This window comes from Sphingopyxis sp. HIX (assembly GCF_001468285.1).
Taxonomy (GTDB): Bacteria; Pseudomonadota; Alphaproteobacteria; order Sphingomonadales; family Sphingomonadaceae; genus Sphingopyxis.
In genome coordinates, this window is sequence record NZ_LNSB01000012.1 from 56,821 (window position 1) to 103,884 (window position 47,064).

The following is a 47,064-nucleotide window of genomic DNA, read 5'->3' on the forward strand; positions in this document are numbered from 1 at the left end:
TTGCCAGCACTTCCGATACGCCGCTATCTTCGGGCGTCATGAACACGCTGAAATTCGAACGTGCGTGCCAGGTCTGATCATCGATGCGCCCGGTCGCCACCCGCTGTACAAAGTGCCGCGTACGATAATCCTGGAAGGTTCCAGCCCAGATTTGCGTGATATAGGTAACCCGGTCGAGGAGTCGTGCGCGGCAATCGTCGTACATGAAACCGAGCGCAAGCCCCTGTTCCTCATTCTCGGCCGACAGGCAGATGTAGGAGGCCGCATCTTCCTCGGCATAGTTGGACAACCAGCGCGCCATGTCCTTGCTGTCGAGGGCGTCGGCGTCGGACACGAGCAGAGCGTCGAGGGCGCGGTTCAGAGAATCTGGCGCGAGGCTCATGCCGCACGCCTCGCGAATCCCATGACCTCGCGATAATATTCCCAGCGCGGCAAGTTACCGCTCTCGTCATTCTGCAGGAATTCCTCCTCGATCGTCTCGGGATCTCGGACGCCTTTCTGGAAGACCGCTGCTCCCGGCGTATGATTTCCGATGTGAATGCGATGGAAGATCGACGCGTCTTCCATGCTGATGAGGCCGCTCGGCCCGAGGAGGTTGGAGCTTTGACGCAGCCGGTGACGCACCATTTCCTCGTCGTCATCGGCGTGCGCAAAATAGGCGTAGTGAACTTCGACGCGCTCGTGATCGATGGGAGTCGCAAATCGCAGGTTGATAACATCGAGATGTTTCGTCGCGACGAACGTCGGAAAAAGGCTCACGATCCGCGACCCGACCGAGGGGTCCTGACCCTTGAACTCGATGATCGAGGGATCTTGCAGGATGGTGTCGCCGCGGGCGACCGACAGCTCGGATTCGAATCCGATATGGCCTCGCTTCGTGCTGGTGAACTGCCGTCCCTTTCCGCCTTGCCAGTTCAGCAGGTTGAAGGCCTGATGGAGCAAGGGGGCGTGATACCCGTCATTGTCGGTATAGGACTTCCAGTTCGTGTTGTAGCGAACCTTCTGATAGCCAAGCAGCTTCAGGCGTCCGTCGCCGCCAACCAGCTCCCGCAGCGTCTCCATCATCCCCCCGAGGCTTTCCACAAGAGGTTCGGTCCGCGCCGACATCGTGACGAATACGAGACCGTAGACGCTCTCCATTCTCGGCTGCGCGAGCGGATAGTCGGAGCGGTTGAATCCGGGCAGGAATTCGCGCTGGTTCGGACAACCGACCAGCTCCCCCTTCGTGCTGAACAGCCAGCGGTGATAGGGACACTCAAATTCTGTCTTGTTCCCCATCGGCGCGGTCTCGAGCTGATTGCCCCGGTGGGAACACGCGTTGAAAAAGGCCCTTACGACCCCATCGTCGCCACGCGCGATCAGCAGCGGGACACCCGCGAGCCTGAAGGTCTTGAAATCGCCTGGCTCGGGAATCTCGCTCTCGTGACACACGGGGTGCCACTCCTCGCCATGAAAGATACGACGCAACTCGACGTCGTAAATGTCCTTGCGCGTGAAAGCTTCCTTGGGAATCTCGTTTATATTGTGCGGCCAGTCCAGCTCTACCTTTGTCATAACGCCGACTCCATTGCTGCGGGGGTAGCGCGCTCCGCTTCAAGCGCCCTGCCAAGGTCAGCCCACATCGTCCCCGACTGCCGCGCGCCGGCCAGAAAGGCCTCGGGAACGAGATGGTATGGTGGCCGGACGGGGCCGGCCTTCATCCAGCCTGCCGCGTCCATCCGCGCCTTCTCCAGCCCGATATTGTACGTCGAGAATTCCTTGAAACTTCCATTCGGAAATAGCGGGGCCGCGGTCGGCCCGAGGCGAGACTGGAGCGCCCGGGCAGCCGTCCAGTCACCGCTTGCCCTCGCTCCCGCGACGATGTCGCGCAAGGTGGTCGTCACGAGGGGATGGCACACCGCACCGCTCGACCAGAAGGCGTCGACATCGTCTGCCATCCTCGCCGCGGCATAATAGTCGAAATCGATCGGAAGCAGCTTGATCTTGTCCTTCACCGCGGCAAGATCGGCCAACAGGGTTCCGATACCGATATATTTGGCCGTAACGACTTGCGGAATCTCGGCGACTTGCGCCCAGAAGGATCGCGGAAAGTCGAATTTGAACGCTTCAGGGTTCGCATAGACCGCGATGTTCATGCCGGGCACTGCCTCTGCGACGTCGCGGTAGAACTGGACTGCCACGTCGAGCGCGGGCGCACACCACATCGGGATGCCGAGCATCGTTCCATCCGCGCCGATCTCGAGTGCCTCGCGGGTCAGCGCGATCGTGTCGCGCGTGTTGAGACAGGTCGTTCCGACGAACACCGGTACGCGGCCTCGGGCGGCATCCACGATGGCACGCATATAGTCGAGCTTTTCGGCGTGGGTGAGCGTGGCTGCCTCGCCCAGCGTACCCATGCTCAAAATCCCGTCGATCCCGGCTTCTATCAGGCCATTCACAACGCGTGCGGCTTCGTCGAGATCGACGGTTTGCGTGGCCCGCCAGTCCGACGCATCATCGGTTGCTGGCGTCGGTATGATCGCCCAAGCGCCCCTGATATCCCGCGGGTGGATTAGCCTGTCGCGCATTGTCCCTCTCCTTTGAAGCTCCGCAGAATCGCGGGCCTCATTCATTGTTCATAGTGTAATGCTTTACCCCTTGTGTTTGCAAGCACCGAGATGGTAAGATTGGACCGATCGTTCGATGCCAAGATAAACACTTGAAACTATGCAACTAATTGCGATGCGGGAGAAATGATCCATGTATGGCGGCTCTAATCGTTTTGCTGGTCAAATCGCGGTGGTCACGGGAGGCGCGCAAGGGATCGGCCTCGCTGTCGCAACGCGGATGGCCCGCGAGGGGGCCTCTGTGACAATTGCCGACCGCGCCGAGGAGGCGACAAAAGGAGCGGTAGCGGAACTGCGGTCGCAGGGGCTGGACGCACGGGCCGAGTGCCATGATCTGGAAGGCCTTGAGGGAGCGCGAGCCCTTTATGACAATGTCATGAGCCGTCATGGCCGGGTCGATGTCGCCGTGCATAATGTCGGTGGCACGATTTGGGCGAAGCCATTCTGGGAATATTCCCCCAACGAGATCGAAGCGGAGATCAGACGGTCGCTCTGGCCGACCATATGGTGCTGTCACGCTGTCTTGCCGCACCTCATTTCCGCCGGGCAAGGCGCGATCGTGAATGTCGGATCGGTTGCGACGAGAGGCATCAACCGCCTGCCCTATGCCGCCGCGAAAGGGGGTGTCTCCGCGTTGACGGCGGCATTGGCACAGGATCTGGAAGATCGCCCGATCCGCGTGAATTGCGTGGCACCTGGCGGCGTGAATGTCGCGCGCGTAACGCCCCGCAACCCGGCACCGCCCACCGACGCGGACCGCGCGGGTTTCGACACCGTTGTCCGTCAGACGCTTCGCGACACGCCGATGGCGAGGTTCGGCGAGCCGGACGAGATCGCGTCCGCGATCTGCTTTCTTGCCGCGCCGGAGGCATCCTATATTACGGGGCAGACCTTGTATGTCGCAGGGGGCGGGATAGGCTGAGGTCGACGAGGCTCAGGCCGTCGCACGCTTCAATATCTCCCGCAGCGGTGTATCGACATCGGCAAGATGCGCCGCGTCGATCTGCGTTCTGCGCTCCACGAGGCGCTTTGCGATGCCCATGTCGGAGGGGCGGTTCGCGGTGAGTGCACCGGTCACGATGCCGTCCGACAGGAAGAATGCGGAGAAGGCGCCATCTTCCATCCTCCCGCGGAGTATCACCTGCTTTTCGGCATCGATCCGCCCTGTGCACTGAATATTGAGGTCATACTGATCGCTCCAGAACCAGCAGGGACGACAATATTCCACCGGCAGCCCGAGCATGCCCGACGCAGCCGCCGCCCCTTGCTCCGCTGCATTCTGGTAGGTTTCCAGACGAACGCGCCCGCCAAAGAAGTCAGGCTGCTCGGCGACATCTCCCGCAGCGAACACGTTTGGATTGCTGGTCCTGCACTGGGCATCGACGACGATCCCGTTGCCCACGGCAAGTCCGGCGCTCGCTGCCAGCTCGATCGCGGGCACGATTCCTATCCCTACGACGATGGCATCGCACGGCACCAGTTCGCCGTCGTCAAGCTCGACCGCATTGACCCTTGACCCTTCGCGGCGGAGCGCGGCAACCGACCTGCCGAACAGGGACCGAACACCCTGCGTACGATGATATTCTCCCAGCCACCCGCCGAAATGCTCGCCGATCGTGCGAACCATCGGGGCAGCAAACGGCTCGATGGCCGTGACCTCGCACCCGATGCGGCGCGCACTCGCCGCAACCTCGGCGCCGATCACCCCCATTCCGATCACGACTATCCGGGCGCCAGGCCGCAAATCTCCGGCCAGACGAAGCGCATCGTCATAGGTTCGCAAATGATGGACGTTGACAGCGTCCGCGCCGTCCAGCGGTAACCGTCTCGCGGCCCCGCCCGTCGCGAGCAATATCCGGTCCGCGTCGATGCGCTCGCCCGAAGCCAGCCCGATGGCCCCCGCGCTCAGGTCGATGGTGTCCGCTCGCACACCGAGGCGAAGCTCTATTCTGTTCGCTTCGTACCAGGCTTCATCATGGAGATAGAAGGTTTCCGGCGGCGCTCCGTCGTGCCACAGCAACTCTTTCGAGAGCGGCGGTCTTTCGTAAGGCCGCCACGGCTCGTCGCCGACGAGGTGTATCCGTCCGTCATATCCAGCGCCGCGGAGCGCTTCCGCTGCGCGCGCGCCGGCCATATTGGCGCCGACGATCGCAATATTTCTGATCATCTGCGCTCGTCCTACTGATCGAACATTCCAAGCTTGCCGTCCTGGAGATTGACGATAACTGACTTGGTCTGCGTGTAATGGTTCAGAACCTCGTGGCTGAACTCGCGGCCGAAGCCGCTTTGCTTATAGCCTCCGAGCGGCATGTTCGGCTTGAGATTATAATAGCGATTGATCCAGACGGTCCCGGTCTCCAGCTTTCGCGCGATGCGGTGCGCCCGCGCGATATCACGGGTCCAAACGCCACCGGCCAGGCCAAAACTGGTGTCGTTCGCGCGCGCCATCATTTCATCCTCGTCGCCCCAGCTCTGCACGGTGGTCACGGGACCGAATATCTCCTCTTGCGCGATGCGCATGTCGTTCGCGACCTTGGTGAAGATCGTCGGCTGCACATAGTGACCTTTTGCAAGACCAGGATCGGCTGACCGCGCTCCGCCGGCAAACACGGTTGCGCCTTCTTCCACGGCCAGCGCGAGATAGGATTCGACCTTCTCCATCTGCATTGCCGACGCCTGCGCTCCGAGCTGGGTCGCCGGATCCAAAGGGTCTCCCTGGCGGATGTTGCCGAGCGCAGCGCGAAACTTCTCTAGAAATTCCTCCTCGATGGCCTCGTGGAGGAAGAGCCGCGATCCGGCGAGGCACACTTCGCCCTTGTTCAGGACCGTGGACATGGTGGCACTCTCGACAGCGGCGTCGATATCGGCGTCCGCACATATGATATGGGCCGACTTTCCGCCCAGCTCGAGCGTCTGCGGCACGATGTTGGCAGATGCATATTGGATGACGCGCCTTGCCGTCGCTACCGACCCCGTAAAGGCCACTTTTCGCACATCCGGGTGGGTAACAAGGGCTTCCCCGACGTCGGCGCCATAGCCTGTCACGACATTGACCACGCCTGGGGGCAACAGATCTGCCATTTCCACGAAGAATTCGAGCACCGACAAACATACGGTCTCGGCCGGCTTCAAGACAATGGTGTTGCCGGCCGCGAGCGCGGGCGCCACCTTGCACGCCATCATCAGGAGCGGGACGTTCCAGGGAATGATCTGGGCGCAAACACCAAGCGGCTCCCGGTGTACGATCCCGATCGCATCGGGAAAGTCCAGCGTCTGGCCATGCAGGCCGTAGGCCGCGCCGGCAAAAAGCTCGAACTGGCCGATCGCATTGGGCATGTCGAAATACATCGACTCCCGGATCGGCTTGCCGTTGTTCAAGGTCTCGAGGATGGCATATTCCTCGTGCCGGGCCTTGAGCCGGCGAGCGATCTCGTAAAGCAAGTCCTGGCGCTCTGCCGCGGAACTTTGAGACCAGGCCGGAAATGCGGCTTTCGCCGCAGCGACCGCGAGCCCTATATCCTCTGCATTGCCGGCCTGGATCCGCGTCAAGGTTTCCCCTGTCGCAGGATTCAAGAGCGCGATCGTCTTTCCGCTCGAGCCTGCGATCCACTCGCCGCCGATCAGGTGGCCATATTCGCTCCGGATGCCATAGTTGCTCTCCACGGGTTTCAGCGATGCAGACATGTCAACTCTCCAGGATTAATCCACGACTTCGATCGTCAGCCGTCCCAGCGGATAGAGGCGGCACGCGAGGGCAATTCCGGCGGCCAGGTCCGAGTCCGACACATGGGCCTTGCTCATCTTGCCGAGGCGATGCGGTCCGCGAAGCACGCGGACCTTGCAGATACCGCATCCGCCTCCGCGGCATCCCACCCCGATGTCGCTTGCTCCGCTCCGTTCCATCGCGACCAGAACGCGCTCGCCGTCCGGGCAGGAGAAAGCGCTCCCGCCGTGAATCTCCACCATATGCGCGAGACTCATGGTCCCGGTCCCAGCTCGCGCGCGCGGCGTGCGGCGATCGACTGACCTGCGACTGCAAAATGCGCGGGCGGTATCTCGCGCAGGATGACCCGCACCGACTCGACAGGGGCCCCGATGGCCGTCACGGCCGCAGCGGTCAGCTCGGCGATGAGCGCCTCCTTCGCCTCGGGCGTCCGCCCCTCGAGCAAGGTGACCTCGATGATCGGCATCAGGCCTGCACCCTGAGCGCTACGGACCCGAGATTTTCGATCGTCGTACGTATTGCTTGACCCCCATGGAGGGCGGGAGCGGCGGTGATGCCGCCCGCGAGAACGATGTCGCCTTCCTCGATGCGTCCGCCGCCTTGCGAAACCATTGCCGCGGCCGCCACAAGGGATCGAAGCGGGTGACCGAGGATCGCGGCGCTCGAACCCACTTCCGTTACCGCGCCGTCGATTTCCAGGATCACCCCGAGATTGGAGAGATCCTGCGAGGGATCGTTCCATCCGCCGATCACGAAGCCCGAGGATGAACTGTTGTCGGCGATCACATCGGGCAAGGCGAACTTGAAGTCTTCATACCGGCTGTCGATCACTTCCATGGCCGGCGCCACCGCCGCCACGGCGGCGAGCGCCTCGACCATCGTGACCCGCCCGGCCAGCGGAGCGCCCATCAGAAACGCGATTTCCGGTTCGATCCGGGGATGGATGAAGTTCGCGAGGGAGAGGCTTCCGCCTTCGTCCAGCATCATCGCGTCGGTGAGCCGACCCCACGCCATCTGGTCTACTCCGACCTGCCGCATTTTCGCACGGCTGGTCAGTCCCATCTTGATGCCGACCAGTCGCTCGCCGCGATCGAGGCGACGATCGATCGATAGCTTCTGGATCGCGTAGGCATCCTCTACCGTGAGGTCGGGACGCGCATGGGTAAGCTGCGGGACGGCCCTGGCGCCGACCGCGGCCTGATCGAGCGTCTCTGCAAAATCTGCCAGCCAGCTCATCGCGTCGCTGCCTGTCCGCTGCGCCCCACAAGATCGAGGGCCACATCGACGATCATGTCCTCCTGGCCGCCGACCATTCGCCGCCGCCCCAGCTCGACAAGTATGGCCCTGGTATCGAGGCCATATTGATCGGCCGCCTTTTCCGCATGGCGGAGGAAGCTCGAGTAAACGCCGGCATAGCCAAGGCTCAGTGTTTCGCGATCCACGCGAACTGGCCGGTCCTGCAGTGGTCGGACCAGGTCTTCTGCGGCATCCATGAGCGCCATCACGTCGCAGCCGTGCTGCCAACCTTTCCGATCGGCGGCCGCGATGAAGACTTCGAGCGGCGCGTTACCAGCACCCGCTCCCATTCCGGCGAGGCTGGCGTCGATCCGTATCGCGCCCGCCTGGGCGGCGGCGATGGAATTCGCGACGCCCAACGAAAGATTGTGGTGAGCGTGCATGCCGCGCTGGGTCTCGGGCTTCAGCACGCGATCATAGGCCTCGAGCCGCGCGCGCACTCCGTCCATGTCGAGCGCGCCCCCGCTGTCGGTAACATATACGCAGTGCGCACCGTAGCTTTCCATGAGAAGGGCCTGCGCAGCGAGCGCGTCAGGCTCGATCATATGGCTCATCATGAGGAAGCCCGAGACATCCATGCCGAGGTCCCTGGCAATCCCGATGTGCTGCTTCGCGACATCGGCTTCGGTGCAGTGGGTTGCGACGCGAACCGACCGAACTCCGATGCTGTGCGCCCGCCTCAGTTCCTCGACCGTTCCTATGCCGGGAACCAGCAACGTCGTGAGAACGGCATTTTTGATCACGTCCGCAGCCGCCTCGATCCATTCCCAGTCGGTATGCGCGCCGAACCCATAGTTGAAGGACGTCCCGTTCAGGCCGTCGCCATGCGATACCTCGATCGCATCGACGCCGGCGTCATCGAGCGCCTTCGCGATCATCCGGACGCTGTCGGTCCCGTACATATGCAGGATCGCATGCATTCCGTCTCTGAGCGTGACATCCTGTATGTAGAGCGGTTGGGTAACGGGATCGAAAGTCATGCCGCCGCGCTCCCCGCATGCTGCACCATCACCTCGGCAGCCGCCTTTGCGGCGGAGGTCATGATGTCGAGATTGCCTGCATATTTGGGCAGATAGTCGCCGGCGCCCTCGACCTCCAGGAAGACGCTTGTCTTCAGCCCTTCGAATTCGCCGTAGCCCGGAATTCTCAGGGGGCGGTTCGACCCGAACCGCTCGAACTGAACATCTTGCTTCAGCCTGTAGCCCGGGACGTAGCGCTGGACCTGCGCCACCATCTCCTCGACCGCACTGCGAACCAGCCCTTCGTCAACGATATCGGTCAGCGTGAACACCGTGTCGCGCATGATCATCGGCGGTTCGGCAGGGTTCAGAATGATGATCGCCCGCCCCTTCGCGGCACCCCCGACAACCTCCAGGCCCTTCGCCGTCGTCCGTGTAAACTCGTCGATGTTGGCCCGCGTGCCCGGCCCGGCGGACCGCGACGAAACCGAGGCGACGATCTCCGCATAATGAACCGGGGCCACGCGCGATACCGCCGCGACGATCGGGATTGTCGCCTGCCCGCCGCAAGTCACCATATTGATATTGCGCGCGCCCGAGGAAACGGAGGCATTGACGGGCGGCACCGTGAACGGCCCCAGCGCGGCCGGGGTGAGATCGACGACGAGCTTGCCGTCCTCCGCCAGCGCTTTCGCGTGCTCGATATGCGCATAGGCGGAGGTTGCGTCGAACACGAGGCCAATTTCGCCATATTCGTCGAGCGCCTGAAGGCCGGCCATACCTTCATGCGTCGTCGTTACGCCGCGCTCCCTTGCCATCGCCAAGCCTTCTGACGCCGGGTCGATACCGATCATCGCGGAGAGTTCCAGCTCACTGGAGCCCTTGAGAATCTTGATCATGAGATCGGTACCGATGTTCCCGGACCCGATTATCGCGCATTTGGTCTTTTGCATGTCATTCTTCCCTTCGGAACTTCCGCAACGGCTCGCGACGTCTCAGCCGGCGAAAGCCGCCTTGACGCTACCGAGCCCGTTGATTCTCGCTTCGATCACATCGCCGGCCGCCGCTGCCGCCATGGGACCGAGCGCGCCGGACAGGAGGACATCGCCCGCGACGAGCGGTCGGCCCTCTCTCGCCATTACCTGCGCAAGCCAGAGCGAGGCGCTGATCGGACTGCCGAGGCAGGCTATCCCGGCTCCGACCGAAATCGGCTCCCCGCGGCACTCCATCACCATGCCGCAGGTCCTGAGGTCCAGGCCCTCGAGCTTGCGAGGCACCGCACCGAGGACGAAGAGGCCGCTCGACGCATTGTCCGCAACGGTGTCCCAGATTCTGATGTCCCAGTTGGCGATGCGGCTATCGACGATCTCGATGGCCGGCACGACATATTCGATGGCGCGTATCAGTTCCGCAGTCGTGAGGTCCGGATAGGGGAGATCGCGCCCGATGATGATCGCGACTTCCGCCTCGACTTTTGGCTGGATGACCCGATCGAGGGCTACCGGCTCTCCTTCGGGCACATCCATGTCAGCGAAAAGCATCCCGTAGTCGGGCTGATCGACGCCAAGCTGTGCTTGAACGGCACGGGAGGTAAGGCCGATCTTTCGGCCCACGAGCCGCCGACCCGATTCAAGCGCATTCTTGGTATTGGCCTCCTGGATCGCGTAGGCGGCCGCCACCCCGCCATCGGAAATCCGATCGCGGAGAGGGCGCACCGGAGTCCGCGTTTCTGCCGCGACTCTGAGTTCGGCCGCGATCTGTTCGATGATCTGCTGGTCGAGTTGTTCCTGATCGGGCATGGTCAAACTTTCACGCAGATATTTTCGAGTTCGGTATAGAATTCGAGGCTGTGCTGCCCGCCTTCCCGGCCGATCCCGGATTGGCCCGCTCCACCGAACGCCGTCCGCAGATCACGTAAGAACCAGCAGTTCACCCAGCAAATGCCGACCGACATGGCGGCCGCGACGCGGTGCGCGCGAGACAGGTTCTGGGTCCAGATCGTCGCACACAGGCCATAGCTGGTGTCATTTGCGAGAGCGACGGCTTCGTCTTCGCTGTCGAACGGGATCACACCGCAGCATGGTCCGAATATTTCCTCGCGCATAACGGCCGCGTCGTGGGGCAGCCCCGTCCAAATTGTCGGCTCGATCCAGAAGCCCCCGGACGCGGCCGGATCGACTTGCGGTATACCGCCCCCCGTGATCAACGTGGCCCCTTCCGCCAGCGCCCGCTCGTAATAGCCGAGCACCTTTTGGCGATGCTCTTCGCTGATCAAGGGACCGACATATTGGGGATCATTGACGTCGCCCGGCCTGAGCGCCTGGGCAGCGGCGGCGAGCCTCGCTACAAACGGCTCGAATATGGAGCGCTCGACGTAGATGCGCTCCGTCCCGAGGCAGACCTGCCCGGTGTTGAGAAACGCCGCTCGCGACACCCCTTCGACCGCCTTGTCCAGATCGGCATCGGCAAAAATCACCGCAGGATTCTTACCGCCCAGTTCGAAGCTGATATCGCGAACCCCCACGGCCGCCTGCTTCATGATCGCCTCGCCCGTACCGGTCTCCCCCGTGAAGGTGATGGCATCGACACCTGGATGGGAGGTCAGGAACTCCCCGGCCGCATCCGGGCCGAACCCGTGTACAACATTGTACACGCCCGCAGGCATACCCACCGCGTCCATCACCTCGCCCAGCAGCGCGGCGGTCCGGGGCGTCTCCTCCGAAGGTTTGACGACCACCGTGTTACCGCAAGCAAGCGCCGGTCCTACCTTCCAGGTCATGAGCAAAAGCGGAAAGTTCCATGGGCAAACGACGGCCACGACGCCTTTCGGCTTGCGGACGGAATAATTGAGCGCGCCCGCCCCGTCGGGGGTCGGGGTGGAGAATGCCTCGGTGGGAAGGGTCGAGACGACGTCCGCGAACATCCGGAAATTCGACGCGCCCCGCGGAATGTCGATATGCGAAGCGACGTGACGCGGCTTGCCGGTATCGGCGACCTCGGCGGCCAGAAAGTCCTCCGCCCTGCGCTCGATCTCGTCGGCGACCGCGGCAATGAGCCGGACGCGTTCAGCCGTCGTCATCTTGCCCCAGGGACCGGTCAGTGCGCGCCGGGCTGCCCCGACAGCGCGATCGACATCCGCTCGCGTCGCCTCGTGGACGCGCCCCGTTTCGAGGCCGCTTGCAGGATCGATGTTGGCAAAGGTGGCGCCTGCGCTGCCCTCTTCGAAACGGCCATCGATATAATTTAGAATATGGCGTGCAATCTCCAATCCGCCTGCCGCGTCCGTAGCCTCGAGCCGCCTTGCCTGTTCCATTTAAAACTCCCTCGCGCCGATCGCAGCAGCAGCCGCATTGGCGCAGGCGACGTCGACTTCCTCGCTGCCGCCCGAAACGCCAATTCCCCCAACACATTCTCCGTCGAAGACGACCGGGACGCCTCCCCCGAACATCACGACACGGGGCTGGTGCGCGATACCTTCGCAAAGCGCAGCCGATCCCGACACCAGATCGTAAACTTCGGCAGTAGGAACCTTGAAACTTGAAGCGGTGAACGCCTTGTCCTGCGCAATCTTCTCGGAGTGGAACGGTGCCGCGCCTCCCCGCAGGAACGCGACCAACTCACCGGAAGCCCCGACGACCGCGGCGACTACCGGCGTACCGTTCGCGGCGCCGTGTCCGACAGCTGCCGCAACGGCCTGCACGGCAGCTTGATGCGTTATGGTTCGATAGTTCTCAACCATGGCGGCGGTGTCATGTATTGACCGTCATGAACCGGTCGTTCAGCGCCTTCTCATAGTAGAAGATCGCCTTGCCGGCCTGATCGACTCCCCATGTCCTTCGCGGATTGTCCGGATAATAATCGTAGCCGCCGGAGAAGGTTTCGTTCCGGTTGCCGGACGGATCGAAGAAGTAGATGGTCTGGCCGCGCGTGATCCCGTGTCGAGTCGGACCGATGTCGAGAGAGATGTCATACCGGCTGATGATATCCGCCGCATTGCCGACATCGTTCCACGATTCCAGACGGAACGAGGTGTGGTGAATTTTCGCGTCCTCGGGACCGGCAAGAAAGGCGATATCATGCGCCTTGTTGCTACAGCTCAGGAATATGCCAAGGCGCGCGCCGCTCTCCTCGTCAACCAGTTCCTCGGTGACGGAGAAATCCAGAGCATCCACGAAGATGCGCGCCGAACCGGCAACATCGATGCCATTGAGCGCGGAGTGATCATAACGCATCGCCCGCATGCCCCGCGGTTCGCTGCGCCAGACGTCCGGATTTTTCACCGGCGGACCATCCGCCGAAAGCTCCATTTCGGCATAGAGGTCGAAAATGTGACCCGTCGGAACTGCAAACCGCAGCTTGCGACCGACGCCCGGGTCCTCACCCGCCCCGATCCAGTCGGTAGCGACGCCGCCAGCTGCGAGGCGCTCCGCGAAATGATCCAGATCCTTCTCGCTGCACACCTTGAAGCCTATCCTGTCGAGGCCGGGCATGTCGGCTTCGCGCAAGATGATGCTGTGGCGATCAAATTCGTCGAAGCCGCGAAAGAACGCGCGGTCGCCTGACCGCCCGACCAACTCCAACCCGATGCGATCGCGATAATGGAGGGTCGCCTCGTCGAGATCGAGGACGCGCATCTGGACATAGCCCGGACGCATGACGCCTGTAACTGCCATTATGACTCTCCCAGAGTTTTTACCATTTCAGCCCATGTTTGAAGAACTCGGACACTGCCCGATTGAAGCTGGCCATGCGCTCGATCTGAACCCAATGGCCGCATTCGCCGAAGAAGCGGACGTCCGAATGTTCGATGAGGTTGCCGAGGCGCAGGGAAACTTCCTGCGGGATCACCTGGTCTGCCTTGCCGTGAAGAATGAGGACCTCGTGCGGCAACGCCGCGATATCTTCCTCGCGGCTCGCCAGCATATTGATCCCCGCCTGCCGATCCGGCCCCCCGAACGTGGCGCGATATGGCTCGTGTGCGCCGGGCCGAATGCTGGCCTGATATCTGGAATCGATCAGGTCGTCGGTCAGGCGGCTTTGATCCCAAGCGAGCATCTTGAGCGATGCGTGCATCGCCTCGCGCGAAGGCTCGTAACCCCAGACGAAGTCGAGAGCCGGCGTCAGCGGGAACTCGAGCCCGGCGGCGCCCATAAGAACCGCCCGATGCACCCGGTCGGGATGTGCGATCATGAAGGCGAGCGTGACGCCGCCGCCGAAAGAATTGCCGACCATCGAGACCCGTTCGAGACCGAGCTCATCCAGCAGGCGCACCAACTGGTCCGTCCACACCCGCTTGTCGGTGATCGCGCCAATGGAATCGCTGTAACCGAAGCCCAGCATGTCGGGCGCGATGACCCGGAACTCTTCGGCGAACACCGGCATATTGAGCCGCCAGTTTGCCCACGACGTCACGCCGGGCCCCGACCCGTGAACGAGCAAGATGGGATCGCCCGACCCGATATCGTGATAATTTGTGGTCACTCCGTCGAACGTCGTCGACTTGCCGATTTCCGGGCGATCCTGGATCGTTTCGGAGGTCATGCCTCAACCTCCATCGCATGGAAACACGTGCAAATGGCATTGGTCGCTTCGAGCATCCTCACCCTCCGTTCCGTCCGTTGAATATCGGCCGTCTGTAATGAAATTGTTGCACCATGAGAAACGCGTTTGCAACAGGTAAATGGGAACATGCCGCCGAATTCACAGAAGTCCCTCGGCCCGAAGAGCTTCGCTCACGCCATTTTCGGCGGCAATGCGCTCCCGGAAGCGACTGAGCGAAGGGAAAGCGGCCAGTTCGATGCCGCAGAGCGGGGCCCATCCCAAGATGCAAAAGAGATAGGCGTCGGCCACTGTGAAGGCCTGTCCGAAGCAATAGCTTCTCTCGTGGAGACAGGCCTCCAGCGCTTCGAGATGGCGCAGCACTTCGGCTCGTGCCGCGGCCTTGGCAGCTTGCGGAGCCCCCTTTGAAAAAAGGGGCACGAAGCTCTTGTGAATCTCCGAAGAGATGAAACCGAGTAGGTCCGTGAACAAATATCTTTCGAAGGATCCTGCGGGCGGCGCAAGTCCTGACCCGGGCGCGAGATCGGCGACATAAAGCAGGATAGCCAGAGTCTCGGTGAGAACCTCTCCCGAGGCGAGGCGGAGCGCGGGTATTTTTCCGGACCGCTTGATATCGCGGAAATCCAGCCCGTCTTCCGTGAGGCGCGTGGCCATATCGACTCTCGTCAGGGAGAAGGCCTCGCCGGTGCGCGCGAGCGCGATGTGAGGGGCCAAGGAACAGAGCCCGGGCGCGTAGAATAGCTGCATTCGTAACTCCGCGACTTCGAGGGCGGATCAAGTCCGGTGGCGGCCAGCCAGCCGGGTCAGTTGTCGATTCCGGAGAAGCCTTTCCCCGCTGCCAGGACACCGCAGGTCCGCATTGCGCTCAGCATCATCGCGGGATCTGCCTTCCCGGTTCCCACGATGTCGTAGGCCGTACCGTGCGCGACCGACATGTGGAGATAGGGTGGCCCCATCATGATGACGCAATTCCCGGAAAAGCCCCACGTCTTCACGGCAATATGGCCCTGGTCGTGAAACATCGCGAGCACCAGATCGTAACGACCCTCTATGCACTGGCGAAACACTGTATCCGGAGCCGACGGCCCTTCGACGTTGATCCCGCGCTGCCGCGCGCGCGCAACGCCCGGGGCGATGGCACGCACCTCCTCCTCGCCGGTCGCGTGCGGATTGAGCCCTGCCACGACGATGCGAGGATCGCTGACACCCCAGCTTCGCATTGCCGCGTCGATTTGCTGCAGGGCTCCATCGATAAGGTCGGGTGTGATGAGATCGCAGACTGTGCGGATCGACATATGGTCCGTCAGGTGGGCAACGCGCAACGGCCCGGTGAGCAAAAGCAGGTAGCTTTCGCCCGGGGTCGGGCTGATGACCATATCGAGCTTGCCGGCCAGCTTGAGCGAGCCGGTGCTGATCGGCCCCATTACCGTCCCGGCAAAATGTCCGTCGCGGGCCAGCGCGTCGAGCTCGGCGAGCCACTGAGCGGTTGCCAGGCCAGACGCGAGGGTATCTTCGGCAAAAGGGAGATCGGCCGCATCAAGTGCACCGGTGTCGAGGACGTCGATGATCGCGGGATCGTCGCTCGGCGCGTCGAACGAGCGCAAGACCCGGACGCGCGCCGCGACGCCCGTCGCTTCCAGCGCGCGTTCGATGGACGCCGCCGAGCCGACCAGCATGGGTATCGAAACCTCGTGCACCCGCCCCGTCGCCCACGCACGCACGACCACCTCGGGACCGATACCGGCGGGTTCGCCGACCATCGTCCCGATACAGGGCCTGCCACCTGTCCCGGACGTCACCGCCGCTGCCTCAGATGCTGTAGACATCGAGCATCGTCTGCGCCATGTCGTTGACTACAATGGTATATTTGCGCCGAATGACAAATGTGTCGCCTTGGGGTTCAAGGTCGTAAACGGCCGAGCCGCAATATACCGTCGGCCGATCCTCCAGCACCGACGTTGCCGACCAGTTGGTCCTCGCCTGAATGGCATCGTCGATTTGCTCGACAGAAAGCAGGCTGAACAGGTGAGATGTTCGCGGTGCCGGCGAGCTCGCTGACGATCGTCCCGTCCTGATCCTGTAGACGCGGTCCTCGAGGCCCGCGCGAGTTGGGTAGTAAATCAGCGAGATCTCGCGTTCGGGGTCTTCGGTCAGTCGGCCGCTGTCGTCCCAGGCCGGAACCCAATATTCGGCCTCGGGGTGATAGAGGTCCAGCCAGCTGTCCCAATCCTTGGCGTCCAAAGCTGCAGCTTCGCGGCCAAGGAAGCGCTGGATCGCCACCCATTGTGCAACCTCGCTGCTCATTTTGCCATCTCCGGAACCGTGGTCGCGCGCTCCGTCTCCTCGCGCTCGATCGCGGTATGCATCCGCGAGACCCACTCGTCGTGGATAGCCACATAGAGACCCTCATCCGCCACGGCGGTGCCGCTCATGATGGCATCGACACCGAGCGCGTCGCCGTGACTGCTGACTCCGCGCACCCACCTCGTCGCGCCGCGCGACATATCGTTCGCCCGCCCTGCGCCGCCGCCGAATCCGACTTGGCAATTGTTGAACTCGGTGAGATCGTCGGGCGTTGCCATTCCGCTGGCGTTGAAAAAATCCTCATATTGGCGAATGCGCAAGGCACGGGCGCGGTCGCTTTCACCGACCGGAGCGATGCAATAGGTCGTCACCTCGGTCTCATCGACCGAGATCGGCCGAATGATGCGAATCTGCGTGCTGGTCTGATCCATCAGGAACACATTGGGGAACAGCTCAAGATTTCGGATTCTGCCGTTCATCCATGTGGCGCGCTCCTCGCCCCGCTCGCGCTGCAGCCACTCCAGTATTTCGAAATTGGGACGATCCTGGAAATTCGCATAGTCATTCCAGAGCACGCAGTGCCCGTTGTCGAACGAAAATGACCCCCCCTCGAGCTGGTTCCAGCGACCGAAATCAAAGGCCCTTGTCTCGTTCTTCGAGGTTCCGTCGACGCGGCGGGCTACTGTCATGAAGTAGTTCGCGTGCACCGTCCCGATATGGTAGCCGTCAAGACCGTTTTCGACCTGCAGCTTCCAGTTGCCGCGGTAGCGGTAGCGCGTTGCGCCGGGCAGAACCTCGAGATTCCCCTCAATGGACTGGTCGACCATCAGATCGATGAAGGTCTTCGCCCCGGCAAGATAGTCTTCGAGCGATACCACGTCCGGGTCGAGACTCGCAAAGACGAAACCCCGGTAGGTTTCAAGCCGCGCGACATGTTCGAGACCATAATCTTCGCGCTTGAATCCGGGCGCGTAGCCTCCTCCGGCCTCGTCGGTGACGTCGAGCAGCCGACCGGCCGGGTCGTAGGTCCAACCGTGGAAGGGGCAGGTAAAGTTACGGCGACTGCCGCTCTTCTCCCGGCAGACACGTGCGCCGCGATGCGCGCAGGCGTTGATCATGCAGTGCAGGTTGCCCGACCTGTCGCGGGAAAGGATCACGGGCTGCCGGCCGATGAAGGTTGTCAGGAAGTCGTTCGGCTTGGCCACCTGGCTCTCGTGCGCGAGGAAAACCCAGTTTCGCTCGAAAATATACTTCATCTCGAGCGCGAAGACCTCGGCATCCGTAAAGGCGGCCCGATCGATTTGAAACCGGCCGCTCGCCTCGTCCTTGACGAGCCATGCATCAATACGCGCGCGCAGTGACTCAAGGTCGGTTGTTCCGGCCGAAGCCTCTCTCCCAGGTTGCGACATCCCTCTCTCCATGTTCGCCGGCCGTTCGTCGGCGGGCCCGTTACGCTTCGGGAAGATCGGAAAGGCGCGAACGCTGCGCTCAAGCCGATTTCGCCCTAACGATCACCATAGCAGCTATGCCATAATGTGCAATGGGTTGCACTCAGAACAAAGTTGCACTATCGGAACCACGTTGCACCATAAGAGATGCATCGGGGCGAATCGCCCCTCAAATGAGAAAAAATGCTGTGGGAGTGCGGAAAATGACGGGCGTGACCGAGCTTGGCTATCTGGGACTGTCGGTATCCGACCTTGACGCCTGGAAGCGATTCGCCAGCGGCATCGCGGGCATGGAATATGTCGACGAGGGCGAGGACGGTCGCGCCTATTTGAGAATGGACAAATGGCATCATCGAATCGCCCTGCACCGGGACGGCGGCGACGACCTCGCCTATCTGGGGTGGCGGGTGGCCGGACCGCGCGAGTTCGACGACCTTGTCGAAAAGCTGGTCTCGCAGAATATCGAGGTTGATGTATCGACCGAAGCCGAGGCCCTCGATCGCCATGTTCTCGGGCTTGCCAAGCTGAAGGACCCAGGCGGCAATCCGACCGAGATTTTCTACGGTCCGCAAGTCGACAATCATCGTCCTTTCCACCCGGGCCGCCCGATGTTCGGAAAGTTCGTCACCGGGCCGGAAGGCGTAGGTCACTGCATTCTACGACAGGATGACGTTCCCGCTGCGGTCCGCTTCTACGAATTGCTCGGCTTGAGGGGGTCGGTCGAGTATCGACTCACCCTTCCGAACGGCATGGTTGCCACACCTTATTTCATGCATTGCAACGACCGGCAACATTCGGTCGCCTTCGGGCTCGGACCGATGGAGAAGCGCATCAACCACCTGATGCTCGAATATACCGAGCTCGACGACCTCGGCCTTGCTCACGACATGGTGCGCGAGCAGAAAATCGACGTGGCTCTCCAACTCGGCAAGCATGCCAACGACGAAGCGCTTACCTTTTATTGTGCCAACCCGTCGGGATGGCTGTGGGAATTCGGCTGGGGAGCAAAGAAGGCCGGACCCCAACAGGAACATTATCTGCGCGACCTCTTCGGCCACGGCAACGAGGCCGAGGGTTACGGCATGGATATCCCGCTCGGCTGATTTGGCGCCGATCAATCAAGGGCATCTAACAAATGGAAATGGTTGCGATGGAGAGAATTCGCCTGTGCCGAATAGAAGAACCGAAGGACGGCGAACCCGTCGCGATAGCTCCCGGCGCCTATCCGCCTCTTGCCGTCTATAATGTAGACGGCGACTATTTTGTCACCGACAATACTTGCACTCACGGAAGCGCTCTCCTGACCGACGGATATCAGGACGGCGCGACGATCGAATGCCCTTATCATGGCGGCGCATTCGATATTCCGAGCGGGGCCGCGACGACCTATCCTTGCCAGATTGCCCTGAAGACCTACCCGGTGACTCTGGAAGATGGGTGGATCACCATTGATCCGCCCCGCAGTGAAGCCTGAGCCGGTGGACCTCACGACCCTCCCTCGGGCAGAATTGATGCGCGAAGTCACCGACCTCGTTGCCCTCCATGCCGAATTGATCGACGACGACCGTTTGGAGGAGTGGCCGGACCTCTTCACCGAGGAATGCCTATATTCGGTCATACCCCGCGAAAATGCAGACCGCGGCCTGCCCGTCGCAACCATCTTCTGCGACAGCAGGGGCATGCTCGTCGATCGCGTCGTCTCGTTGCGCAGGGCGAACATTTTTCCCGTCCATAACTATCGTCACATCATCAGCACCAGCCGTATCCATGGCGTTACGCCGGAGGCTGTCACGGCACACACCAACTATGTTGTACTGCAGACCCGAAATATAGGTCAGTCATTCGTTTACAACACCGGGAAGTATGTCGACGAAATAGTTTACAGTTCAGGAAGATTTCTTTTTCGTTCGAAGAAAGCGATCTTCGATACGGACCTTGTGGACACTCTGATGGTTCGACCCATCTAGGACTGAGGTAAGACATGCTCAACAATCACGGCGCGGCCGACGCATCGGCAACAGCGAGCGAGCACGATCGCATCGGGTGCCGGGTTCCCTACTCGGTCTTCACTGACGAGGCGTATTACAAGGCGGAGCAAGAGCGTCTCTTTCGCGGCCCCACCTGGAATTTCGTCGCCTTGGAAGCCGAGGTGCCGGAACCGGGCGACTACAAGGCGACGTTCATCGGCGACACGCCCGTCGTCGTCACGCGCGACAAGGATGGCGGCCTGCATGTCGTGCTCAACAGGTGCGCGCATCGCGGCGCCATGGTTTGCCGTGAGCGCCGCGGCAACGCGCCGCACCTCGAATGTGTCTACCACCAGTGGGCCTACGATCTGAACGGGGATCTCATCGGTGTTCCCTTTCGCCGCGGTATCAAGGGCCAGGGCGGAATGCCCGCTGACTTCGCACTCAAGGATCACGGCCTGGTCAAGCTGCGGGTGGAGTCCCTAAACGGGCTGGTCTTCGCCACATTCTCCGAAGAGGTCGAGCCACTGCGCGACTATCTCGGCCCGCTCATCACGGAGCATGTCGAACGGATTATGTGTCGCCCCGTCAAGATTTTGGGGAATCAGCGCCAGTTCATTCACGGCAACTGGAAACTGTACGCCGAGAATACGCGCGACCCCTATCATGCGAGCCTGCTTCACCTGTTTCACAATACATTCGGTCTTTATCGCTCGACCCAGACAGGCAAGTGCGTGATGGACGAGAACAAGCGGCATTCGCTCCTGTTTTCGATGGCAGGAAGCAACGACGCCGAGCGCGACAGCCAAGTCTACCAGGAATCGCGCAGCTTCGACACGAGCTTCACGCTCAAGGACCCCTCGCTGCTGGCGGGGCGCAGCGAGTTCCCGGATGGGATTACGCTCGTCATCCTGGCACTCTATCCGAACCTCATCCTCCAGCAGATATCGAATACGCTCGCGGTGCGCCAGATTGTCACGCGCGGGCCGGACTCGTTCGAACTCGTGTGGACCCAGTTCGGCTACGCCGACGACGACCCGGAAATGGATGCCATCCGGCTGAAGCAGTCCAATCTGATCGGTCCCGCCGGGGTTATCTCGATGGAGGACGGCGAGGCGGTAGAAATCGTCCAGCAGGCGGTCACACCCGATCGCGGTGCGAAGTCGTACATCGCAATGGGCGGCGGCGGCGCGGACGATGCCGATCATCTGGTGACCGAAGGGGCCATTATCGGCTTCTGGCAAAACTATCGGAAGATGGTCGGCTTCGAAGAGGCCCTCCCATGACATCCGTCATCGATTTCTACTTCGATTTCATCAGCCCGTTCAGCTACCTTGCTCACGTGCGGCTACCCGCAATGGCGCGCGCGCATGGCCGGACCCTCGCCTATCATCCGATCGACATACCCGAAGCCAAGATTGCGGCAGGCAACTACGGCCCGTCCAACCGTGAAGTTCCGGCCAAGATCAAGGTTCTGATGGCCGATCTTGGACGCTGGGCGGACCGATATGAGGTTCCCCTCGCCTTTCCCGCAAGCTTCGAGTGCTCCGAATGGAACATCGCTGCCATATACGCGGCGCAGTGCGGCGCTGCCGAGGCGTTCGTCGCCGACGGGTATCGCAGGATCTGGGGGATCGGCATCGACCCCCGCGACGACCAGGAACTGCGCGCAGCATCATCGACGGCGGGGCTCGATCCGGACGAAGTGACGGCCTTCGTCACGTCCGGGGAGGGCGCGCTCCGCTACCGCGAGGCGCGATCGAAAGCTTATGCGCGCGGCGTGTTCGGCGCGCCGATGATGTTCGTCGATGACCAGATTTTCTGGGGCAACGACCGCCTGGATTTTCTCGAAGGATATTTGCGTCTGAACTGAGCAGAATAATCAGGGAGAGGGAGAAATATAATGTCGAAGAATAGCCGCAGAGGCTCGCGCATCCTGGCGAGCGGCGTCGCGATGATCGCGTTTGCATGGAGCGTGGCCGGCCACGCGCAGGAGACCGCAACGGCCACCGAGCCGGAGCCCGAAGCACAGTCGAGCACAGGCATTTCCGATATCATCGTGACGGCGACCCGGCGCGAGGAGCGGCTGCAAGACGTGGCGGTCGCCGTGACGGCAATCACGGGAGATTCGCTTTCGGCCGCCGATGTGTCGACGGTTCGTTCGCTGACCCAGGTTGTGCCCGGCTTCATCGGCAGCCGCAACATGGGCGTCTTTCAGCCCGTCATTCGCGGCGTCGGGTCGACCGGGATTTCCATCGGCGACGAGCCCAATATCGCCACCTATATCGATGGCGTGTACCAGCCGGAATCGGCCGCGAACTGGATCGACCTCGTCGAGGTCGAGCGCGTCGAGGTGCTTCGCGGCCCCCAGGGCACGACATTCGGGCGCAATGCCACCGGCGGCCTCATCAACGTGATCACGCCGGACCCGAGCTTCGATCTCCGCGGCAAGGCGTCGCTGCGTTACGGCCGGATGCGCAACGATGCGGGCGACTACGACGCGCGCTTCTACATCACCGGCGGGCTGAGCGACAAGTTCGCGGCGGATTTCGCCGCGCTGTATCGCAAGAACGATGGCTATATCGACGACCTTGTTCGCGGCGGCACGCTCGGCGACCAGCAGGTGATCAACCTGCGCAGCAAGCTTCTCTGGCAGCCCGCGGACAACGCCAAAATCATCCTTACGGGCGAGTTCTTCGACCAGAACAGCACGACCAACTCGCCGCAGCCGGTTAACGGAAACACCGCAGGCCGCCGTTTTCCCGGCGTCATACTGCCTACCGATGCATGGCAGGCATCCTTGACCGACATCCCGGCACTGGATCTTCGCCGTTGGAACGCAGCGCTTCACATCAAGCTTGAATTCGATGGCTTCAACGTCGAGGCGACGAGCGGCTTCATGAACCTGCGCTGGTATCAGGAAACCGATTCCGACGCCTCGAACATCTTCCTGGGTAATTTCCCGGCAGCCTTTGCGACCGAGTCGGGGAGCCAGGAAATCAAATTCAGTTCCGCCGATCCCGGCCGCTTCCAGTGGCTTGCCGGCGGCTATTTCTACCAGTTCGGGGGGCATTCCAGCCTGCAAATCGTGACCTCTGCCGGCCCCGGCATTCCAGCGACCACGCTCCGCCTTGACCCCGCGCTGTCCGGTCGCTCCTTCGCAGGGTTCGCCGAAGGAACCTACGAGATCGTCGACGATCTGTTCGTGACCGTGGGCGCCCGTTATACGACCGAAAGGCGCACGTTCGAACAGGTCGTGAATGGCAATCTCGTTGTTCCGAAGACGGCCAAATCCTTCAACAAGTTCAACTATCGCGGTGCCATACGCTACCAATTTTCGCCGGACGGCAACATTTATGCGAGCTACGGCACCGCGTTCAAGAGCGGCGTCTATAATATGGCCGGCACCTCGCCAAACCCGGTCAATCCGGAAAATATCAAGGCGTGGGAAGCCGGAATCAAGGTCGATCCCGTCGATTGGCTGCGCACGAACCTCGCCGTCTACCATTACACCTACGACGATCTCCAGGTGCAGGCGAAGGACGCATCGGGCCCGAGTTACATCCTGCAGAATGCGGCCAATGCGAAGATCTACGGCGGTGAGTTCGAGGCGATCGTGCAGCCGGTACAGGACCTGAGCATCCGCGGCTCGGTTGCTTACAGCCACGCTCGCTATCGCAACTTTCCGCTCGCCCAGAGCTTCTTTCCCCGCCCCGATGGCGGTAACACCGTTTCGCCGGCGGACGCTTCGGGCAACGTAATGACCCGCGCGCCCGAATGGACGTTCAACCTCGGCGTCGACTGGGGCCACGAGTTTGATGCGGGTCGCCTCGGCGTTTCCGTGAACACCTTCTATTCGAGCCGGCTCTATTATGATTTCCAGAATCTCTTTTCGCAGCCGAGCTATACCCTGACAAACGCGTCGATTTCCTTCGCTCCGACCGGAGATCGCTGGAAGTTCAGCCTGTGGGCGACCAACCTCACCAACGAGAAGGTCTTTCAGACGATCCGCGTCGGCGCCCAGGCGACCGATGGCTTTTACGAACAACCAAGGAAAGTGGGCGTCAGCGCCGAACTGCGGTTCTGACGCGCCCGAACGCGATCCGAGGGCGACGAATTCGCGGATCGCGTGCGGCCAGGCTGCCGCCTTGTCCGCCAGCGCTTGCCGATAAGGGCACGTGCTGGCGGACTTTGATTCACAAACGCTGGAGATTAGGTGGTCCATACCGACCCGGAGTGACTTCATGACGATCAACGGACAGATGCAACCGGCGCAGCTCACCATCGGGTCGATACTCGATTATGCCGTTCGCGCGCACGGTAACCGTCCCGTCGTATCGGTCGAACCCGGGAGCGCCGATCTGTGGCGCTACAACTATGCCGGACTGGCCCGACGGACGGCCCAGAGCGCCAATATGCTCGCCGCTGCGGGCGTCACCAGCGGAGACAGGGTATCGTCTCTCGGATGGAATACACACCGTCACCTTGAGCTCTTCTACGCCGTGCCGGGCCTCGGAGCGGTACTCCACACCGCCAATCCGCGCCTGTCCGACGAGCAACTGATATACACGCTGAATCACGCCGAGAGCCGCGTGCTTTTGTTCGAGGCGAATCTCGCCGCCCTGGTCGAGCGCATCGCGCCCGCGCTTCACCATGTCGAAACTTTCATCGTCCTCTCGGACGAGGCGCTTGCCGCTGGCGGTGAATTGGAAGCGCGCGCGTACGACACTTTGCTCGCCCAGTTCCCGGAGACGATCAGCTGGCCCATGTTCGACGAGAATTCGGCGGCATTTCTCTGCTATACCTCGGGCACGACGGGCGACCCAAAAGGGGTTCTGTACAGCCACCGGGCCGTTGTGCTTCACGCAATGGGGGCAAGCCTCGCGAGCGCATTTGGCCTCACGCCCTTCGATTCCGTGATGCCCTGTTCGTCGCTTTACCACGCAACGGCCTGGGGGCTTCCCTTCGTGGCCCCGCTTTGCGGCGCCAAGCTCGTACTGCCGGCAGACCGGCTGGACGGGGCGAGCCTCCACGAGCTCATTCGCGACGAGGAGGTGACCTTTACCGGGGGCGTTCCCACGATCTGGACCATGTATCTTGCCCATCTCGAGGCGACCCGGAGCGCACCCGGACCTTTGAAACGCATCATGATCGGCGGATCAGCCGTTCCGCGCGCAATGGCTGAGACGTTCAAATCCTCCTATGATGTCGATGTTCTCCAGCTTTGGGGAATGACAGAAACATGCCCACTCGGCGTCATTGCGACACCGACCCCGGCAATCGCTGCCCTCGGCGAGGCGGAGATGCAGGACATGTTGTGGACGCGCCAGGGGCGCCTCCAGTTCGGGGTCGACATGCGGATTGTGGGAGACGACGGCACCATATGCGCCCACGACGGCCGCAGTTCCGGGGCGTTGCAGGTGCGAGGCCCTTGGGTCGTACAACGCTATTTTCGCCAGCCATCGGACTGTACGGACGATCTCGGCTGGTTCGATACCGGCGACGTCGCGACGATCGACAGCTTCGGCTTCATGCGCATTACCGATCGCACGAAGGACGTTATCAAGTCGGGGGGCGAATGGATCAGTTCGATCGACCTCGAAAATGCAGCTGCCGGATGCAGCGGAGTAAAGGTTGCTGCCGTAGTCGGCATAGCGCATCCAAAATGGGAGGAGCGCCCGCTACTGATCATCGAGCCCCATGACGGGGCGGAGCCGTCCGAAAGCGATGTCATGGCGACCCTTTCAAGGGAGTTTGCCAAGTGGCAGCTGCCCGATCGGATTCTGTTCGGTCCCGTCCCGCTCACCGCGACGGGGAAGATCGACAAGAAGCAGCTGCGTGACCGTTATGCCGGGCTCTACGGGGCTGACAACTGACCGGGACCGGCGGCGGGCAGCGCCAAGGTCAACCGGCCTCGCCGGGCCCCTCGCCGTGGGCCGGCTGCTTGCGGAGCTTCCCGGTATATTCCGAAAGCAGATCGATGGTCATCCTTGTCACGCGCTTAGAGCGTTCAGGGTCGCGGCCAATCTGGTTTCTGATGGCCAGTCCTCGAATGACGCTCCACATCAGCCACAATATGTCCTCGGCGTCGGAAGGCGAAATACCGGTCCGGGCGAAGCGCCGAACCCAGGCCTGCTCGGCTCCGACACGCCGTCGCTTCGACATTCCCCGCACATCGTCCGCAAGCGCGCGAAGTTTGTTGCCCGAAATGACAAGGTCGAGTGCGATCAGGAAATCCTCCCCGTAAAAAAATGCTTCCGCATCCTCACAGGCGGCCTCGAGTATCCGATCGTCGTCTGCGGCTCTACCGGCGGCTTCGCTGGCTCGTTCCAACGCGACGGCAAAGACTTGCTCGAGGCACGCCGCAACGAGGAGGTCCTTCGTTGGGAAATGATGCAATTGCGCGCCGCGCGATACGCCGGCGGCGTCGGCTACATCCGCAACACGAAAAGCCGAATACCCCTTCTCTCGAAGTAATTCGATCGCCGCGGCGAGTATTCGGGCCCGCATCTTCCGGCTGCGCTCGCCCTGCGGGACACGGGATGCACCCGCTGCTTGGAGGTTATCCGTCACTCGCCTGCCACACCTCTCGCCTGAGCCTTCGCAGCACCGCTCGAAAAGGCTGCATAGCTTCCCGTCGGTCCGAGTTAAAGGCCTATTGGGTCCGCGGATCGCTCGCTGGCTTGCGGCGCGAAGTTCATATCATGTGCCGGCAGCGACCTCAGCGAAACGTCGTTCCTCCATCAACGGCAATCGACTGACCTGTTACGAACTCGCCTCCCTTGGAGGCGAGATACAATGCGGCAGCGAGCAGGTCGTCGGCTGTCTCGTGCCGCTTGATGCATTGCATGTTGAGTATCTGGGTCTTCTGCTCGGGGGTCACCGTTTCGCGTTCAATCTCCGTGAAGGTTGCGCCTGGGAGCAATGCATTGACCGTGATCCCGTCAGTGCCGAGTTCGCGCGCCATGGCGCGCGTCATACCGACGACCGCCGCCTTCGAGGCGACATAATGAAGATAATAGGGTCGCCCCAGCGTCACCACGCCCGACGAGATATTGATAATCCTGCCATGGCGGTTCCGCCGCATTACGGGGGCACAGGCTTTGGTGACGAGCATGACGCCGTCGACGTTGACGCGCATCACGTCGCGCCACTCCTCGTAAGGAATTTCCTCGAACGACCGCATCTTCAGCGTCGAGAATATGGCAGCGTTGTTGATGCAAATATCGATACGGCCGAACGCCGACAAAGTCTGGTCCACGGCGGCTTCGACGGCATCGGGATCGGCAACATCCGCAACGATGGCGATGGCGGCGCCGTCGCCGAACTCCGATACGATCTCCGCGGCAACCGCTTTCGCCTTGGCCTCGTTGAGTTCAACGATCGCGACTTTCGCGCCAGCCCGAGCGAAACCGTTCGCGAAGGTCCGGCCGATCCCCTGCCCTGCTCCGGTGATCAATGCTACCTGCCCTGCAAGATCCTGCCCAAATTCGGTCATATCCACTCCCTTTCTATCTCTTCGCGGTGCGACACCGCGACCTGCGCGGCCGCATTACCGACTTGCCGCGCGTGAATTCTCGGGCTGCTGCCATTCGGTCAGCCATTGCCAAAGTCTTTCGACAACCCCTCCCGACAGGGTCTGCCGCGCCCTGATTTCGCATGCGTCCAGGAGTCCGGTTGCGGGATCGAAGCCCATCGAGCGAATGTCCCGCTCGACGCGTGCCGCATCTTCGAGAAAGAAGGCGAAGGTTGCCGCCTCTTCTATGTCCCGGCCAACGGTGATCGCACCATTGGCACGCATGACGACTGCTGATGCGCTTCCCAGGGTCGTGGCGAGCCGAGAGGCGGATTCAGAATCGCGCAGCAACCTCGGGTCGTTCCAGAGCGGCGGGGCGGGCGCGAAATAAGCCCCCAGTCCATGGCGGGCCGCGGGGGTGATCCCCATCGTTGACAAGGCCATGGTCGCCGGCGGCATGATCCGGCAGATCCCTCCGACATCCGGTCGCGCGCGATAGATGGCCTGATGGGCTCGAACCTCTCCGAGGACGCCGGAAGGCAGATCCCCTTCGACCGAAACTATCGTCCCGGGCTCGTCGCGGATAAGACCCATAGGCATGGGCGCACATACCAGGAATTTTTCTGCATCGACCCTGGCGCTGCAATGCCCAAAGGCATGAACCAGCCCTGCGCGCCCCAATCCGCGAGCTGCCAGGCGGACCCGCTCGTCGAGAACGGGATCAAGGCGGTCCATCGCCGAACCCCTTTCCGCAACACAGCGACTCCGCCATTCGCATCGCAGCCGCCATGCTGGCGTGCTGAGCCACTCCTTTTCCGGCAATTTCCATAGCGGACCCGTGCGGAACGGTCAGGCGAACATAGTCCAGGCCGATATAGATTGTGCAGGCGCCCTCGAAGGCCGCTGTTTTGAGAGCGATCTGGCCCTGGTCGTGATACATAGACACGACGACATCGTAACGGCCCTCGATAGCAAGGCGAAAAATCGAGTCGGGAGATACCGGCCCCTCCACGCGCCGCCCTGCCGCCCGCGCCCGCTCTATGGCCGGCGCGATCTCTGCCGCCTCCTCCATGCCCATCGCGTGGGGGTTGAGCCCGGCCACGCCGATCCTGGCACCGGGCACCCCCCACCGCTGGAAGCTGTCGTCGACGACCTCAATCAGCCGGGAGATGGATGATGCGTTCACTGACGCCGGGACGGCGGAGATTGCAATATGTTCGGTTATGGGAACTACGCGAAGCGAGGGACTTACCCTGAGAAGATAGGTCCCCTCTGGCTGCAGGTCGTCGATCGATTCGACTTTCCCGGAAAGCTTCAGCGAAGAGGAATCGACCGGCGCCATGATCCAGGCCTGGATCTGCCCGTCCCTCGCCAATCCTTCCGCAATCTCGATCCATTCGATGACCGCCCTGCCCGACGCAGCGCCGGCCTGCCCGACCGACCATGCCTCCCTGGGCAGATTCCCGGGGTCGAGGACGGCAATCCCGCCGGCCGCATCGTCGATATCGTCAGGGGATCGGACCGGGTAGGCTTGACACGCGATTCCGCTCGCCGCGACCGCCAGCCGGACAGCGTCAATGCTTCCGATAAGGAGGTGGCGAGCCGACCGCGGATCGCGGTCCAGCGCGAGGGCTTTCGCGCAGACTTCCGGCCCGATACCTGCCGGGTCGCCGATCACCGTCGCGACGACCGGCAGCGCGCCCAGGGCTGCTGACGCGCCGCCGTTCACAGGAGAAACGTCACGTTGCGCATCGGGGAATCATTGGCGATCAGGTAAACTTTCTTCCCGAGTATCCGCAAGCCGTCCGCCTCGCGCCTCAATCGATGGGCGGCACGCCCGAACAACGACTGCTGCTCAGCCCCCCTGACTTCCCCGAGAATAAACGTCGAGAATGCCAGGATATCTGCAGGTCCCGAGGCGCTCGCGGTGATGTTGGAGACGATCCGGATCAACCGCGACTTCGGACTTTGCGAATGCATGCGCTTGTCCTTCAGGCGAAATATCCTGTCCTCGATCTGCGGATACCGTTCGTAGATGATCGAGACCGACTCTCGCGGATCGATGTCTTCGCCATTCGACGGAACCCAGTAGAGGCCGTCGGGGTGCCAGAGCCCGAGCCATGCGTCGAACGAATGGCTGTCCATGAGTTCGGCCTCGCGATACAGGAGCGCCTCGATCTCGCTATACAGGCTGCTGCCCGGCAATATGGACGTGTCGTCCCCGGCCCGCACAAACATGGAGACTTCGTCCCGTTCGGTCATCGCAACGCCCATTCTAGCCCTCCTCGAATTCCGGACGCCCCACCATCATCGTCAGCCATTGCTTGAGCTGGCCCCGTTGCGGCACCTCGTCCGAAATATGGCCAACGATGGTGCCGTCGGCCTCGACTCGTTCGCGGTTCATGCCGCGCGAAATGTTGATCCAGGGGTCGATGCTGGCGCCGAGACCTTTTTGGACGCGCTCGAAGATTTCGGCGTCGTCGGTGGAGCCAGACCCGGCCGGCCCATAAAAGGATTCATGCTGTCGAAGACGCAGCGCGTTGATTTCGGGACTGACGTTCGCAAACAGGACGGGGAACATGACGACCTCGGTCTCGTCGACAGAGATCGGGTTCACGATCCGTATCTGGTTGTTGATGAGCTGGAGATTGGGGAAAATCCCGACATGGGGGTCGCCGGCCATCGCGAGAAGCACATCGGCCCACGATTCGTCATGTTCTGCGTAGAGCGCCTCGATGTAATCGGTCCCGCCAGGCGTGTTTTCGAGGATTGATCGGAACTTGCCCGAGTGGTTTAGCCGGTGCTTCAGAAAATCGAGCATCGTGTGGCCATTCCCGAAGTCGCGCGTTTCGGAGACGCCGTCGAAGTTGAACGGGTTCGCGCTGTGGGTCGCGCCGAGACTATGGCCGGAATCGGAATGCCGCTCCCAAGTTGCCAGCACGGAGGCATGGACGAAGAGCGGATGATACCCGTCCATGCCGACCTGCTTCCAATTCCCCTTGTATATCGTTCGGTTCGACCCCGATCGCACCAGCAGTTCGCCACGCGGGGCTGAATCGACGAGAATGTCTATGACCTTTGCGGCGCCGCCGAGATATTGTTCGAGAGGGGGTACGGCATCGTCCAGTGCCGCGAACACGAACCCCCGGTAGCTTGCGACGCGGGGCACTGGGGTGAGGCCGTTCTCCCGGGCATCGAAACTCGGGCCGTAGCCATCGGGTCCGGATACGCTGACCAGTTCGCCCGAGTTCGAGTAGGTCCAGCCGTGATACCAGCAGCGAAAATAACTGTCGCGCCCCTCGTCGACTTCGCAGACGATCGCGCCGCGATGACGACATCGGTTCAGGAATACCCGAACTTCGCCATCCTGGCCACGAACGAAGATGACGGGCTGCCGGCCCATCTGGCGGCGTCGGAACTCTCCGGATTTCGCGATCTCGCTTTCGTGACCGATGTACACCCAGCCCTTATGGAAAATACGTTCCAGCTCGAGCTCGAATATGCGGGGATCGGTATAGACAGCCGAATGCACCCAGCCGGGCGCAACGAGCGAGCGCAGCCCCGCGGCATCGTATCGACTGCGCGCCACGTCGAGGCGGTCCGGCACACGATGCGGCCCTGGCGGCGCGGCGCGCTCTATCGCTGCCACATCAGCGGAGGCAGGCCGGGCAGGCGAGATTTGGTGCTCAGTTGGCATTTCATTCTCCGGATTGCGTCAAGAAACGGATATCCATTTGGTCTGAAGGGCTATTCACGAGACCATGTCGTCGGCAATCGACCTCCTCGCTTGCCAGAATATGTAGGCGGCGACCGGGGCCAGGAGGCTCGCGCCGACGAGAGCGAAGCGCAGGCTCGCTCCCTTGTCCTCGCCTGCCTGCCAGGCGATGACGTCGCTCGCAGATCCTACGAGCAGCGGGCCAAGGCCGACGCCGATCAGGTTCAGGATTAGGAGGAACAAGGCGGTCGCTGCGCCGCGCATCTCCGGCGGTGACACGCTTTGATGGGTGCTGTGGACCGGCCCCATCCACATGGCTCCCAGAATATTGGGAAGGGCGAGACCGGCGAGCGCGAATATTCCGCTGTCGACCGTAAAAATCAGCGCGTAACAAGGCAGGGAAGCTGCCGCCGCCAGCGCGGGGACGGTGACATAGGCCCGCGCGTCATTCCGGCCATGTCGGTCGGCAAGAAAACCGCCGAGCCACACCCCGATCGCACCGCCAAGGCCAGTGGATAAACCTAGAGTCAAACCCAGGAAGCCCGCCACGCCTAGGCCGGCAGAGGAGGCAAGGTCGCCAATCTCGGCGCCGTGGTTTCGGACGAAAAACGAGGCAAGAAACGGACCGAAGCCGTAGCCCACCGCCGCCTGGAGCGCGGTGGCCATGACCACCAGGCGGTAGGTGCGGATCCGCCACAATGTCACGACGGTCGCCACCGTCCCGATCGGCGCAAGGTCGGGACCCCGCTCCTTGCCGGTTCGCGGCTCGGACAAGACGAAGAGAAGACAGGGGGCGAGAAGAAGGCCTGGAACGCCGGCAAGGAAGAAGGCAGCGCGCCAACCATAGGCATCTGCGACCAGGCCTCCTAGTGCCATGCCGGCCAAGGTTCCTATCGGGACGCCGAGATAATAGAGCGCCAGCGACGAGGCACGGCGCTCGGGCCGGACATAGTCGACGATCAGCGAGTTTGCCGCTGGTGTCAGACCGGCCTCACCGATGCCGACGCCGACGCGGCCCAGCAGAAGCTGAGGAAAGTTCCGCGCCAAGCCGCAGGCGATCGTGAAGCCACTCCACAGGAGCACGGCCAGCGCCATGATCCGAGGGCGGTGGCCGCGATCTGCCCAGCGCGCGAACGGAATGCCGGCGAGACCGTAGAGCAACGCAAATGCGAGCCCCGACATCAAACCGATCTGCCAGTCCGCGAGCTTCAATTCTCGACTGATCGGTTCGGCGAGAATATTCACGATCTGCCGGTCGACGAAATTGAGCGCCAGTGCTCCGGTCAGGAACATCATGGCCGCGCGCGGCCCGAAGGGCAGCCCGGTGTCCGCGGCGCCCGGAGCGTCGTTCGATCCGCGCTTCCCCGTCAGAGTGTCGGGTGCGGTGGTCGACATCGGGGGTGCGCCCGGCGCTTTCACGTCCCGCCGGACCTGAGGGAGATGAAGATATTTTTCTCCTGCGAGAAGGCGAGCAGTTCGCCGAGACACTCCTCACGGCCGATCCCGGATTGTTTCATGCCGCCAAATGGGGCGCCGAGAATGTGGCGGGATGTCTCGTTAATCCACACATAGCCGACGTCGACTTCCATCGCGGTTCGGTGCGCCGTTTCGAGGTCACGCGTCCAGATGGAACATGTCAGTCCGTAATCGAGTTCGTTCACCGTCTCGATCATTGCTCTTTCATCGGACCACTTCATGATCCCCAGCACCGGCCCGAATATTTCCTCCTGAGCGATGCGCATGCCGGGCGTCACGTCCGCGAAGATCGTCGGTTCGACGAAGAGTCCCTTCGAGAGATCGGGGTCTGATGGCGCCCCTCCTCCGCAGATGAGACGGGCTCCATCGTTCTTTGCCGAAGCGATCGCTCCCATGATGCGCTCATACTGCTGCGGGCTGATCACGGCTCCCATCGACGTATCCGAATCGAGCGGGTCTCCTGGTCGAAAGCGCCCGACCGCCGCCTGGATGTGCGCGAGCACATCATCGTAGATGTCCTCGTGAACGAACGCCCGGCTTGTGGACCCGCACGACTGCCCGCACCAGGCGAAGTTCATGCCCTGTACCAGCGCCTGCCCCACTTCCCCCGGATCGGCGTCGCCATAAGCGATCAGGGCATTCTTTCCCCCGAGCTCCAGCAGGACCGGTTTCAGCGTAGCGCTTGCCGCGCGCATCACCTCGCGGCCCGCCGCCGCACTCCCGACAAGACTGATCATCGCCACTTTCGGGTGCGAGGCGAGCGCGGCCCCGGTCTCACCGTCCCCGGTCAGCACTCCGAACGTCCCGGCGGGCAACAAGCCATCGATCAGTTCTGCAAATCTGAGGGCCGAGAGGGGGGCCTGATCGGATGGTTTGACGATGACCGCGTTGCCCGCGGCCAGCGGAGCCGCGATTTTGCCAGCGCAGAAGAGAAAGGGGTGGTTGAACGCCAGAATGCGAGCCACCACGCCGAAGGGTTGCCGAACGGAGAAATTCACCGCGTCCGGGCCGACGGGGATGGACGCCCCCTTCATTTCCGTCACCAGGCCCGCGAAATATTCGATGAGCGCTGCCGCGACCTGCGCATCGCCGATCAATTCCCGGATCGGGTTTCCGCAGTCCAGCGCGTCAAGCCGGGCAAGCTCAGCGTGGTTCTTGCGGATGATTGCAGCCATCTCGCGAAGCAAGCGCGCCCGCTCGAGGGGCAAGACATCGCGCCATACGCGAGATGCGGTAACGGCGGCCAGCACCGCCCGATCGACGTCCTCCTTGCCGGCCTTCGACACGAGTGCGATGTAGGATCCGTCGGCAGGATTGATCGACGGTCGAAAGGTGTCGGATATCGGGGCATGCCACGCACCGCCGTAGTAGAGGCCATGTTCGATCATTGCTGCCATACCGGGACTCGCTGCTGGTCGATAAATCGGGTGACGGTGTTCAGAAGCTCAGCTCGATCCCGGCACCGATGCGCCGCGGCAGTTCGTAGCGAAGGTCGGTGCCGAGCGCTCCCGGGCGCACTTCCTGGATGATCTTCTCGTTCGCGATATTGGTAGCCCAGATCGAGAAACGGAACTTCTCGTCGGCGGTCCTCCAGGAAATCTCGCCGTTGATCGAGGTATAGGGATCCTGCTTTGTCGTGTTCAGGAAGTCGAAATAGACAGTAGAACTGCGAAAGAGGGAGCCATTGATATTCAGCGTTCCGGACTCCAGGGGCACATCGAGGCTGGGAGCGATATTGAAGGTCCATCGCGGTGCCCGCGGCAGGCGGTTGCCCGAGACATCGGCCTGCGAGACGACGTTCCCGCCCGTCGGCCTGGGGATGAAGACCTGGGCTTGCGGGAAATTGTCATATTGAGCGTGGGAATATGCGATGGCGCTGCTGACCCTGAAATTCTCGCTCGGCGCGATCGTGGTTTCCAGCTCCCCGCCATAGAGCGTCGCGTCCGCGGCGTTCTGCAAGACGTATCCGGGACCGATCGGATCCCTGGCAGTCACCTGCAAATCCTTGTAATCATAATGGTAGAGCGCAAGGTTCGCGCGTAGCCAGGGCGTGATATCCGACTTTATACCGCCCTCTAGGGCTCTCAGCGTTTCGGGATTGACGGCCGTCGCTGCCGTGCCGGTCATGTTGAACACGCCGCTCTTGAACCCGGTGCTGTAGGTTGCGTAGACATTCGTGTCCGGGGAGATCTCGAAGCGGACCGTTCCCTTGTAGGTGACCCGGCTGAAGGATTTTTTCGCGGTTTGCGGAAAGAGGGCGACGCCGTTGACAACCTGGTCGAAACTCCTCTTCTCGTCGGTGTACCTGATGCCCCCCGTTACGAAGAGACTGGGAACGACCTCGAGCGTCGCCTCGGCAAAGGCGGCATAGGAGGTGGTCTTGATCAGCGGGTCAAATGTGCGGACGAGCAGCGGCTGTGAAGGATCGGTGCGGCTGCTGAGAATGAAGTTCGCGTCGCCTTCGAGGTGGAAGGCGTAAAGGCCGGCGATCCACTGAAGCGGACCCGATCCATCCGATAGCAACCGAACCTCCTGGCTGTAATATTCGGACGTGATATTCGGTGCCACGAACGTCGCGAGGAGAATGTTGGAGGAATCGGAGTCGGTCGCTTGGGACGTTCGATTATGCGCATAGGCGCCCGTCGTTTCCAGGTTCACGCCCCCAAGATCGAAGCGCGTCTGAAGCGCGACACTGTACCGCCGGGTCTTGAGACTCGGACGCAGGTCGGTTGATAATTGCCAAGGCTTGGTCGGCAGGATTGCGCCGGCAAAAGCGCGCCCTGCCGTATTGTTTTCATAGGGCTGATACACATTCTCGGAACCGGCGCGATCGAAATACTCGCCAGTCAGGACGATCTTGCTGCCGTCGCCGTCGTTGAACATGAGCGTGCTTCGAACGTCTATGACACGATAGCCGCCAGCTTTGCCGCCGCGGACGAGATCGTCGACGAAATTGTCGGACTTGCGGTAAATACCTGCGATATCGGCCGCAACGGAGTCGGACAGCCCCCCGGTAAGGTAGCCGCGAATGTTATAATCCCCGTCGCCCGTTTCCATGGCAGCGGCACGGGCCGAGACGAGGCCGCTGAAGTCGAAGCTCGGATCGGGCGTGATGACATTGATCAGGCCGCCGGTCGCGTTGCGTCCGAAAATCGTTCCTTGCGGGCCTCGAAGCACTTCGACGCGGTCGACTTTCACGAGGTCGGTCCAGGTCGAGAACGGATCTCCTTGATATATGCCGTCAACATAGGTCGCGACATTGGACTCGTCGCCCACCGAAATGCTGCTCGATCCGACGCCGCGAATGACAGGAAGGAAGACGCCCGCCGCACGCCCGCCGAAAAAGCCGGGAACGACTTGCGTGAGATTGCGAATGTCGGCCGCGCCCGACCGTCCCAGGGCTTCGGACGTCACGGCGGTCACGGCCACCGGCACATCCTGCAGCTTCTGTTCTCGCCGCGTCGCTGTAACGACGATTTCCCCGAGCCCTCCGCCTTGCTGGGTCGATTGCTCGCTTTCCTCCTGCGGCGCCGTTTCTGCGGTCGGGGGCTGCGACCCGTCACCGACAACCGCAGATGATTGCGCGTTGCTCGGCGCAGCAATTGTCGCGCCAGCTGCGAGCAGCAAAGCTCTTGTGAGGTGATAGCCTTTCATTCCCCGTCCTCCTCCTCGTCATATATTTTTTGTAAATGCCGTTCGCCCCTCAGAGCGGGAACACGAGGTACCGCGGCAGGACCGAATTGTCGGTCACGGCGGTCCGCGACAGGAAGCGGCATCGACCGCCATCCATCCGGATGATGTCTTCGTATGTCCCTGTCGCGAGTTGCTGCGGCAGCCCGGTGTCGTCCGGCGTGAAAATCACCGAAAAATTCGACGACATCGCCACGCTGCCGTCTTCGCGCCGTTCGGCTGTTACGCGCTGCGCAAAGTGGCGCGTCCGGTAATCCTGAAACGTCCCGGCCCAGATATCCTCGATGAAGGTACAGCGGTCTATGAGCCTGTCTCGACAATCGTCGAGCATCATTGCCACCTTCAGGCCGCATTCGACGTCGTTTCGGGCCGTGCAAATGTAACTCGCATCCGGGTCATCGTCGAAAGTATCAAGCCAGGCCTTCATCGCCTTGCCGTCGAGCGCGGAGATATAGGCGGCTTGCAGCACGTCGAGGCTGGCCAGCTCTTCCAGGCTCAACTTGCTCATGCCGCCGTCCTCCGGAAGCCCATCGCCGCCCGGTAATATTCCCAGTGCGGAAGATTGCCGCTTTCGTCATTCTGCCGAAATTCGAAGCTGAGGCGCGACGGATCGGTCACACCCTTCTGGAAGACGGCCTTGCCCGGCGTGCGATTCCCGATGTGCACCCGGTGAAAAACCGACGCATCCTCCATGCTGATCAGGCCGGACGGCCCGATCGCATTCGAGCTTTGGCGGATACGGTGGCGCACCATTTCCTCGTCATCGTCCTGATGGGCGAAATAGGCGTAATTTACCTCGACCTCATCGATCGCGACCGGCGTGGCAAATCGAATGCTGATGACGTTGAGATAATTCGACGCGACGAGCATCGGAAAGAGCGCAAGAACGCTCGACCGCTTCGGGCGCCCTTCGTCACGGAACTCGATTACGGAGGTGTCGCGAATGACGCTGGTCGGCTTCGGGACGGTGAGTTCCGTATCGATACAATAATGCCCACGACCGGTCGTCGCATATTGTCTGCCGGCACCGCCCTGCCAATTAAGCATGGTGAACGCCTGGTGCAGAAGCGGCGGATGATAGCCGTCGTTGTCGCTGTAGGCCTTCCAGTTGGTGAGATATCGGACCCGGTGGTAGCCGATCAACCTGAGGCGGCCGTCACCGCCCATGATATCCATAAGCGAGGTCTTCGCTTCCTGCAGGAAATCGTCGAGGCTGTCGGTATCGGGCGACAAGGTGACGAACAGGAGTCCGCCCAACGATTCCTGACGCGGCTGAGCCAGCGGATAGTCCTTCTTGTCGAACCCGGGCGTGAACTCGCGCTGGTTCGGACAACCGACCAGCTCGCCTGCGCTATTGAACAGCCAGCGATGATAGGGACATTCGAATTCGGTCCGATTGCCGGACGGTTTGACCTCGATCTGGTTGCTGCGATGCGAGCAGGCGTTGTAGAAGGCCCTGACCTTCCCGTCCTCGCCCCTGATGATCAGGAGGGGGACGTCCGCGAGATTGCAGGTCTTGAAGTCGCCGGGGAGCGGCACCTCGCTTTCATGCGCGACGGGATGCCATTCCGGCCCCCGAAAAATCCGGTTGATCTCGGCTTGATAGAGATCCTGCCGAACGAATATCTCCTTGGGGATCTCATTGTAATTTGCCGGCCAGACAATGTCTCGCTGATACGCCTCCTGACCCGTCATCTCCCGTCCTTCCTCTAGCGCTCCACCGGCGCGTTATCGTTTGCTTCAAGATTTGAAATCGATGTGCCCCGGCTACGCTCGCAGGCACCGCGAGCCCAAGGCCGCGGACATTTAGCTCGACAGCTCCTTCATCTTCGGCGAGGCACCCCACATGCAGAAGCTCCTCGGCTCGAACCCGAACTGACGCTCCCTGTATGTCTCCTCATCGACCTCCCGGACCCCAACGGAATATTCGAAGACCATTCCGTCAGGGCCCTCGAAGTAAACGAACCGCGCCCCTGAGGTCGGGTGCCGACCGGGACCGAACACGATTGGAACCTTGTGCTGCCGAAGCAGCGAATAGCTGCGTTGGACGTCGTCGATCGACTCCACTTGGTGATTGATATGCTGGATTCCGAAACGATCCGACGGCACCAGCGCGATGCTGTGATGAATCTGGCTCAGTCGCAGCAGCGGGAGCTCGCCGACGCGATCGCTCACGCGCGCGTTGCAGACCTGGGTCCAGAAATGTTCGTCGCGCGCCGGGTCGCTACTGAACAATCCGACGTGGCTGAAGCCCGTGATTCCGGCATCGCGACTTAATGTCGCGCCGCGCCCCGAGACCTGGGGAGCGACCGCGAATTCGATTTGCGCGCCCCCCGCATCGCGGAATGATATGAAGTCGATGACGCAACGTTGTTCGCGCTCCTCGTGCGATCCGCGCCGCACCGCGTGCCCGAGCGCCTCGAGCGTCGTGGCCGCACTCTCGAGGTCCGTGCCACTGGCGAGTTCGAAGCCAACGACCGTCTCGGCCGGATCGCCGGTTTCGTAACTCATCGTGCACATGCGATGGTCGGACCGAAAGGATCCGCGATCGCGTGCGCGATCGACAACCTCGAGTCCGAGAATGCGGGTCGCGAAGTCCGCAGCATGCTCGAGATCAGGGGTCTTGAGCCGTGTGTACGCGATATCGAGAATGCCGATTGTCATAACGCCGAACCTCCCAGTTCAACGAGTTGGGAGGTGGACCCCCAACTGCACCGTGACGACGGCAGGTCGGCGAACTGGCGAGGTCGCGAGCCTTGCGGAAGAGGAACGGACCCCGTCGAATAGGAGAAATAGAAGCCCGGTACCGGACTGCTGAAAGTCAGGAATATTTCACCGCTGGCCGGATCCTTGCCCGGACCTCGAACGATGGCGACCTGGCGCTCCAGGAGAAAATAGCTCGATTGCATCACGGCATCGATGCTCTCGACCTCGTATCCGCCAACGAGAAAGCTGTCGCGCTTTGACGGGACGAGCATCACGCGATGATGCTGCCCGTCCCAGCTGAGGTAGACCGCGTCCCCGACCCGGTCAGTGATGCGCGCGCCAAAGGCTTCGACCCAGACTTCAGCATCGGAAGCGGGGTCGAGGCAACCCAATATGACCTGGTTCAGGCCAAGAATTCCCGCGTCTCGGGACGGAAAATAGCGTCGACCGCTATCTTCGGGACGTACGACGAGCTCGATGCAATTGCCGCTGAGGTCGCGGCAGCTGAGTCCGGCATGGTAGCGGCGCGCCCGGCATAGCTCATATGGTATCGCCTCGGCTCGCCATCCCAGCTTCGGAAGCTGCTCCGAAAGCGCGTCCAATTGTTCAACGGTCCGGAGCGAGATGCCCACCACAGGGCGCGTCGTCTGTCCCGAGGCATCGAACTCAAGGCTATAGTATCGGGCATCCGAACGAAAACGTTCCCCATTGGGCACCTGGTCGACACGCTCCAGGCCCACAATCTCCACGGCGTGGCGCGCCGCTTCATCGAGCATGGGGCATGGGACCCGAATGAACCGCAACTGCTCTAGCATGAGCGCCTTCCATAGTTTCAGTCCGTCCATACTGTTTGTTTTGATTCGAAACAAGCCTGTTGGAAAGGGCAGCCCAAATCTAACAGTCAAGTGGTTGATTCAGAACGACAACAAGTCTCTATTTCCGCGCGTGGTCGTGAGCAGGCGTGCACCGCGCAAGACACTCTTCCGGAGCTCGCGGAGCCACATCGGCAAGCATCGCTATTCCGAGGGCCGTGCAAGAAGCTTCAGGAGAGGGTGGGCTCGAGGATAGGCCTCGGCAAACGACAGCGGCTTGCCATCGGCCCTTACCTTGATCTCGAATATCGGCCCTTCGGCGCATGATACACCCGCCGTTGAATGCATACGGCGATATGGTGGCGGCGACGATCGCGGCAAATCCACCTCCCAGAATCAGGCCATTGTCCTCAAGGAAAATCGTTGCACATTATGCCAAACCTGTCAATCAGCGGCGCCTCGCCCCGCTAAGACATCGCATCGGACAAAGACTGATCCCGAGCTCATGGCGCTACGTTCAGGACGCTGCCATTCTCCGACGTCCGCTTGCTCGATCGAGCATTTGAATGCGGGGGCGCGCACCGGACAGCCAAATGCTGGATGGGAAAGCGCGTTCAAACCTCTTGGTGGGAATTTTGTGCGGCACATTCCGACCCGGCGATTCGCGGCAGTCGATGGTCGACGAGCGGCTGGAAGCGCGGTTGCGATAAGCGCCGAATGTCACTGCAACAGCGCTACCCCTTGGAGAAAACCGTTGCAAATTCGCGCAAATCCGTGCCTAATTTCGGACCTCGGCCGCGCTCCGAGGCGAGCCGATAGTTATCGATAGGTTCCGAATTCGCGACACGGCCGAATCGAGGAATTTCTCTCTATTTTTCAAAAGCGTAGGTTTTTGACGGGCCGCAGTTCGGTCATTTCGGACCAAATATTTTTTTTGGAAGTATTTTCAGTGCGTTACGCCTTAGAAAATTATTGAGTGGGAGTGAGGCGGTGGCCGCGGTCCATGTAGACCCCGCCAAGGTCCACGAATTCGTGGACATGGACGGTTTCTACGACTGGCTCGCCACGCATCACGCCACCGAACGCGAGGTGTGGATCAAGATCCACAAGGTCAAGTCGGGCCTGCCCTCGATCACCCCCGAACAGGCGATCCACGCCGTGCTCTGCTGGGGCTGGATCGACGGCATCCGCAAATCCTTCGACGAAAAGAGCTTCCTCCAGCGCTACAGCCCACGCGGGCCGAAGAGCGTGTGGAGCCAGATCAACATCGACAATGTCGCGCGGCTCACCGCCGAGGGGCGGATGACCGAACATGGCCAAAAGCAGGTCGAAGCCGCCAAGGCCGACGGCCGCTGGGACCGCGCCTATCGCGTCAAGGGCTCCGAGATCCCCGACGACCTGCAAGCCGCGATCGACGCCGAGCCCGCGGCAAAGGCGATGCTGGCCAGGCTGACCGCACAGAACCGCTTCGCGCTCATCTTCCGCCTCGGCAACATAAAGACCGAACCAGGGCGGAAGAAAAAAATCGCCGACCTCGTCGCGATGCTGGCGCGCGGCGAGACCTTCCACCCGCAAAAGGCGAAATGACGGCGTTCGATAAGGGCCGCAACCTTGACCAACCAGCTTGGCCAAGCTACTTTGGCCAAGCTATGACCATCCATGTCAACATCGGCGAAGCCAAGACGCGGCTATCCGAATTGGTCGCTGCGGCGCTGCGCGGCGAGGAGGTCATCGTGCAGCGCGACGGCCAGCCCAAGGTGCGCCTCGTCCCGCTTCCCGAGGCCGAGGCGTTGGAGCGTGAGGCGATAGCCGCCAAACGACGGGCAGCCTTCGGTTTCGCACGCGAGAAATATGCGCATCTGCCGCCGGAGGCTTTCGACGTGCCGCCGTCGATGACCGATGAGGAAATCGAAGAACGTTACCAACGGAAATTCGGTGCAGCTCCTGATTGATACCCAGATACTGGTCTGGTTGGTCGTCGGCGACAAACGCCTGCAGCCGGTTCAACAGGAGGCGCTCTTCGACCCCGGCAACCAGTTGCTCGTCAGCGCGGCGATTGCCTTCGAGTATAGCGATCTTCGCGCGCGGGGGCGACTGCCGGTCGACGAGCCTCTGACCGAGCTGGAAAACCGGTTCGGCATTTCGGTCATCGATTTTCCTGCACAGGCATGGCGCATTGCGGCCGAGCTGCCTAAAATTCATCGCGATCCGGTCGACCGCATGCTCGTCGCCCATGCGCTGATCGACGAAATGACGTTGATCACTGCCGATGCCGATATCCGGCGCTATCCGGTGCCCTGCATCTGATCCTCATCAAGCGAGACAGGCCATGCTGAAAGTCGCCGCCGCCGCCATTTTGCTCCTCCTCGGCGCCTGCTCCTCACCCTCGTCCGCGCCCGGCACCGAGCCCGCGCAAAAGACTAGCCAACCCGCGCCCGTCGTGCCCGACGCGACGCCTTCGAAACCGTCGCCGCCCAAACCGGCACCCGCCGTCCTGCTCTCGCCCGGCGGACTCGTCGCCGCGGGTCAGCTGCTGCGCTTCGGCATCCCGCGCGCCGAAATCGAGGATGCGATCGGTGCGGCGCAGGGCGCGGCGACCGAGCGCGGCAGCAGCTCCGAATGCGGCGCCGGCACGGTCGACTACACCCGCTACAAGGACGGCCTGCAACTCACCTTCCAGGACGGCAAATTCGCCGGCTGGACGATCAACGCCGCCGCATCGCCGCTCAGGACCGCCAAGGGTATCGGCATCGGTTCGACGCGGCAGGAACTCGACGCCGCCTTCGCGGATTTGACCGTCGAGGATTCGTCGCTCGGGCTGTTGTTCAGTTCGGGCGACCTCACCGGCCTGCTCGATATCGACGGGATCGAGGGGCTGGTCACCGACATCTGGGCGGGCACCGTCTGCCTGATCGACTGAGCGAGGAAGATAGATGGCCGACCGGATCGAAACCGACGCCTCGGGCGGCTGCCAGTGCGGCGCGGTGCGCTATCATGTGCGTGCGGTGCTCGACAGCTCGCACATCTGCCATTGCCGCATGTGCCAGAAGGCGGCGGGCAATTTCTTCATCGCGCTGATCGGCGTCCCGCGCGACGCGATCGCCTGGACGCGGGGCGAGCCCGCGACCTTCGCCAGCTCGGACAAGGCGGCGCGCGGTTTCTGCCGCGATTGCGGCACGCCGCTCACCTACGACTATCACGAGAGCCAGCATATCAACCTGACCACCGGCTCGTTCGACGACCCTTCGGCCTTCCCGCCGCGGGTCCAATATGGCGCCGAGGGCCAGCTGCCCCTGTTCGAAGCGCTGCCGATCCCCGCCGACGGCACGACCGAGGAGACGATGGCGGCCTATGTCGGCGCGATCAAGGCGAGCAACCACCAGCATCCCGATCACGATACGAGCAAATGGCCCGAATGAGGGGCTAAACGCCGCCCCTCCCCTGTGATACGCCTCGCCCCAAAGGGACGGGGAGAGGTCCATCATGGCGACGAAGGAAGCCGGCCGCGCGAGCGGCGCGCGCATCACCTGGGTGGTGGTGCTGATCGCGCTGTCGGTGCTGCTCAACTATGTCGATCGCGGCGCGATCGGCGTCGCCGCGCCGCTGATGAAGGACGACCTCCAGCTCTCGGCCACCGGCTTCGGCGTCGCGGTCTCGGCCTTCTTCTGGGTCTATGCCCCCGCCTGCCTGTTCGTCGGCTGGCTCTGCGACCGTTTCTGCGTCTACCGCGTCTTCGCGCTCGGGGTGACGATCTGGGCGGTCAGCACCGCGCTCACCGGCTTCGTCGGCGGGCTCGCCTCGCTCGTGCTGCTCCGCCTCTTCCTCGGGCTCGGCGAGAGCATCGCCTTTCCGGGCAGCAGCAAGATCTTCGCCGCCGAAGTGCCCGCCGAACGCCGCGGCATCGCCAACGCCTCGGTCTCGGCCGCGCTCGCCTTCGGCCCCGCGCTCGGCGTGCTCTTCGGCGGCGCGATCCTCGGCGAATGGGGCTGGCGCGCGGTCTTCTGGGTCTTCGGCCTCGTCACCCTGCTCTGGCTGATCCCCTGGCAGGTCGCCGCTGCGCCGCTCCGCGCGCAGAGCATCGCCGCGCCGCCTGCCGAGCGCGTGTCGATGGCGCGGCTGCTCCGCATCCCGACGCTCTGGCGCATGGGGCTCGTCCACTTCCTGTCGAACTATGGCTTCTATTTCCTGCTCGCCTGGCTGCCGCTCTATCTCGTCGGCACGCGCGGCTATTCGATCGGCGAGATGACGGTGCTCACGACCTTGAGCTTCACGACGCAGGGTGTCGTCGCGCTCGGCGCGGGCTGGCTCTCCGACCATATGGTCGCGCGCGGCAGCCATGAGGGCGAGCTCCGCCGCTGGCTGATGATCGCCGGCCAACTCGCCACTGCGTCGGCGATCGCCGGCATCGCGGTCGCGGACGGCGCCGCGATGCTCGCGCTCTGGCTCGTCGTCGCGGGGATCGGCACCGGGCTTATCGCCACCAACCTGTTCGCGATCGGCCAGATCTTCGCCGGACCGCGCGCCGCGGGCAGCTGGGTCGGGGTGCAGAATGCGCTCGGCAATATCTCGGGCATCGTCGGTCCGGTGATCACCGGGCTGATCGTCGATTATCTCGGCGGCTATGGCTGGGCCTTCGCCAGCGCCGCCGCGCTTTCGGCGCTCGGCGCCCTGCTGTGGTGGACGATCATTCCCGATATCCGCGAGATCGAGACTTAGAGCAGCGCCGCTTTGCCGCGCCCCATCGCCAGCCCCGCGATCGCAGCGCTGGGGGTCAGGCCAAAGGCGCGGCGGAACATGCGCGACAAATGCGCGGTGTCGGCGAAGCCCGCGTCCATCGCCGCGGTGCGCACCAGCGCGCCCTCGGCCATCGCCTGCGTCGCATGCTGCACCGCGAACCACAATTTGAACATCCGGAAGCTCTGCCCCGTCGCCGCGGCGAAGGCGCGCAGCGCGCGCGTGCGCTCCATGCCCAGCCGGCGGGCGAGTTCGTCCTGCGTCATCCGCGCCATCGGATCGGCATAGATCGCCCGCACGACCGCGGCGATATCGGGGCGCGGGCCAGTGCCGCCCGCCAGCCGGTCGCGCAAGTCCGCCACCGCCGACGCGTCGCCCTGCATTGCATCGCTTGCGGCCTGCGCGAGCTTGCCCGTCAGCGCCTGCCCCAGCGGCGCCACGAAGGGAAAGGCCAGCCCGTTGAGGTAAAGCACATCGGCACCGCGTTCGGCAAAGGCGACGCCGTGCACGACATCGGGCCGCACGAGCAGCATGTCGCCCTCGACCCGCACGCCATCAACTTCGATCCGCACTGGCCCCGTTCGCCCCACCAGCAAAGTCGTCACCGCATTGGCGTGCGGCGCGAGCGCGCGGCTGCCCACCGGGAAACGCGCGGCGAGGAAGGGCGAGATCGGGTCGGGCATCGGCGGCGACTATCCTCCTCCGGACAGCGCCGCGCAAGCGCCGCCGGTCAGCGGACGATCCCCGCGCGGGCGAAGGCCGCCGCCATCGCCTGCGCATCGGGATAGACGTCCTTGCTCACCACCTCGCCTGCGGCGTTGACCATGACGACGTCGACCATGTCGACATGCGCGATGAACGCCTCGCCGCCCGCGAGCGGCAGCGTCAGCACCATCGTCCAGTCGAACACCCAATAATCCGCGCCATAGAGGCGGCGGCCCTCGATCATCGAAAAATCATAGGTCGCGAACAATGTCCGGCAATGGTCGCGCAGCGCCTCACGTCCCTCGATCGGCGGCGACCCGTCGTGGAGCAGGAAGATCGTGTCCGCCGAATGGAGCGACGCGATCAGGTCGGGATCCTTGCTTGTCCAGCCGACATGATAGCGTTCGAACAGCGCTTCGGTCGGCATGGCCTTCTGGGGGGCGGCAGCGACGGCAACGGACATGGGCTTTCTCCTCTCGAGCCCGCATTCTATCCGATGCGACCGCGACCGCGTTGAACGAACGTGCATTGCGCTCGGCCGCGATATCGGCTGTGGAAGGGCCCTTCAGAATCGGAGCGCCGCATGACCCCCACCGCCACCATCCTCCTGCTCGGCTCGGGCGAACTCGGGCGCGAGTTCGTGATTTCGGCGAAGCGCCTCGGCGCCCATGTCATTGCCTGCGACAGCTACGAAGGCGCCCCCGCGATGCAGGTCGCCGACGGCTTCGAAGTCTTCTCGATGCTCGACGGTGCCGCGCTCCGCGCCACGATCGAGAAGCACAAACCCGACCATATCGTCCCCGAGGTCGAGGCGATCCGCACCGAAATCCTCGCCGAGGTCGAGGCCGAGGGGTTCCATGTCGTACCCAGCGCGCGCGCCGCGCAGCTCACGATGAACCGCGACGCGATCCGCGACCTCGCCGCCAGCGAGCTCCGGCTCACCACCTCGACCTTCGAATATGCCGAAACGCGCGAGGAACTCGTCGCCGCCGCGAACCGCATCGGCTTCCCGCTGGTGGTAAAACCCGTCATGTCCTCGTCGGGCAAGGGCCAGAGCACGGTCAAGGACGCGGCGGGGATCGACGCCGCCTGGGACTATGCCGCCGCGGGCATGCGCGGCGACCGCCTGCGCGTGATTGCCGAGGCCTTCATCGACTTCGATTACGAGATCACCCTGCTCACCGTGCGGCACAAGGACGGCGTGCGTTTCTGCCCGCCGATAGGCCACCGCCAGGAACGCGGCGACTATCGCGAAAGCTGGCAGCCCGCCGCAATGTCCGATGCGGCGCTCGCGAGCGCGCAGGAGATGGCGACCAAGGTCGTCGACGCGCTCGGCGGCCACGGCATCTTCGGGGTCGAGTTTTTCGTGAAGGGCGACCAGGTCATCTTCTCCGAACTCTCGCCGCGCCCGCACGACACCGGCATGGTGACGCTCATCTCGCAGAGCCTCTCCGAATTCGACCTCCACGCCCGCGCGATCCTGGGCCTGCCGATCCCTGCCATCGCGGTGCCCGATGCCAGCGCCAGCGCCGTCCTCCTCGCCGACCGCGACGCGAGCGACTTCGCGATCGCGGGCTTGGCGGAGGCGCTGACCCCGCCGAACGCCGAAACCTCGGTCGACGCCCGCATCTTCGGCAAGCCCGTGACGCGCCCGTACCGCCGCATGGGCGTGACGCTGGCGAAAGTCGCGGGCGGGACGACGGACGATGCGCGCGAGGCGGCGGTAGCGGCGGCGGGGAAGCTGGTCATCGAATATCGGTGACGGCGGGTATCGGGTGTTAGCGGCCATCCTAATCCTCCCTGTCGCGAAGCGATGGGGAGGGGGACCATGCGAAGCATGGTGGAGG

At 62.5% G+C, this 47,064-nt stretch carries 48 protein-coding genes and 1 pseudogene (1 of these 49 only partly in view); 15 read left to right on the forward strand and 34 right to left on the reverse strand.

Going from position 1 to position 47,064, the window contains the following annotated elements; translation table 11 throughout:
- The 3 genes in view from ATE62_RS07805 to ATE62_RS07815 are tightly spaced (each overlapping or abutting the next) and all read right to left on the reverse strand, a layout consistent with a single transcriptional unit that may run on beyond the window.
- Window positions 1-382: the 5' portion of an aromatic-ring-hydroxylating dioxygenase subunit beta gene (locus ATE62_RS07805; protein ID WP_058807231.1), read on the reverse strand. Its footprint begins 116 nt before the window's first position; only the first 382 of its 498 coding nucleotides appear in the window; its start codon is at window positions 380-382; the stop codon falls past the left edge of the window.
- On the reverse strand, window positions 379-1,554 hold the full coding sequence (locus ATE62_RS07810; RefSeq protein ID WP_058807230.1) for an aromatic ring-hydroxylating oxygenase subunit alpha: 1,176 nt from the start codon (window positions 1,552-1,554) through the stop codon (window positions 379-381). Before ATE62_RS07810 ends, ATE62_RS07805 begins: the two co-directional genes overlap by 4 nt.
- Window positions 1,551-2,567 (reverse strand): dihydrodipicolinate synthase family protein, encoded by a 1,017-nt coding sequence (locus ATE62_RS07815; protein ID WP_058807229.1) that lies wholly within the window; start codon window positions 2,565-2,567, stop codon window positions 1,551-1,553. The genes ATE62_RS07810 and ATE62_RS07815 overlap by 4 nt, the downstream gene beginning before the upstream one ends.
- A gap of 172 nt (window positions 2,568-2,739) precedes the next feature.
- Here ATE62_RS07815 and ATE62_RS07820 point away from each other — a divergent pair, with 172 nt between their 5' ends.
- A complete protein-coding gene (locus ATE62_RS07820) occupies window positions 2,740-3,528 on the forward strand; it encodes a 1,6-dihydroxycyclohexa-2,4-diene-1-carboxylate dehydrogenase (protein WP_058807228.1) in 789 nt (262 codons plus the stop codon).
- A gap of 12 nt (window positions 3,529-3,540) precedes the next feature.
- Here the strand turns inward: ATE62_RS07820 and ATE62_RS07825 are convergent, their stop codons facing one another.
- From ATE62_RS07825 to ATE62_RS07900, 16 genes and pseudogenes are all read right to left on the reverse strand, one after another.
- Window positions 3,541-4,773 carry an NAD(P)/FAD-dependent oxidoreductase gene (locus tag ATE62_RS07825; protein WP_228765591.1) on the reverse strand — a complete coding sequence of 411 codons (1,233 nt, stop codon included), beginning with the start codon at window positions 4,771-4,773 and terminating at the stop codon, window positions 3,541-3,543.
- Window positions 4,774-4,784: 11 nt separating this feature from the next.
- Window positions 4,785-6,290: an aldehyde dehydrogenase family protein gene (locus ATE62_RS07830; protein WP_058807227.1), complete on the reverse strand. Its 1,506-nt coding sequence runs from the start codon at window positions 6,288-6,290 to the stop codon at window positions 4,785-4,787.
- Window positions 6,291-6,305: 15 nt separating this feature from the next.
- Window positions 6,306-6,587, reverse strand: coding sequence for a 2Fe-2S iron-sulfur cluster-binding protein (locus tag ATE62_RS07835; RefSeq protein ID WP_058807226.1), 282 nt, complete (start codon window positions 6,585-6,587; stop codon window positions 6,306-6,308).
- Window positions 6,584-6,820 (reverse strand): annotated as a pseudogene (locus ATE62_RS07840) (2-hydroxymuconate tautomerase); the annotation flags it as partial. The gene ATE62_RS07835 and the pseudogene ATE62_RS07840, both read right to left, overlap by 4 nt.
- The gene (locus ATE62_RS07845; RefSeq protein WP_058807224.1) at window positions 6,796-7,566 is read right to left on the reverse strand and encodes a 2-keto-4-pentenoate hydratase; all 771 of its coding nucleotides are present in this window, start codon (window positions 7,564-7,566) and stop codon (window positions 6,796-6,798) included. The gene ATE62_RS07845 and the pseudogene ATE62_RS07840, both read right to left, overlap by 25 nt.
- Complete coding sequence (gene dmpG, locus ATE62_RS07850; RefSeq protein ID WP_058807223.1) at window positions 7,563-8,606, reverse strand: 4-hydroxy-2-oxovalerate aldolase; 1,044 nt, start codon at window positions 8,604-8,606, stop codon at window positions 7,563-7,565. The genes ATE62_RS07845 and dmpG overlap by 4 nt, the downstream gene beginning before the upstream one ends.
- A complete protein-coding gene (locus ATE62_RS07855; protein ID WP_058807222.1) occupies window positions 8,603-9,538 on the reverse strand; it encodes an acetaldehyde dehydrogenase (acetylating) in 936 nt (311 codons plus the stop codon). The genes dmpG and ATE62_RS07855 overlap by 4 nt, the downstream gene beginning before the upstream one ends.
- Window positions 9,539-9,580: 42 nt before the next feature.
- On the reverse strand, window positions 9,581-10,384 hold the full coding sequence (locus ATE62_RS07860) for a 2-keto-4-pentenoate hydratase (RefSeq protein ID WP_058807221.1): 804 nt from the start codon (window positions 10,382-10,384) through the stop codon (window positions 9,581-9,583).
- Between the two features lie 2 nt (window positions 10,385-10,386).
- A complete protein-coding gene (locus tag ATE62_RS07865; RefSeq protein WP_082662669.1) occupies window positions 10,387-11,898 on the reverse strand; it encodes a 2-hydroxymuconic semialdehyde dehydrogenase in 1,512 nt (503 codons plus the stop codon).
- Complete coding sequence (locus tag ATE62_RS07870) at window positions 11,899-12,324, reverse strand: GlcG/HbpS family heme-binding protein (RefSeq protein ID WP_058807220.1); 426 nt, start codon at window positions 12,322-12,324, stop codon at window positions 11,899-11,901. It abuts the gene before it with no gap.
- Window positions 12,325-12,334: 10 nt separating this feature from the next.
- Window positions 12,335-13,258, reverse strand: a complete 924-nt coding sequence (locus ATE62_RS07875) for a catechol 2,3-dioxygenase (protein ID WP_058807219.1) — start codon at window positions 13,256-13,258, stop codon at window positions 12,335-12,337.
- Window positions 13,259-13,277: 19 nt separating this feature from the next.
- Window positions 13,278-14,126 carry an alpha/beta fold hydrolase gene (locus ATE62_RS07880; protein ID WP_058807218.1) on the reverse strand — a complete coding sequence of 283 codons (849 nt, stop codon included), beginning with the start codon at window positions 14,124-14,126 and terminating at the stop codon, window positions 13,278-13,280.
- Between the two features lie 159 nt (window positions 14,127-14,285).
- A complete protein-coding gene (locus ATE62_RS07885; protein ID WP_058807217.1) occupies window positions 14,286-14,891 on the reverse strand; it encodes a glutathione binding-like protein in 606 nt (201 codons plus the stop codon).
- A 56-nt stretch (window positions 14,892-14,947) separates the two neighbouring features.
- Window positions 14,948-15,904: a PdxA family dehydrogenase gene (locus ATE62_RS07890; protein WP_156420459.1), complete on the reverse strand. Its 957-nt coding sequence runs from the start codon at window positions 15,902-15,904 to the stop codon at window positions 14,948-14,950.
- A 49-nt stretch (window positions 15,905-15,953) separates the two neighbouring features.
- Window positions 15,954-16,448, reverse strand: a complete 495-nt coding sequence (locus ATE62_RS07895; protein WP_058807215.1) for an aromatic-ring-hydroxylating dioxygenase subunit beta — start codon at window positions 16,446-16,448, stop codon at window positions 15,954-15,956.
- Complete coding sequence (locus ATE62_RS07900; protein ID WP_058807214.1) at window positions 16,445-17,857, reverse strand: Rieske 2Fe-2S domain-containing protein; 1,413 nt, start codon at window positions 17,855-17,857, stop codon at window positions 16,445-16,447. Before ATE62_RS07900 ends, ATE62_RS07895 begins: the two co-directional genes overlap by 4 nt.
- Before the next feature lie 242 nt (window positions 17,858-18,099).
- Between ATE62_RS07900 and bphC the strand changes: the two genes are divergently transcribed.
- The 7 genes from bphC to ATE62_RS07935 all read left to right on the forward strand — a co-directional run bounded on the left by bphC (window position 18,100) and on the right by ATE62_RS07935 (window position 25,739).
- Window positions 18,100-18,999 carry a biphenyl-2,3-diol 1,2-dioxygenase gene (gene bphC, locus ATE62_RS07905; RefSeq protein WP_058807213.1) on the forward strand — a complete coding sequence of 300 codons (900 nt, stop codon included), beginning with the start codon at window positions 18,100-18,102 and terminating at the stop codon, window positions 18,997-18,999.
- Window positions 19,000-19,031: 32 nt separating this feature from the next.
- Window positions 19,032-19,370: a non-heme iron oxygenase ferredoxin subunit gene (locus ATE62_RS22825; RefSeq protein WP_228765593.1), complete on the forward strand. Its 339-nt coding sequence runs from the start codon at window positions 19,032-19,034 to the stop codon at window positions 19,368-19,370.
- On the forward strand, window positions 19,345-19,863 hold the full coding sequence (locus ATE62_RS07915) for an aromatic-ring-hydroxylating dioxygenase subunit beta (protein ID WP_228765594.1): 519 nt from the start codon (window positions 19,345-19,347) through the stop codon (window positions 19,861-19,863). Before ATE62_RS22825 ends, ATE62_RS07915 begins: the two co-directional genes overlap by 26 nt.
- Window positions 19,864-19,877: 14 nt before the next feature.
- Window positions 19,878-21,149: an aromatic ring-hydroxylating dioxygenase subunit alpha gene (locus ATE62_RS07920; RefSeq protein ID WP_082660143.1), complete on the forward strand. Its 1,272-nt coding sequence runs from the start codon at window positions 19,878-19,880 to the stop codon at window positions 21,147-21,149.
- Window positions 21,146-21,736 carry a 2-hydroxychromene-2-carboxylate isomerase gene (locus ATE62_RS07925; RefSeq protein WP_058807210.1) on the forward strand — a complete coding sequence of 197 codons (591 nt, stop codon included), beginning with the start codon at window positions 21,146-21,148 and terminating at the stop codon, window positions 21,734-21,736. The genes ATE62_RS07920 and ATE62_RS07925 overlap by 4 nt, the downstream gene beginning before the upstream one ends.
- 30 nt (window positions 21,737-21,766) lie before the next feature.
- Window positions 21,767-23,950, forward strand: coding sequence for a TonB-dependent receptor (locus tag ATE62_RS07930; protein ID WP_058807208.1), 2,184 nt, complete (start codon window positions 21,767-21,769; stop codon window positions 23,948-23,950).
- 157 nt (window positions 23,951-24,107) lie between these two features.
- Window positions 24,108-25,739, forward strand: coding sequence for a long-chain fatty acid--CoA ligase (locus tag ATE62_RS07935; RefSeq protein WP_197411620.1), 1,632 nt, complete (start codon window positions 24,108-24,110; stop codon window positions 25,737-25,739).
- A gap of 28 nt (window positions 25,740-25,767) precedes the next feature.
- Here ATE62_RS07935 and ATE62_RS07940 read toward each other — a convergent pair whose 3' ends face one another.
- From ATE62_RS07940 to ATE62_RS08000, 13 genes are all read right to left on the reverse strand, one after another.
- Window positions 25,768-26,436: a TetR/AcrR family transcriptional regulator gene (locus ATE62_RS07940; protein ID WP_156416858.1), complete on the reverse strand. Its 669-nt coding sequence runs from the start codon at window positions 26,434-26,436 to the stop codon at window positions 25,768-25,770.
- Window positions 26,437-26,584: 148 nt separating this feature from the next.
- Window positions 26,585-27,361 carry an SDR family NAD(P)-dependent oxidoreductase gene (locus ATE62_RS07945; protein WP_058807205.1) on the reverse strand — a complete coding sequence of 259 codons (777 nt, stop codon included), beginning with the start codon at window positions 27,359-27,361 and terminating at the stop codon, window positions 26,585-26,587.
- 54 nt (window positions 27,362-27,415) lie between these two features.
- Window positions 27,416-28,114 (reverse strand): class II aldolase/adducin family protein, encoded by a 699-nt coding sequence (locus ATE62_RS07950; protein WP_058807203.1) that lies wholly within the window; start codon window positions 28,112-28,114, stop codon window positions 27,416-27,418.
- The gene (locus tag ATE62_RS07955) at window positions 28,101-29,108 is read right to left on the reverse strand and encodes a PdxA family dehydrogenase (RefSeq protein ID WP_058807201.1); all 1,008 of its coding nucleotides are present in this window, start codon (window positions 29,106-29,108) and stop codon (window positions 28,101-28,103) included. Before ATE62_RS07955 ends, ATE62_RS07950 begins: the two co-directional genes overlap by 14 nt.
- Window positions 29,105-29,653, reverse strand: a complete 549-nt coding sequence (locus tag ATE62_RS07960) for an aromatic-ring-hydroxylating dioxygenase subunit beta (RefSeq protein ID WP_058807199.1) — start codon at window positions 29,651-29,653, stop codon at window positions 29,105-29,107. Before ATE62_RS07960 ends, ATE62_RS07955 begins: the two co-directional genes overlap by 4 nt.
- Before the next feature lies 1 nt (window position 29,654).
- On the reverse strand, window positions 29,655-31,076 hold the full coding sequence (locus tag ATE62_RS07965) for an aromatic ring-hydroxylating oxygenase subunit alpha (protein ID WP_082662672.1): 1,422 nt from the start codon (window positions 31,074-31,076) through the stop codon (window positions 29,655-29,657).
- 54 nt (window positions 31,077-31,130) lie between these two features.
- Entirely contained in the window at window positions 31,131-32,489 is a 1,359-nt protein-coding gene (locus tag ATE62_RS07970) for a spinster family MFS transporter (RefSeq protein ID WP_058807197.1), read from the reverse strand.
- Between the two features lie 20 nt (window positions 32,490-32,509).
- Window positions 32,510-33,958 carry an aldehyde dehydrogenase family protein gene (locus ATE62_RS07975; RefSeq protein ID WP_228765595.1) on the reverse strand — a complete coding sequence of 483 codons (1,449 nt, stop codon included), beginning with the start codon at window positions 33,956-33,958 and terminating at the stop codon, window positions 32,510-32,512.
- A gap of 49 nt (window positions 33,959-34,007) precedes the next feature.
- On the reverse strand, window positions 34,008-36,224 hold the full coding sequence (locus ATE62_RS07980) for a TonB-dependent receptor (protein ID WP_082662673.1): 2,217 nt from the start codon (window positions 36,222-36,224) through the stop codon (window positions 34,008-34,010).
- Between the two features lie 49 nt (window positions 36,225-36,273).
- Window positions 36,274-36,768 (reverse strand): aromatic-ring-hydroxylating dioxygenase subunit beta, encoded by a 495-nt coding sequence (locus ATE62_RS07985; RefSeq protein WP_058807193.1) that lies wholly within the window; start codon window positions 36,766-36,768, stop codon window positions 36,274-36,276.
- Window positions 36,765-37,955, reverse strand: coding sequence for an aromatic ring-hydroxylating oxygenase subunit alpha (locus ATE62_RS07990; protein WP_058807191.1), 1,191 nt, complete (start codon window positions 37,953-37,955; stop codon window positions 36,765-36,767). Before ATE62_RS07990 ends, ATE62_RS07985 begins: the two co-directional genes overlap by 4 nt.
- 111 nt (window positions 37,956-38,066) lie before the next feature.
- Complete coding sequence (locus ATE62_RS07995) at window positions 38,067-38,924, reverse strand: VOC family protein (RefSeq protein ID WP_058807189.1); 858 nt, start codon at window positions 38,922-38,924, stop codon at window positions 38,067-38,069.
- On the reverse strand, window positions 38,921-39,811 hold the full coding sequence (locus ATE62_RS08000; protein WP_058807188.1) for a hypothetical protein: 891 nt from the start codon (window positions 39,809-39,811) through the stop codon (window positions 38,921-38,923). Before ATE62_RS08000 ends, ATE62_RS07995 begins: the two co-directional genes overlap by 4 nt.
- Before the next feature lie 957 nt (window positions 39,812-40,768).
- Between ATE62_RS08000 and ATE62_RS23840 the strand changes: the two genes are divergently transcribed.
- The 6 genes from ATE62_RS23840 to ATE62_RS08030 all read left to right on the forward strand — a co-directional run bounded on the left by ATE62_RS23840 (window position 40,769) and on the right by ATE62_RS08030 (window position 44,494).
- Window positions 40,769-41,365: a YdeI/OmpD-associated family protein gene (locus ATE62_RS23840; RefSeq protein ID WP_058807186.1), complete on the forward strand. Its 597-nt coding sequence runs from the start codon at window positions 40,769-40,771 to the stop codon at window positions 41,363-41,365.
- Complete coding sequence (locus tag ATE62_RS08010; RefSeq protein WP_197411619.1) at window positions 41,362-41,730, forward strand: type II toxin-antitoxin system Phd/YefM family antitoxin; 369 nt, start codon at window positions 41,362-41,364, stop codon at window positions 41,728-41,730. Before ATE62_RS23840 ends, ATE62_RS08010 begins: the two co-directional genes overlap by 4 nt.
- On the forward strand, window positions 41,714-42,085 hold the full coding sequence (locus ATE62_RS08015) for a type II toxin-antitoxin system VapC family toxin (RefSeq protein WP_058807182.1): 372 nt from the start codon (window positions 41,714-41,716) through the stop codon (window positions 42,083-42,085). Before ATE62_RS08010 ends, ATE62_RS08015 begins: the two co-directional genes overlap by 17 nt.
- Window positions 42,086-42,107: 22 nt before the next feature.
- Entirely contained in the window at window positions 42,108-42,698 is a 591-nt protein-coding gene (locus ATE62_RS08020; protein WP_058807180.1) for a hypothetical protein, read from the forward strand.
- 13 nt (window positions 42,699-42,711) lie between these two features.
- Window positions 42,712-43,197, forward strand: coding sequence for a GFA family protein (locus tag ATE62_RS08025; RefSeq protein ID WP_058807178.1), 486 nt, complete (start codon window positions 42,712-42,714; stop codon window positions 43,195-43,197).
- 64 nt (window positions 43,198-43,261) lie between these two features.
- The gene (locus ATE62_RS08030; protein ID WP_058807177.1) at window positions 43,262-44,494 is read left to right on the forward strand and encodes an MFS transporter; all 1,233 of its coding nucleotides are present in this window, start codon (window positions 43,262-43,264) and stop codon (window positions 44,492-44,494) included.
- On the opposite strand, the gene ATE62_RS08035 is transcribed toward ATE62_RS08030, so the two are convergent.
- Complete coding sequence (locus tag ATE62_RS08035) at window positions 44,491-45,195, reverse strand: helix-turn-helix domain-containing protein (protein WP_058807176.1); 705 nt, start codon at window positions 45,193-45,195, stop codon at window positions 44,491-44,493. The two genes, ATE62_RS08030 and ATE62_RS08035, sit on opposite strands and share 4 nt — an antisense overlap.
- Window positions 45,196-45,242: 47 nt before the next feature.
- The gene (locus ATE62_RS08040; RefSeq protein WP_058818489.1) at window positions 45,243-45,680 is read right to left on the reverse strand and encodes a YybH family protein; all 438 of its coding nucleotides are present in this window, start codon (window positions 45,678-45,680) and stop codon (window positions 45,243-45,245) included.
- A gap of 120 nt (window positions 45,681-45,800) precedes the next feature.
- Here ATE62_RS08040 and purT point away from each other — a divergent pair, with 120 nt between their 5' ends.
- On the forward strand, window positions 45,801-46,979 hold the full coding sequence (gene purT / locus ATE62_RS08045) for a formate-dependent phosphoribosylglycinamide formyltransferase (RefSeq protein ID WP_058807172.1): 1,179 nt from the start codon (window positions 45,801-45,803) through the stop codon (window positions 46,977-46,979).
- The last annotated feature ends 85 nt before the right edge of the window (window positions 46,980-47,064 follow it).

Coding starts and splice junctions, on each gene's coding strand:
- ATE62_RS08000 (WP_058807188.1), bottom strand. CDS start 39,811: ATGGACGGACTGAAACTATGGAAGGCGCTCATGCTAGAGCAGTTGCGG.
- ATE62_RS07975 (WP_228765595.1), bottom strand. CDS start 33,958: ATGATCGAACATGGCCTCTACTACGGCGGTGCGTGGCATGCCCCGATA.
- ATE62_RS07845 (WP_058807224.1), bottom strand. CDS start 7,566: ATGAGCTGGCTGGCAGATTTTGCAGAGACGCTCGATCAGGCCGCGGTC.
- ATE62_RS07960 (WP_058807199.1), bottom strand. CDS start 29,653: ATGGGCGTTGCGATGACCGAACGGGACGAAGTCTCCATGTTTGTGCGG.
- ATE62_RS07885 (WP_058807217.1), bottom strand. CDS start 14,891: ATGCAGCTATTCTACGCGCCCGGGCTCTGTTCCTTGGCCCCTCACATC.
- ATE62_RS07815 (WP_058807229.1), bottom strand. CDS start 2,567: ATGCGCGACAGGCTAATCCACCCGCGGGATATCAGGGGCGCTTGGGCG.
- ATE62_RS07965 (WP_082662672.1), bottom strand. CDS start 31,076: ATGCCAACTGAGCACCAAATCTCGCCTGCCCGGCCTGCCTCCGCTGAT.
- ATE62_RS07830 (WP_058807227.1), bottom strand. CDS start 6,290: ATGTCTGCATCGCTGAAACCCGTGGAGAGCAACTATGGCATCCGGAGC.
- ATE62_RS08010 (WP_197411619.1), top strand. CDS start 41,362: ATGACGGCGTTCGATAAGGGCCGCAACCTTGACCAACCAGCTTGGCCA.
- ATE62_RS07870 (WP_058807220.1), bottom strand. CDS start 12,324: ATGGTTGAGAACTATCGAACCATAACGCATCAAGCTGCCGTGCAGGCC.
- ATE62_RS08025 (WP_058807178.1), top strand. CDS start 42,712: ATGGCCGACCGGATCGAAACCGACGCCTCGGGCGGCTGCCAGTGCGGC.
- ATE62_RS07970 (WP_058807197.1), bottom strand. CDS start 32,489: ATGTCGACCACCGCACCCGACACTCTGACGGGGAAGCGCGGATCGAAC.
- ATE62_RS07860 (WP_058807221.1), bottom strand. CDS start 10,384: ATGCCCGATCAGGAACAACTCGACCAGCAGATCATCGAACAGATCGCG.
- ATE62_RS07880 (WP_058807218.1), bottom strand. CDS start 14,126: ATGACCTCCGAAACGATCCAGGATCGCCCGGAAATCGGCAAGTCGACG.
- ATE62_RS08040 (WP_058818489.1), bottom strand. CDS start 45,680: ATGTCCGTTGCCGTCGCTGCCGCCCCCCAGAAGGCCATGCCGACCGAA.
- ATE62_RS08035 (WP_058807176.1), bottom strand. CDS start 45,195: ATGCCCGACCCGATCTCGCCCTTCCTCGCCGCGCGTTTCCCGGTGGGC.
- ATE62_RS07835 (WP_058807226.1), bottom strand. CDS start 6,587: ATGAGTCTCGCGCATATGGTGGAGATTCACGGCGGGAGCGCTTTCTCC.
- ATE62_RS07925 (WP_058807210.1), top strand. CDS start 21,146: ATGACATCCGTCATCGATTTCTACTTCGATTTCATCAGCCCGTTCAGC.
- ATE62_RS07920 (WP_082660143.1), top strand. CDS start 19,878: ATGCTCAACAATCACGGCGCGGCCGACGCATCGGCAACAGCGAGCGAG.
- ATE62_RS07895 (WP_058807215.1), bottom strand. CDS start 16,448: ATGAGCAGCGAGGTTGCACAATGGGTGGCGATCCAGCGCTTCCTTGGC.
- ATE62_RS22825 (WP_228765593.1), top strand. CDS start 19,032: ATGGAAATGGTTGCGATGGAGAGAATTCGCCTGTGCCGAATAGAAGAA.
- ATE62_RS08020 (WP_058807180.1), top strand. CDS start 42,108: ATGCTGAAAGTCGCCGCCGCCGCCATTTTGCTCCTCCTCGGCGCCTGC.
- ATE62_RS07950 (WP_058807203.1), bottom strand. CDS start 28,114: ATGGACCGCCTTGATCCCGTTCTCGACGAGCGGGTCCGCCTGGCAGCT.
- ATE62_RS07900 (WP_058807214.1), bottom strand. CDS start 17,857: ATGTCGCAACCTGGGAGAGAGGCTTCGGCCGGAACAACCGACCTTGAG.
- ATE62_RS07820 (WP_058807228.1), top strand. CDS start 2,740: ATGTATGGCGGCTCTAATCGTTTTGCTGGTCAAATCGCGGTGGTCACG.
- ATE62_RS07865 (WP_082662669.1), bottom strand. CDS start 11,898: ATGGAACAGGCAAGGCGGCTCGAGGCTACGGACGCGGCAGGCGGATTG.
- ATE62_RS07945 (WP_058807205.1), bottom strand. CDS start 27,361: ATGACCGAATTTGGGCAGGATCTTGCAGGGCAGGTAGCATTGATCACC.
- ATE62_RS07930 (WP_058807208.1), top strand. CDS start 21,767: ATGTCGAAGAATAGCCGCAGAGGCTCGCGCATCCTGGCGAGCGGCGTC.
- ATE62_RS07990 (WP_058807191.1), bottom strand. CDS start 37,955: ATGACGGGTCAGGAGGCGTATCAGCGAGACATTGTCTGGCCGGCAAAT.
- ATE62_RS07875 (WP_058807219.1), bottom strand. CDS start 13,258: ATGGCAGTTACAGGCGTCATGCGTCCGGGCTATGTCCAGATGCGCGTC.
- ATE62_RS07935 (WP_197411620.1), top strand. CDS start 24,108: ATGACGATCAACGGACAGATGCAACCGGCGCAGCTCACCATCGGGTCG.
- ATE62_RS07985 (WP_058807193.1), bottom strand. CDS start 36,768: ATGAGCAAGTTGAGCCTGGAAGAGCTGGCCAGCCTCGACGTGCTGCAA.
- ATE62_RS07995 (WP_058807189.1), bottom strand. CDS start 38,924: ATGACAATCGGCATTCTCGATATCGCGTACACACGGCTCAAGACCCCT.
- dmpG (WP_058807223.1), bottom strand. CDS start 8,606: ATGACTTTCGATCCCGTTACCCAACCGCTCTACATACAGGATGTCACG.
- ATE62_RS08030 (WP_058807177.1), top strand. CDS start 43,262: ATGGCGACGAAGGAAGCCGGCCGCGCGAGCGGCGCGCGCATCACCTGG.
- purT (WP_058807172.1), top strand. CDS start 45,801: ATGACCCCCACCGCCACCATCCTCCTGCTCGGCTCGGGCGAACTCGGG.
- ATE62_RS07825 (WP_228765591.1), bottom strand. CDS start 4,773: ATGATCAGAAATATTGCGATCGTCGGCGCCAATATGGCCGGCGCGCGC.
- ATE62_RS07890 (WP_156420459.1), bottom strand. CDS start 15,904: ATGGTCGGCGAACCCGCCGGTATCGGTCCCGAGGTGGTCGTGCGTGCG.
- ATE62_RS07855 (WP_058807222.1), bottom strand. CDS start 9,538: ATGCAAAAGACCAAATGCGCGATAATCGGGTCCGGGAACATCGGTACC.
- bphC (WP_058807213.1), top strand. CDS start 18,100: ATGACGGGCGTGACCGAGCTTGGCTATCTGGGACTGTCGGTATCCGAC.
- ATE62_RS07810 (WP_058807230.1), bottom strand. CDS start 1,554: ATGACAAAGGTAGAGCTGGACTGGCCGCACAATATAAACGAGATTCCC.
- ATE62_RS07980 (WP_082662673.1), bottom strand. CDS start 36,224: ATGAAAGGCTATCACCTCACAAGAGCTTTGCTGCTCGCAGCTGGCGCG.